General features: G+C 65.6%; 47 protein-coding genes (1 of these 47 running past the window's edge). 36 read left to right on the top strand and 11 right to left on the bottom strand.

Features of this window, described 5'->3' with window-relative positions:
- The 12 genes from OJI97_RS02435 to OJI97_RS02380 all read left to right on the top strand — a co-directional run.
- A protein-coding gene (locus tag OJI97_RS02435; RefSeq protein ID WP_297660812.1) for a formyltransferase family protein crosses the window boundary here: on the top strand, nt 1-24 show its 3' end. 624 nt of this gene lie to the left of the window's left edge; the window shows 24 of its 648 coding nt (coding positions 625-648); its start codon lies beyond the left edge, outside the window; it ends in the stop codon at nt 22-24.
- A complete protein-coding gene (pseI, locus tag OJI97_RS02430) occupies nt 21-1091 on the top strand; it encodes a pseudaminic acid synthase (RefSeq protein ID WP_297660810.1) in 1071 nt (356 codons plus the stop codon). Before OJI97_RS02435 ends, pseI begins: the two co-directional genes overlap by 4 nt.
- Nucleotides 1057-2382: a lipopolysaccharide biosynthesis protein gene (locus OJI97_RS02425; RefSeq protein WP_297660808.1), complete on the top strand. Its 1326-nt coding sequence runs from the start codon at nt 1057-1059 to the stop codon at nt 2380-2382. Before pseI ends, OJI97_RS02425 begins: the two co-directional genes overlap by 35 nt.
- Nucleotides 2376-2882: a DapH/DapD/GlmU-related protein gene (locus OJI97_RS02420; RefSeq protein WP_297660805.1), complete on the top strand. Its 507-nt coding sequence runs from the start codon at nt 2376-2378 to the stop codon at nt 2880-2882. The genes OJI97_RS02425 and OJI97_RS02420 overlap by 7 nt, the downstream gene beginning before the upstream one ends.
- Before the next feature lie 101 nt (nt 2883-2983).
- Nucleotides 2984-3841 (top strand): phytanoyl-CoA dioxygenase family protein, encoded by an 858-nt coding sequence (locus OJI97_RS02415; RefSeq protein WP_297660802.1) that lies wholly within the window; start codon nt 2984-2986, stop codon nt 3839-3841.
- Nucleotides 3842-3963: 122 nt separating this feature from the next.
- Entirely contained in the window at nt 3964-5211 is a 1248-nt protein-coding gene (locus tag OJI97_RS02410; RefSeq protein WP_297660799.1) for a hypothetical protein, read from the top strand.
- Nucleotides 5208-6668, top strand: coding sequence for a hypothetical protein (locus tag OJI97_RS02405; protein WP_297660796.1), 1461 nt, complete (start codon nt 5208-5210; stop codon nt 6666-6668). Before OJI97_RS02410 ends, OJI97_RS02405 begins: the two co-directional genes overlap by 4 nt.
- Nucleotides 6665-7771, top strand: a complete 1107-nt coding sequence (locus OJI97_RS02400; protein ID WP_297660793.1) for a glycosyltransferase — start codon at nt 6665-6667, stop codon at nt 7769-7771. The genes OJI97_RS02405 and OJI97_RS02400 overlap by 4 nt, the downstream gene beginning before the upstream one ends.
- A 152-nt stretch (nt 7772-7923) precedes the next feature.
- Complete coding sequence (locus tag OJI97_RS02395) at nt 7924-8664, top strand: glycosyltransferase family 2 protein (RefSeq protein ID WP_297660790.1); 741 nt, start codon at nt 7924-7926, stop codon at nt 8662-8664.
- Between the two features lie 16 nt (nt 8665-8680).
- Nucleotides 8681-9805 carry a GDP-mannose 4,6-dehydratase gene (gene gmd / locus OJI97_RS02390; RefSeq protein ID WP_297660786.1) on the top strand — a complete coding sequence of 375 codons (1125 nt, stop codon included), beginning with the start codon at nt 8681-8683 and terminating at the stop codon, nt 9803-9805.
- Between the two features lie 8 nt (nt 9806-9813).
- Complete coding sequence (locus OJI97_RS02385) at nt 9814-10770, top strand: GDP-L-fucose synthase (RefSeq protein WP_297660783.1); 957 nt, start codon at nt 9814-9816, stop codon at nt 10768-10770.
- A gap of 47 nt (nt 10771-10817) precedes the next feature.
- Nucleotides 10818-12131: an exopolysaccharide biosynthesis polyprenyl glycosylphosphotransferase gene (locus OJI97_RS02380; protein WP_297660780.1), complete on the top strand. Its 1314-nt coding sequence runs from the start codon at nt 10818-10820 to the stop codon at nt 12129-12131.
- A 9-nt stretch (nt 12132-12140) separates the two neighbouring features.
- Here the strand turns inward: OJI97_RS02380 and galE are convergent, their stop codons facing one another.
- Nucleotides 12141-13151: a UDP-glucose 4-epimerase GalE gene (gene galE, locus OJI97_RS02375; protein WP_297660777.1), complete on the bottom strand. Its 1011-nt coding sequence runs from the start codon at nt 13149-13151 to the stop codon at nt 12141-12143.
- 80 nt (nt 13152-13231) lie between these two features.
- On the opposite strand from galE, the gene OJI97_RS02370 reads away from it, so the two are divergent.
- The 7 genes from OJI97_RS02370 to OJI97_RS02340 all read left to right on the top strand — a co-directional run bounded on the left by OJI97_RS02370 (nt 13232) and on the right by OJI97_RS02340 (nt 24814).
- Nucleotides 13232-14734: a YdiU family protein gene (locus tag OJI97_RS02370; protein ID WP_297660774.1), complete on the top strand. Its 1503-nt coding sequence runs from the start codon at nt 13232-13234 to the stop codon at nt 14732-14734.
- 103 nt (nt 14735-14837) lie between these two features.
- Nucleotides 14838-16007 (top strand): nucleotide sugar dehydrogenase, encoded by a 1170-nt coding sequence (locus tag OJI97_RS02365; protein WP_297660838.1) that lies wholly within the window; start codon nt 14838-14840, stop codon nt 16005-16007.
- Between the two features lie 173 nt (nt 16008-16180).
- Entirely contained in the window at nt 16181-18487 is a 2307-nt protein-coding gene (locus OJI97_RS02360; RefSeq protein WP_297660772.1) for an autotransporter assembly complex family protein, read from the top strand.
- The gene (locus OJI97_RS02355; protein ID WP_297660769.1) at nt 18487-22716 is read left to right on the top strand and encodes a translocation/assembly module TamB domain-containing protein; all 4230 of its coding nucleotides are present in this window, start codon (nt 18487-18489) and stop codon (nt 22714-22716) included. Before OJI97_RS02360 ends, OJI97_RS02355 begins: the two co-directional genes overlap by 1 nt.
- The gene (locus tag OJI97_RS02350) at nt 22716-22937 is read left to right on the top strand and encodes a hypothetical protein (RefSeq protein ID WP_297660766.1); all 222 of its coding nucleotides are present in this window, start codon (nt 22716-22718) and stop codon (nt 22935-22937) included. Before OJI97_RS02355 ends, OJI97_RS02350 begins: the two co-directional genes overlap by 1 nt.
- Nucleotides 22938-23114: 177 nt before the next feature.
- Nucleotides 23115-23687 (top strand): TMEM165/GDT1 family protein, encoded by a 573-nt coding sequence (locus OJI97_RS02345; protein ID WP_297660763.1) that lies wholly within the window; start codon nt 23115-23117, stop codon nt 23685-23687.
- 104 nt (nt 23688-23791) lie between these two features.
- Nucleotides 23792-24814, top strand: a complete 1023-nt coding sequence (locus tag OJI97_RS02340) for an acyl-CoA dehydrogenase family protein (protein ID WP_297660760.1) — start codon at nt 23792-23794, stop codon at nt 24812-24814.
- 124 nt (nt 24815-24938) lie between these two features.
- Here OJI97_RS02340 and OJI97_RS02335 read toward each other — a convergent pair whose 3' ends face one another.
- Nucleotides 24939-26075: an acyl-CoA dehydrogenase family protein gene (locus OJI97_RS02335; RefSeq protein ID WP_297660757.1), complete on the bottom strand. Its 1137-nt coding sequence runs from the start codon at nt 26073-26075 to the stop codon at nt 24939-24941.
- Between the two features lie 109 nt (nt 26076-26184).
- Here OJI97_RS02335 and OJI97_RS02330 point away from each other — a divergent pair, with 109 nt between their 5' ends.
- Together OJI97_RS02330 and OJI97_RS02325 are read left to right on the top strand one after the other, a co-directional pair.
- A complete protein-coding gene (locus tag OJI97_RS02330) occupies nt 26185-26481 on the top strand; it encodes a type II toxin-antitoxin system VapB family antitoxin (protein WP_297660836.1) in 297 nt (98 codons plus the stop codon).
- Nucleotides 26478-26864, top strand: coding sequence for a type II toxin-antitoxin system VapC family toxin (locus tag OJI97_RS02325; RefSeq protein WP_297660754.1), 387 nt, complete (start codon nt 26478-26480; stop codon nt 26862-26864). The genes OJI97_RS02330 and OJI97_RS02325 overlap by 4 nt, the downstream gene beginning before the upstream one ends.
- 10 nt (nt 26865-26874) lie before the next feature.
- Here OJI97_RS02325 and OJI97_RS02320 read toward each other — a convergent pair whose 3' ends face one another.
- Nucleotides 26875-27624 carry a helix-turn-helix transcriptional regulator gene (locus OJI97_RS02320; RefSeq protein WP_297660751.1) on the bottom strand — a complete coding sequence of 250 codons (750 nt, stop codon included), beginning with the start codon at nt 27622-27624 and terminating at the stop codon, nt 26875-26877.
- Nucleotides 27625-27772: 148 nt separating this feature from the next.
- Between OJI97_RS02320 and OJI97_RS02315 the strand changes: the two genes are divergently transcribed.
- A complete protein-coding gene (locus tag OJI97_RS02315; protein ID WP_297660748.1) occupies nt 27773-30232 on the top strand; it encodes a TonB-dependent receptor in 2460 nt (819 codons plus the stop codon).
- A 28-nt stretch (nt 30233-30260) separates the two neighbouring features.
- Nucleotides 30261-31166 carry an oxygenase MpaB family protein gene (locus tag OJI97_RS02310; protein ID WP_297660746.1) on the top strand — a complete coding sequence of 302 codons (906 nt, stop codon included), beginning with the start codon at nt 30261-30263 and terminating at the stop codon, nt 31164-31166.
- Between the two features lie 92 nt (nt 31167-31258).
- Here OJI97_RS02310 and OJI97_RS02305 read toward each other — a convergent pair whose 3' ends face one another.
- Nucleotides 31259-32719: an ATP-binding protein gene (locus OJI97_RS02305; protein ID WP_297660743.1), complete on the bottom strand. Its 1461-nt coding sequence runs from the start codon at nt 32717-32719 to the stop codon at nt 31259-31261.
- Between the two features lie 219 nt (nt 32720-32938).
- Here OJI97_RS02305 and OJI97_RS02300 point away from each other — a divergent pair, with 219 nt between their 5' ends.
- Complete coding sequence (locus OJI97_RS02300; RefSeq protein ID WP_297660740.1) at nt 32939-33370, top strand: DUF3828 domain-containing protein; 432 nt, start codon at nt 32939-32941, stop codon at nt 33368-33370.
- On the opposite strand, the gene OJI97_RS02295 is transcribed toward OJI97_RS02300, so the two are convergent.
- The gene (locus OJI97_RS02295) at nt 33333-33929 is read right to left on the bottom strand and encodes a helix-turn-helix transcriptional regulator (RefSeq protein WP_297660738.1); all 597 of its coding nucleotides are present in this window, start codon (nt 33927-33929) and stop codon (nt 33333-33335) included. The genes OJI97_RS02300 and OJI97_RS02295 overlap by 38 nt on opposite strands.
- A 108-nt stretch (nt 33930-34037) precedes the next feature.
- On the opposite strand from OJI97_RS02295, the gene OJI97_RS02290 reads away from it, so the two are divergent.
- A complete protein-coding gene (locus OJI97_RS02290) occupies nt 34038-35594 on the top strand; it encodes a winged helix-turn-helix domain-containing protein (protein WP_297660736.1) in 1557 nt (518 codons plus the stop codon).
- A gap of 49 nt (nt 35595-35643) precedes the next feature.
- Here the strand turns inward: OJI97_RS02290 and OJI97_RS02285 are convergent, their stop codons facing one another.
- The 4 genes from OJI97_RS02285 to OJI97_RS02270 all read right to left on the bottom strand — a co-directional run bounded on the left by OJI97_RS02285 (nt 35644) and on the right by OJI97_RS02270 (nt 42193).
- On the bottom strand, nt 35644-35985 hold the full coding sequence (locus OJI97_RS02285; protein WP_297660734.1) for a hypothetical protein: 342 nt from the start codon (nt 35983-35985) through the stop codon (nt 35644-35646).
- A 31-nt stretch (nt 35986-36016) separates the two neighbouring features.
- Nucleotides 36017-40207 carry a hypothetical protein gene (locus OJI97_RS02280; protein WP_297660732.1) on the bottom strand — a complete coding sequence of 1397 codons (4191 nt, stop codon included), beginning with the start codon at nt 40205-40207 and terminating at the stop codon, nt 36017-36019.
- Nucleotides 40208-40334: 127 nt separating this feature from the next.
- The gene (locus tag OJI97_RS02275; RefSeq protein ID WP_297660729.1) at nt 40335-40868 is read right to left on the bottom strand and encodes a molybdenum cofactor guanylyltransferase; all 534 of its coding nucleotides are present in this window, start codon (nt 40866-40868) and stop codon (nt 40335-40337) included.
- Nucleotides 40865-42193, bottom strand: a complete 1329-nt coding sequence (locus tag OJI97_RS02270; RefSeq protein WP_297660726.1) for an MFS transporter — start codon at nt 42191-42193, stop codon at nt 40865-40867. Before OJI97_RS02270 ends, OJI97_RS02275 begins: the two co-directional genes overlap by 4 nt.
- A gap of 342 nt (nt 42194-42535) precedes the next feature.
- Between OJI97_RS02270 and cyoA the strand changes: the two genes are divergently transcribed.
- The 9 genes from cyoA (at nt 42536) to OJI97_RS02225 (ending at nt 51565) form a co-directional block, all read left to right on the top strand.
- Nucleotides 42536-43648: a ubiquinol oxidase subunit II gene (cyoA, locus tag OJI97_RS02265; protein WP_367184741.1), complete on the top strand. Its 1113-nt coding sequence runs from the start codon at nt 42536-42538 to the stop codon at nt 43646-43648.
- Nucleotides 43649-43666: 18 nt separating this feature from the next.
- On the top strand, nt 43667-45673 hold the full coding sequence (gene cyoB / locus OJI97_RS02260; protein WP_297660832.1) for a cytochrome o ubiquinol oxidase subunit I: 2007 nt from the start codon (nt 43667-43669) through the stop codon (nt 45671-45673).
- A gap of 4 nt (nt 45674-45677) precedes the next feature.
- Nucleotides 45678-46325, top strand: coding sequence for a cytochrome o ubiquinol oxidase subunit III (cyoC, locus tag OJI97_RS02255; RefSeq protein ID WP_297660723.1), 648 nt, complete (start codon nt 45678-45680; stop codon nt 46323-46325).
- On the top strand, nt 46322-46702 hold the full coding sequence (gene cyoD, locus OJI97_RS02250; protein ID WP_297660720.1) for a cytochrome o ubiquinol oxidase subunit IV: 381 nt from the start codon (nt 46322-46324) through the stop codon (nt 46700-46702). The genes cyoC and cyoD overlap by 4 nt, the downstream gene beginning before the upstream one ends.
- Nucleotides 46699-47391, top strand: coding sequence for an SURF1 family protein (locus tag OJI97_RS02245; protein WP_297660717.1), 693 nt, complete (start codon nt 46699-46701; stop codon nt 47389-47391). Before cyoD ends, OJI97_RS02245 begins: the two co-directional genes overlap by 4 nt.
- Complete coding sequence (locus tag OJI97_RS02240) at nt 47391-48698, top strand: ATP-binding protein (protein ID WP_297660715.1); 1308 nt, start codon at nt 47391-47393, stop codon at nt 48696-48698. The genes OJI97_RS02245 and OJI97_RS02240 overlap by 1 nt, the downstream gene beginning before the upstream one ends.
- Entirely contained in the window at nt 48695-49228 is a 534-nt protein-coding gene (locus OJI97_RS02235; protein WP_297660712.1) for a response regulator transcription factor, read from the top strand. The genes OJI97_RS02240 and OJI97_RS02235 overlap by 4 nt, the downstream gene beginning before the upstream one ends.
- Nucleotides 49225-50139, top strand: a complete 915-nt coding sequence (locus OJI97_RS02230; protein ID WP_297660709.1) for a LysR family transcriptional regulator — start codon at nt 49225-49227, stop codon at nt 50137-50139. The genes OJI97_RS02235 and OJI97_RS02230 overlap by 4 nt, the downstream gene beginning before the upstream one ends.
- Before the next feature lie 181 nt (nt 50140-50320).
- Nucleotides 50321-51565 (top strand): acyl-CoA dehydrogenase family protein, encoded by a 1245-nt coding sequence (locus OJI97_RS02225; RefSeq protein ID WP_297660706.1) that lies wholly within the window; start codon nt 50321-50323, stop codon nt 51563-51565.
- A 128-nt stretch (nt 51566-51693) separates the two neighbouring features.
- Here OJI97_RS02225 and OJI97_RS02220 read toward each other — a convergent pair whose 3' ends face one another.
- Both OJI97_RS02220 and OJI97_RS02215 read right to left on the bottom strand, forming a co-directional pair.
- On the bottom strand, nt 51694-52869 hold the full coding sequence (locus OJI97_RS02220) for an acyl-CoA dehydrogenase family protein (protein WP_297660703.1): 1176 nt from the start codon (nt 52867-52869) through the stop codon (nt 51694-51696).
- Nucleotides 52870-52966: 97 nt separating this feature from the next.
- A complete protein-coding gene (locus OJI97_RS02215; RefSeq protein WP_297660700.1) occupies nt 52967-55681 on the bottom strand; it encodes a winged helix-turn-helix domain-containing protein in 2715 nt (904 codons plus the stop codon).
- A 192-nt stretch (nt 55682-55873) separates the two neighbouring features.
- Between OJI97_RS02215 and OJI97_RS02210 the strand changes: the two genes are divergently transcribed.
- Together OJI97_RS02210 and OJI97_RS02205 are read left to right on the top strand one after the other, a co-directional pair.
- Nucleotides 55874-57214 (top strand): hypothetical protein, encoded by a 1341-nt coding sequence (locus OJI97_RS02210; protein WP_297660697.1) that lies wholly within the window; start codon nt 55874-55876, stop codon nt 57212-57214.
- Nucleotides 57215-57344: 130 nt separating this feature from the next.
- Complete coding sequence (locus OJI97_RS02205; RefSeq protein WP_257550800.1) at nt 57345-57518, top strand: DUF1328 domain-containing protein; 174 nt, start codon at nt 57345-57347, stop codon at nt 57516-57518.
- The last annotated feature ends 153 nt before the right edge of the window (nt 57519-57671 follow it).

Raw genomic sequence — 57671 nt, 5'->3', positions numbered from 1 at the left:
ATCGAAAAGGTAGAGCAGCAATGACCAACGCGATCACCATCGCCGGGCGGCAGATCGGAGCCGATTTTCCGCCCTATATCATCGCCGAAATGTCGGCGAACCATAATGGCAACCTCGACACCGCGCGCGAGATCATCGATCGTGCGAAAGCGGCGGGAGCCGACGCGATCAAAATTCAGACCTATACCCCCGATACGCTGACGCTGAAATCCGACCTGCCCGATTTCCAGATCACCGATGGCCTCTGGGAAGGGCGGACGCTCTATGATCTCTACCAATGGGCCCACACGCCGTGGGACTGGCACAAGCCGATGTTCGATCACGCGCGGCAGGCGGGCATCACCATCTTCAGCAGCCCGTTCGACACGACCGCGGTCGACCTGCTCGAGGATCTGAACGCCCCCGCATACAAGATCGCGTCGTTCGAGGCCGTCGATCTTGCGCTCATCCGCTATGCCGCCGCCACCGGCAAGCCGATGATCATCTCGACGGGGATGGCCGACCTGGACGAGATCGGCGAAGCGATCGCCGCGGCGCGCGACGGCGGCTGCAAGGAACTCGCCATCCTTCACTGTGTCAGCGGCTATCCCGCGCCGGCCGAGGATTATAATCTGCGCACGCTGGCCGACATGGCCGACCGCTTCGGCATCGTCACCGGCCTGTCCGACCATACGCTCGACAATGTCACCGCGGTCGCCAGCGTGGCGCTCGGCGCGGCGTTGATCGAAAAGCATTTCACGCTCGACCGTTCGGGCGGCGGCCCCGACGACAGCTTCTCGCTCGAACCCGCGCAGCTCGAAGCGCTCTGCCGCGACAGCCGCACGGTGTGGCAGGCGATGGGCCAGGTCGATTACGGCCGCAAGTCGAGCGAGATCGGCAATGTGAAATTCCGCCGTTCGCTCTATTTCGTAAAGGATCTGAAGGCCGGCGACGTCGTCACCGCCGACGCCGTCCGCAGTGTGCGCCCGGGCTATGGCATCGCGCCGCGCTATCTCGACCAGATTATTGGAACCACGCTGCGACGCGACGTCGCCGCCTGCACGCCTGTAGTGATGGATGACCTCGCGGTTTCAGTCCTTTCGCAGGCTTGATGCGCCGGCGATAGGCCGCGCCTCGGAGGAGCCGCTCAACCTGCGCCTGTCGGGCGCGGTCAGCATGGTGCTGCGCGCGCTGCTGCTGGCCGGCAAATTCCTGTTCATGGTTGCGCTCGCCAAATGGACGGCCCCCGCGACGGTCGGCGTCTATGCGCTGGTGCTGACCGTCGCGACCGTGCTCGTCTATCTGATCGGGGTCGAACTCCACAGCTACACCACGCGCGAAGTCGTCGCGTGCGAGGATCGCGGCGAACAGGCGTGCCATCTGCAAAGCCATTTCCGCATCGTCCTGTTGATGTATGCCCTGTCGCTGCCGATCGCCTATGGCATCTTCGTCTGGACCGGCATCGCCGGGCATTTTTCCTTCGCGCTGTTCGCGCTCGTCCTGCTCGGCGAGGCGCTGTGCCAGGAACTCGGGCGCTACCTGATCGTCCTGTCGAAGCCGGTGGCGAGCAATTTCCTGCAATTGGTGCGAAGCGCGGCGTGGATGCCCGCCGCGGTGGTGCTGATCGCGCGATCCCCCGCCGCGCTGTCGGCGCCGGTCGACGCGATCCTGACTTGCTGGGCCGCCGGCACCGCGATCGCGGTCGCTTTCGGCCTGTGGCACGTCCGGGCGCTGCTGTGGCCGCTGCAACCGTTCAGCGCCGATTGGGGGCGGCGCGCCTTTGGCAGCGCGCGGCATTATTTCGCGGTTGCGCTGCTCACCCAGGTGCAAAGCTATGCCGATCGCTTCATCGTCCAGTTCCACCTGGGCGAGGCGCAGGTCGGGCTGCTGTCCTTTTACCAGAGCTTCGCCAACACGCTGCTCACCTTTGTGCAGACGGGGGTGGTCGCGATCCTGCTGCCGCGCCTGCTGCACGCGGTGCGCCATTCGGATGCGCCGGCCGCCGCCTTTATCCGCCGCCGCATGTGGCAGGGCTCGGTCGGGCTGGCGCTGGTGATCTCGCTCGGTCTGATCGCCCTGATGCCGCTGTTGCTCGATCAGCTCCACCGGCCCGAATATGCGGCGATCCTGCCGATCTTCTATGGCCTGCTGCTCGGCAATCTGCTGATGGTGGCGGGACTGGTGCCGCATTTCCAGCTTTATGCCGAACGGCGCGACGCCCTGTTGATGCGCATTTCGGTGATCACCACACCGTGCGCCGTGGCGGCCAATCTGGTCGCGGTGCCGATGTTCGGCCTGCCGGGAGCGGTCACGGTGTTCGCGGCGACCGCGGCGGTGCAACTGGCGCTGAAAAGCTATTTCGCCCGTCAGGCGATGGCGCAGGGGAAGGAAGTCCGATGCTGAGATCGATCGTCACGGGGCCGCCCTTCTCCTGGCTCAGCGGCGGATTGGACCTGTTCGATCATTATTGGACGGCGTGGCGCACCTATTGCCGGATACGCGCCTGGTTCCCCGGCTCGCGCGAGCTGTCCTTCTCGCTGTCGACCAAGTTCAAATATCGCGAGAATATCCGCATCGGCGACCATGTGCGGATCGGGCCGGGCGTGATCGTCGGGGCCCATGCGCCGGTGGTGATGGAGGATTATGTCCGCATCTCTCAATATGCGACGATCGAGACGGCGGGGCTCGACCTGAACCAGCCGCTGCCCTATCCGCACGTCTCGCGGCCGATCGTGCTGAAGCGCGGCGCCTGGATCGGCGCCGGGGCGATGGTGCTCGGCGGGGTGACGGTCGGCGAGAATGCGGTGATCGGCGCGGGCGTCATCGTGACGCGCGACGTTCCCCCCGGTGCGATCCTGGTCGGTCAGGCGCCGCGCCAGCTCGACCGGCGCGTCGGGGGCTGAGCCATGGACAGGCGCGAATGCGACCCTGTGCCATGCGCGGCGGCTGTGCTAACGCGGCCCGGATGCACCGCGCCCGAAGGGAAAGTCGAAAGGAGCCCGCGATGACCGCGTCCTATGTCATGCGCCGCCGTGCGCCGCTTTACATCCACGCCTTTCACGAGGTGCAGCAGCGAATCCGCCCGTCGCGGTGGCGCCGCCGGCTGGCGGCATGGGTCGCCGCGACGCGGCCGCGCGCCGACCGGAACGGCGAGGCGAGTGATGTCGCGGCGCTCGATGCCGATGGCTTTGCGATGCTGGACGGCCTGGTCGACCGGGCGTGGGTCGAAGAATTGCGCGCGACGCTGGAGCAGCGGCAATGCCGCGACCGCTGGCGCCCCGAACTGGGGCGCTTCGGCCACAACGCGATCCCGGCGCAGACGCATGTCGCCGACATCGACGACATCATCGATATTCCCGAGGTGCTGGAAATCGCCAATCATCCGCGCGTGATCGGCGCGGTCAGCAGCTATTTCGGCTGTATGCCGACGATCGACAGCATCAAGGCCTGGTGGTCGCTGCCGGGCCATGACGAGGCGGAGAACGAGCAATATTATCACCGCGACAATGATTCGATCCGCTTCCTAAAACTGTTCATCTACCTGACCGATGTCGAGGAGGATTGCGGGCCGCACACCTTCGTCCGGCACACGCACGATCGCGACATATGCCTCGAACGCCGGCGCTATCAGGACGAGGAGATCGAGGCCGCCTTTGGGGCCGAAAGCGTCCATCGTTTTACCGGCCCCGCGGGCACCGCCTTCCTCGAAGACACCTATGGCCTGCACAAGGGGCAATTGCCGACTGGCCGCCGGCGCCTGCTCCTCCAGGTCCGCTATTCGGTGGTGCCGTCGATCTTCATGTCGCGCAAGCGACGCATCGCTCGCGATCACCATAACGAATATGTGAACAGGATTATCTGATCGTGTTTTTGCTTTGGATAATCACCTGTATATTGATTTTATCTCTTCCGGGATATCTTCTGTATGATCAGGAATATCCCATAATTTTATCATTCTATTTAACGTCTTTGCCATTGATGGCGATGGCGCGATCCACTATTGTGAAAAATAGAGCAGGAGTAGCGTTCGGAACAGTTTTGGTTTTCAGCTTGTTGTTTTTTTATGTGGCCCCAATCATTCAGCTTTATGAAGCTAACGGATATCTAGTTAACTTTTTCCCGGTTGAAGTCGATGGAGTGGTTTGGGCGAATCTAGTTGTTTTTATATTCCTGTCTGTTTTTCAAATAGTGTACATGCGGAATATGAAAAAAAGGCCAAAGTCGCTCTTTTCTGCGACTGACGGGCAGGTTTCCATGATGCTGCCCGTTTTCATAATGTTGACCGTGGTGATGGCTTTTTGGGGACTCTATGTCGTCAGGGACTCGCGGCTGCTCATCGGTGATATTGGTGAGGCGGGGGCCTCGGGATTTCTCATTCTTCGCCATAAGACACTGTTTATGATACCATTTTTTACGGCAGCATTTTACATGCTCCTTAAAAAAGAAAGGCGTAGCCTCGTTGTCCTGGGCGGCCTTATCCTATGCGTTATGGCTACAAAAAATATATTTCTTGATCGCAGAAATGCGCTTGGACCGCTCTATATTTCGATGGTATTTTTCTATTTTTACTGGATCAGAATGTCGGCTAGAAATGTTTTTCTTATTGCTACGCCGGGATTGATCATAGGGTTTCCTATACTTTCGATATTTATAAATAATAAAGCAAGTTCATGGTCATATATGTTTACATTTTCTAATGTTGTAAAAGAAATATCTGGACACTTTAATGATATTCACTATGACGCTTGGGCTAATATAGTGGCCATGATTACATTTGTAAGGGAGGGTGGATTTCAGATGGGCCACCAGATTTTGGGGTCCATTCTATTTTTTGTTCCCAGAGATTTTTGGAGCGATAAGCCTGTTTCTAGTGGTGAAATGCTTGGGGAATATCTTCTTTCTTATTACAATCTTTGGTTTACCAATATTTCATTCTCTTACCCTGCTGAAGGATATGTCGATTTTGGTGTATTGGGAATCGCAGTATATTCTGCTATTCTTGCTTTATACTCGAAACGTCTCGATTGGTTTGCTGTGAACGGAACGATTGTTGAGAGAATTTCAGCAACTTATTTTGCCTTCTATCTTTTCTTCGTTTTACGCGGGCCGCTTCTGCCCGCAGTTGCCTATGGCGTAGGGGCTTACGCAGCCTTGAATGTGATTCCGTTCCTGCTTTCACGGCTAGCTATGAGGCAATCGGATCAGCAGGTCCCTCAGCACGCTGTCCGATGAACGTCCTGATCCTCTCCAACGGTGCTCCCGGCTATTACCGCTTCTTCAATGCCATGGCCCGCCATCTGGCGGGGCAGGGGCATGGGGTCGAGGTTGCGGTCGATTGTCCCTATTCGCGTGCGGCGAACCGGCTCGACGCGCTGGGCGCGCCGGTTCACGACTTCGCTGCCTTCTTCGCCGGTTTCGATGAGGACCCCGCGCGGGCGCTGGCCGACTATGCCTACGAACCGCTGAACGCCGCGCTTCTCTCCGATTTCGAGCGCGCGGAGGTCTATGGCATCGGCGGCGCGCGGCCGGAGGGTTATTACCGCCGCCTGCAGGCGGCGCTGCTGCGCTATTTCGAACATCTGTTCGCCGATCGGCGGATCGACGCGGTCCTGTACGAGAATGTCTCGAACGCCTTTGCCCATTTCGCGTGGATCGTCGCGCGGCGCCGCGGCGTCGCCTATTGCGGCCTCGTCGGATCGCGGCTGCCGGGGCGCTTCGCGATCGTATCCGATCCGCTCGGCGAACAGGCGCTTTATGCGCCGATCCTGGCCGATATTCGCGCCGGAAGGCGCGCCGTCGATCCCGCCGTTCGCGCCTGGTGCCGCGACTACCTGGACAATCTGGAGCGCATCGTTCCCGATTATATGAAATTCAACAACCTCGACAATCTCGACCTCGCCGGGCGCTATGTGAACCGATCGAAGTGGGACAAGCTGCGGCTGGCCTGGCGGCATCGCGGCGACGACCATGTCCATGCCTTTCAGGTGGGCAATCCGTTGCGCCTGTCGTGGCGCATGGTCCGCCGCAATCTGGAGCGCAAGCTGCGGATCGGCGCGATCCGGCGCCATTACCGCGATCCGGTCGAGGGCGAGCGCTTTCTGCTCTATCCGCTGCATTTCCACCCCGAATCCTCGACCTCGATCCTCGCGGGAACCTATCTCGACGAATATGAGGTGATCCGGAACATCGCGTTCAGCCTGCCGCCTGGCGTGATGCTTTATGTCAAGGATCATGTCAGCGCCTATGGCTATCCGCCGCGCGCCTTCTACCGGCGGCTCGCGGCCTTGCCCAATGTGCGGTTGATCTCGCCCTTCGCGGATACCAAGGCGCTGATCCGCGCGGCGCGCGCGGTCATCACCCTGACGAGCACCGTGGGCTATGAGGCGCTGCTGCTCGGCCGCCGCGTCTTCCTCTTCGGCTCGGTCTTCTATCAGGAGCATCCCGACGTCGTGCGGATCGGCAATCCCGCCGGATTGTTCGATCTTCTCCGCCGGCACCTCGACGCGCCGACGGCCGCCGACGCCCGCTTCAACGAGGATTTCGTCGCGGCCTATTATCTGGGGACCTTTGAAGGCGTGCTCAATTTCTCGCTCGGCGACGAGGCCGCGGCGGCGCTGGCCGAACGGGTCGCGCCGCAAATCCTGCCCCGCATGGCGGAACTGGCCGCCGAAGCGAAGGCCGGCCGGTGAGGCGGCATCTCGTCATCTCGGCGGTCAATCTGGTGGAGGGCGGCACGCTCACCATCCTGCGCGAAAGCCTGGCGTCGGCGGCGCGCTGCCTGGGCCCCGAATGGGATATTACCGCGCTCGTCCACGACGCGGCGCTCGTCGATGAACCGCGCGCGCGGATCGTCCCTTTTCCGACGGCGAAAAGTTCGTGGGGGCGGCGGCTCTGGCTCGAATGGCATGGCTTTTCGGGGCCGTCGAAGGAATGGAACGCCGATCTGTGGCTGTCGCTGCACGACATCACGCCGCGCGTCACGGCGCGGCGGCAGGCGGTCTATTGCCACAATCCGTCGCCCTTTTATCGCCCGAGCTGGCACGAGGCGCGGCTCGACCCGAAATTCAAGCTGTTCACGATGTTCTATCTGCGGCTCTACAAAAGCTTCATTCGCCGCAACCATATGGTGATCGTCCAGCAGCAATGGCTTCGCGATGCCTTTCGCCGCCACACCGGGCATCCGAACATCCTCGTCGCCTATCCGGGACTGGCGCCCGCGGCGACCGCCGCCGCGGCGCCGCTGCGGCATCCCGAGCCGGGGCGGCCGCTGCGCCTGCTTTATCCGTCGCTGCCGCGCGTGTTCAAGAATATGGAAACGCCGTGCGCCGCGGTCGCGATGCTGCCCCCGGAGGTAGCGGCTGGCGTCGATCTTCGCCTGACCCTCGACGGAACGGCCAATGCCTATGATCGCGAACTGGTCGAACGCTTTGGCGGCACCCCCGGCATTTCGTTCATCGGGCGGCAGGATCGCGACGCGATGATGCGCGAATATCGCGACTGCGACATGGTCCTTTTCCCCTCGCGCCTCGAAACCTGGGGACTGCCGATCAGCGAAGCCAAATCCTTTGCCAAGCCGCTCCTGGTCGCGGACCTGCCCTATGCGCACGAAACGGTCGGCACCTACGCCGATGTCAGCTTTCTGCCGCCGGACGACGCCGCGGCCTGGGCCGGCGCGTTCGCGGCAGCGGCCCAGGGACGCTGGACGCCCGAAGGGCAGGACGCCGCCTTGCCCGACCCGCCCTTCGCGCGTGACTGGCCGCAATTATGGGCCGAACTCGTCGATGGTCTTTGACCGGGGCAGGGGCTCGCGCCGGAACGAGCCGGCTGCGTGACGAGGCGCCGCGCGCCGGAGCCTTTCGGGTTGCCTCACGACCGGGCGGGCCCTAATAGTCCCGCCATCCGGCGGCCGGCGCTGCGACCGCGTTCGAAGAAGTATTTTTCTCCGTGAAAATCTCCATCATTACCGCCGTCTGGAACCGCGAGGGCACATTGGGCCACGCGATCGACAGCCTCGATGCACAGGATTTCGCGGATTGGGAGCATATCGTGCAGGATGGCGGCTCGACCGACGGGACGCTCGCGCTGCTGGCCGCGCGGCCGGACCCGCGGCGCAAGGTGTTGAGCGAAAAGGACGCCGGCATCTACGACGCGCTCAACCGCGCGATGGCGCGTTGTAACGGCGATGTCATCGGCATCCTGCATTCGGACGACTTCTTTGCGGACGGCGCTGTGCTGGCGCGCGTTGCGCAGCGCTTTGCGGTGGGGGACGTCGATGCCGTCTATGGCGATCTCGACTATGTTTCGGCGGCGGACAGCGCGCGGATCGTCCGGCGCTGGACCTCGGGCGATTATCATCCGCGCAAGCTGCGCCGCGGCTGGATGCCCCCGCATCCGACGCTGTTCGTGCGCCGTGAGGTCGTCGAGCGGCTGGGCGGCTATGACACCAGCTTTCAGATCGCGGCCGATTATGAAGCGATCTTGCGCTGGTTCGGAAAGGGTCAGCTTCGCGTCGGCTATGTGCCCGACGTGCTGGTGAAGATGCGGACCGGGGGGGAAAGCAACCGATCGCTCGAACGGATTCTCCGCAAGAGCCGCGAGGATTATCGCGCGCTGGCGATGAACGGCATCGGCGCCGTCCGCGCGCTGGTCGGCAAGAACATCAGCAAGATTCCGCAATTCTTTTGATCTTTGGCAACGGGATATGACGAAAAAGAAAGCATTCATCACCGGCGTGACCGGACAAGACGGCTCGTATCTGGCGGAATTCCTGCTGGAAAAGGGATATGAGGTTCACGGGCTGAAACGCCGCGCCTCGTCGTTCAACACGCAGCGCATCGACCATATCTATCAGGACCCGCATAGCCCGAACCCGTCGCTCCATCTGCATTATGGCGACCTGACCGACACGTCGAACCTGACGCGCATCCTGCGCGAAATCGAGCCCGACGAGGTCTATAATCTGGGCGCGCAGAGCCATGTCGCGGTCAGCTTCGAGGCGCCCGAATATACCGCCGACGTCGATGCGATCGGGACGCTGCGCCTGCTCGAGGCGATCCGCTTCCTTGGGCTCGAGAAGAAGACGCGTTTCTATCAGGCGTCGACCTCCGAGCTTTACGGGCTGGTGCAGGAAATTCCGCAGCGCGAGACGACGCCCTTCCACCCGCGCTCGCCCTATGCGGTCGCCAAGCTCTATGCCTATTGGATCACGGTCAATTATCGCGAGGCCTATGGTCTTTATGCGTGCAACGGCATCCTGTTCAACCACGAGAGCCCGCGGCGCGGCGAAACCTTCGTGACGCGCAAGATCACGCGCGCCCTCGCGAATATCAGCCAGGGGCTCGAACAGTGCCTCTATATGGGCAATATCGACGCTCTGCGCGATTGGGGCCACGCCAAGGATTATGTCCGCATGCAGTGGATGATGCTGCAGCAGGACACGCCCGACGATTATGTGATCGCGACGGGACAGCAATATTCGGTGCGCCAGTTCATTAGCTGGGCGGCGGAGGAACTCGGCATCACCCTTCGCTTCGAAGGGCAGGGCCTCGAAGAGGTCGCGATCGTCGAGGCGGTGACGGGCAATATCACCACCGCGATCAAGCCGGGCGACGTGATCATGCGGATCGATCCGCGCTATTTCCGCCCGGCGGAGGTCGAAACGCTGCTCGGCGATCCCGCCAAGGCGCGCGAGAATATGGGCTGGGTGCCCGAAATCGGGACGCGCGAGATGTGTGCGGAAATGGTCGCGGCCGACCTCCAGACGGCGCGGCGGCACGCGCTGCTCAAGTCGCACGGCTACGACACGCCCGTCGCGCTGGAATCGTGAGCGAGGCTATGCGCATCTATCTTGCCGGCCATCGCGGAATGGTGGGGGCGGCCATCGCCCGGAAATTGAGCGATCGCGGCGTCGACCTGCTGACGCGGACCCACGCCGAGCTGGATTTGACCGACCAGCAGGCGGTCAAAGGCTTTTTCGAAGCCGAGCGGCCCGATGCGGTCATATTGGCGGCAGCGAAGGTCGGCGGAATCCACGCGAACAACAGCTATCCGGCCGAGTTCATCTATGAAAATCTGATGATGGAATGCAATGTCGTCCATCAGGCCCATGCGGCCGGCGTGCGGCGGATGCTGTTCCTCGGCTCGTCGTGCATCTATCCGCGCGACGCGCCGCAGCCGATGCGCGAGGACGCGCTGCTGACCGGCACGCTGGAGGCGACGAACGAACCCTATGCGATCGCCAAGATCGCGGGGATCAAGCTGTGCGAAAGCTATAACCGCCAATATGGCACGGATTATCGCGCGGTCATGCCGACCAATCTTTACGGCCCCGGCGACAATTTCCATCCCGCCAACTCGCATGTCCTGCCCGCGCTGATCCGCCGCTTCCACGAAGCCGCGGAGGCGAACGCGGACGAGGTCGTCGTATGGGGAAGCGGAAAGCCGCGCCGCGAATTCCTGCATGTCGACGACATGGCCGACGGCGCGCTGTTCGTGTTCGACCTCGACGCGGCCGTCTATCGATCCGAAACCCAGCCGATGCTGAGTCATATCAATGTCGGTGCGGGGGAGGATATTTCGATCGCCGACCTCGCGGCGCTGATCGCGAAAACCACGGGTTTCAAGGGCGCGATCCGCCTGGATGCGTCCAAGCCCGACGGCACGCCGCGCAAGTTGATGGACGTGTCGCGCCTCGCGCGCCTGGGGTGGCGTGCCCAAATCGGTCTCGAGGAAGGGATCGTTTCGACCTATCGATGGTTTCTGCACAATCGGGACACGGTTCGGGAAGGCTGACGGCCTTTCCCGGCAGGGTTTTGACAAGCTGCATCCGATAGGGGAGAATGAAGGTGGAGATGAAGGCGATGCATCACCCCGTGCAGGAGCGGCGATCGTGGTCGGCGCTCTTTTCATCCTTTCGTGTACAATTGCTGCTCTGCCTGTCGGTCGGGGTGTTCCTGCCGGCGATGCTCTATGTCCCGGGCGATCTGTTCGCGGCGGCGCAGAACCAGGCCGCGAAAAACACGTCGATCGCCGCGGCGATCGCGACCTTCGTCGGCGTACTTGCGGTTCGCAAAATGGGCGAGTTTCCGGGAACGATAACGGCAAGCTATATTTTTCCGGCCTTCGCGGGCTCGTACAGCCTCGTCATGCTGCTTACCCTGCTGCTGCGTGCACCTTATAGCGGCGCGCTCCTGTCGCTGTCCTTTCTGCTCGTTCTGGGAATGCGTTTTTCAATCGATGCCATCGAACGGCGGAACGATCGCAATTTCTATTATCTCGTGCCCGGCGGCGAGATCGACCGCATCCGCCGCGACGTCGGCGTTCCCTATCAGATGCTGCAGACGCCCGCGCTGCCGCGCGAAACCGCCCACGCGATCATCGTGGCCGACCTCCGGCACGATCACGCCCCGGAATGGGAGCGGACCTTTGCGGTCGCCGCGCTCAACGGCGTCGGCGTCTATCATTACAAGCAGGTGTGGGAGGCGCAGACTGGCAAGGTCCGGATCGAGCATCTGTCGGAAAACAGCCTGGGATCGCTGATTCCGAGCAATTCCTATGCGAAGATGAAGCGGGCGATCGATATTAGCTTCACGCTGGTCGCGCTGCCCTTGCTGCTGATCCCGATGGCGGTCACCGCATTGCTGATCCGGCTCGATTCCCCCGGTCCGGTTTTTTTCCGTCAGGAAAGGATCGGATATCGGGGGAAGTCTTTTCGCGTGCTCAAGTTTCGCACGATGCGGGTCGCCGCGCCGAAGATCGATGCAGACGATCAGCGGAACGCCGCGATCACCAAGGACGACGATGATCGGATCACGCGGCTGGGCCGCTTTCTGCGCCAGACGCGCATCGACGAACTGCCGCAACTTTACAATATCCTGCTCGGCGAAATGAGCTGGATCGGGCCGCGCCCTGAAGCGCGGCCGCTCTCCGAATGGTATGAGAGCGAGATTCCGTTCTATTCGTATCGCCATATCGTGCGGCCCGGCATCACGGGCTGGGCGCAGGTGAACCAGGGGCATGTCGCGGGCATTCGCGAAGTGCACGACAAGCTGCGGTTCGATTTTTACTATATCAAGAATTTCTCGATGTGGATCGACTTGCTGATCCTGTTCAAGACGGCCGTCGTCGTGGTCCGCGGCAGCGGAGCGAAATAGGCGCCGCCTTCAGTCATAGCCTGCGGGATTATCCGACTGCCATTTCCAGGACGATGCGCACATCGCGTCGGCATCGAGTCTGGCCGACCATCCGAGCAGATCGGTCGCCTTGCCGGTCGCCGCATAGCTGCTCGCGACGTCGCCCGGACGGCGCGGTGCGATTTCGACGGCGAGCGAATGGCCGCACGCGCGCTCGTAAGCGGCGACGAGTTCCTTCACCGTAATGCCGGTGCCCGTGCCGACGTTGATCGCTTCGCAGCCTTGCGCCCCTCCGCTGTAGTCGAGCGCGGCGAGATGGGCGTCGGCGAGGTCGGCGACATGAATATAGTCGCGCTCGCCCGTGCCGTCGCGCGTGTCATAGTCGTCGCCGAAGATCGCCAGCTTGTCGCGGCGTCCGATCGCGACCTGTGCGACAAAAGGCATCAGATTGTTGGGAATGCCCTGCGGGTCCTCGCCGATCCGGCCCGATTCATGGGCTCCGACTGGGTTGAAATAGCGCAGCAGGACGGCCGAAGCATTGGGCGTCGCCCGCGCCCAGTCGGCGATCACCCCCTCGGCCATCGCCTTGGTGCGGCCATAAGGGTTGGTCGGCGCGATCGGATGCTTTTCGTCGAACGGCAGATAATGCGCCTCGCCATATACCGTGGCGGAGGAGGAAAAGACGATGCGCCGGCATCCCGCGGCGTCCATCGCGCCGAGCAGGTTCATCGTTCCGCTGACGTTGGTCTGATAATAACGCAGCGGAATATCGTTCGATTCCCCGACGGCCTTCAACCCCGCGAAATGAACCACCGCATCGGGTGCGAAGTCCGTGACCGCGCGCGTCAGCGCGTCGGCCTCGCAGATGTCGGCCTCGACCACGCGCATGTCGCGATTGGTCAGTTGGCGAACCCGTGCGAGCGCCACCGGCGAGCTGTTGCAATAATTGTCGAAGACGCAGACTTCGTGGCCCGCGGTCAGAAGCTGGACGAGCGTATGGCTGCCGATATAGCCCGCTCCGCCGGTTACGAAGACTTTCATATCCGCTCCTGTGACGGCCTATTGGCGGAAGATCAATCGCCTTCATCGATCGTCAGCTAAGGTGTGCAGGGACCGCATCGATGCTTGCAATCGCAGCGGTCGCGCTCGACATAGGGACGATGGATCTCGCGTTCGACAATAGTTTTCATGACGCCATGGCAGGCTTCTACGCCCCCGCCGAAGCTGCGAAGCCCGCGGCGCCGAAGCTGCTTGCCTTCAATCATGCGCTTGCGAGCCGGCTCGGGATCGATGGCGCCGACGCGGGCGACGAGGTGATCGCGCGTCTCTTTTCGGGGCAGGACCTGCCCGGTGGGGCGAACCCGCTTGCGCTGGCCTATGCCGGGCATCAGTTCGGGCATTTCTCGCCGCAGCTCGGTGACGGACGCGCGCTGCTGCTTGGCGAAATCGTCGCGCCCGACGGCGCACGCTTCGACGTGCAGCTCAAGGGGTCGGGACCGACGCCTTTCTCGCGCAATGGCGACGGCAAGGCCGCGATCGGGCCGGTGCTGCGCGAATATCTCGTCTCCGAAGCGATGGCGGCGATGGGCGTGCCGACGACGCGTGCGCTGGCCGCGGTCGCGACCGGCGATCGGGTCCAGCGCGAACGCGCGCATCCCGGCGCGGTGCTGACCCGCGTCGCGAGCAGCCATATCCGCGTCGGCACCTTCCAGTTCTTCGCGGCGCATTTCGGCGCCGATCACGTCGTCCAGCTATCGGACTACAGCATCCGCCGCCATTTCCCCGATCTTGTCGAGGCGCCCAATCCGCACCTCGCCTTGCTCGACCGGGTGATCGGGCTGCAATGCGATCTTGTCGCGCACTGGCTGGGCGTCGGTTTCATTCACGGCGTCATGAACACCGACAATGTCGCGATTTCGGGCGAGACGATCGACTATGGTCCGTGCGCCTTCATGGACCGCTTTGCCGCCAACACCGTGTTCAGCTCGATCGACGCCCATGGCCGCTATGCCTATGGCCGCCAGCCGCAGATCATGCACTGGAATATGGCGCGCTTTGCCGAAGCGCTGCTTCCCGCGATCCACTCGGTCGATGCCGCCGATGTCGAGGCGGCGAAGGCGCTGGTGGCCGAGGTTCCGGGCCGCTTTGCCGCGGTCTGGCATGGGCGGTTGCGCAGGAAACTGGGGCTGACCGAGGCGCAGGAGGGCGATACTGTACTGTTTGACACGCTCTTCGCCGAACTCGAGCGCCACCGGGTCGATTTCACCCTGTTCTTTCGCGGTCTCGCGATGATGCTGCGCGGCGACGGATCGGAGCTCGAGGCGCAATTGCCCGACGCCGACGCGATGGTGCCGTGGATCGCGGACTGGTGGGCGCGGCTGGCGCGTGAGACCGACGCGCCGCTGAATCGCGCCGAGGCGATGGATGCGGTGAATCCGCTCTATATCCCGCGCAACCATCTGGTCGAGGCGGCGCTGGGTGCGGCCGAGGCAGGCGATCTTGCAGCGTGGCTCGAATTGCTTGAAGTCGTGCGCAATCCCTATGCCCGGCGCCCCGAATGCGCGCTGTTCGAGGGGCCGGCGCCTGCCGAATTCGGTCCCTATAAAACCTTCTGCGGCACCTGACGGGCACGCGGGTTGAGTGGCTGCGCGGCAATTGCTAGGGACCGCGCCATATCCAGCAGAGGATCGTTCATTGCCCGAAGCAGAAGCGCAGCAGGCGACGCCTGTGAAGATCACGGTCGTCGGCACGGGTTATGTCGGCATATCGAATGCGGTTTTGCTCGCCCAGCGCAACCGCGTCGTCGCGCTCGATATCGACGCGCGCAAGGTCGAGATGATCAACGCGAAGACCTCGCCGATCGCCGATCCCGAGATCGAGGAGTATCTGGCGAGCCGGCCGCTCGACCTCCTCGCGACGACCGACCGGGCGCTTGCCTATGACGGCGCCGATTTCGTCGTCATCGCCACGCCGACTGATTACGATCCCGACACCAATTATTTCAACACGAGCACGGTCGAGGCCGTAATCGCCGATGCGCTGAAGCAGGCGCCGAACGCGCTGGTCATTGTCAAGTCGACGGTGCCGGTCGGCTTTACCGACCGGATGCGCGCCGAAACTGGGTCGGACAACATCGTCTTTTCGCCGGAATTCCTGCGCGAAGGGCGCGCGCTTTACGACAATCTCCACCCGTCGCGGATCATCGTCGGCGATACCCACCCACGCGCGGAGGATTTCGCCCGGCTGCTACTGGAGGCTTCGCTCAAGCCTGATGCGGCGATCCTTCACACCGGCAATACCGAGGCCGAGGCGATCAAGCTGTTCGCCAACACCTATCTCGCGATGCGCGTCGCCTTCTTCAACGAACTCGATACCTATGCCGCAACCCACGGCGTCGATTCGCGGCAGGTGATCGAGGGGGTGTGCCTCGATCCCCGGATCGGCAGCTTCTACAACAATCCGTCCTTCGGCTATGGCGGCTATTGCCTGCCCAAGGACACCAAGCAGATGCTGGCGAATTACAGGGAGGTGCCGCAGAATCTGATCGCCGCGATCGTCGCCTCGAACACGACGCGCAAGGATTTCATCGCGGCGGAGATCATCAAGCGGAACCCGCGCGTCGTCGGCATCCACCGGCTGGCGATGAAGGCGGGATCGGATAATTTCCGCGCCAGCAGCATTTTGGGAGTGATGAAGCGGGTCAAGGCCAAGGGGATCGAGGTCGTCGTCTATGAGCCGCTCATCGAAGAGGATCGGCTGTTCAACTCGCGCGTCGTTCGCGACCTGACCGCCTTCAAGGCAGAGGCCGACATCATCATCGCCAATCGGGTGACCGACGAGCTCTCCGATGTCGCGAGCAAGGTTTACAGCCGCGACCTGTTCGGCGCCGACAGCTGACACCGCTCCCTCGAACCACCGCAACGCCGGGAACTGTCCCATTGCCGGAGAGTTGGCTTGGAAACAGGGGAGATTCGGGTTGCACAGCCACGCCTCGCGAGCCAAAAACGCGCATCGGCCGGGACATGATGCGTCATATTGATAAATCTCGCGAATTTGATCCTTCGCCGCAAATGCGGCGTCGGCAGCGATTGATCCTGTCCGCGTCGCTGTTCGGGCTTGCGTGGACCGGAGCCGCCGCCGCGCAGCAGACCGATGTGGCGCCGCCTGCGGTCGTGCCGACGGTGGAGCCGCAGGCGACCGAAACCCAAAATATCGCCGCGCCGACCCCGCCGCCGCCCGAGGCGCAATTGCCCGAAGTCGCGCCGATCATCCCCGACGAGGAGTTCAAGTCCGCGATTCCGCCGATCAGCGCCGAGGACGACCCCGAACTCGACAGGCCGCTCGAATCGATCGCGGAGTTCGAGCGCCGGCAGGCCGAGGCGGCGAAAGCGAAGGCGGCCGGAACACCGGCCGAAACCGCCGCTGGCGATGTGCCGCAGGTGGACGGCACGCCGGTGCCGGCGCTGGCGGACGGCGACAGCGTCGAAGCCATCGGCGATGCACCGATCAGCGATGCCGAACTCGCCGCGCCGCTGCCGCCGCTCGACAGTTTCGATGTCACGCCGGTCGAGTTCGCCGAGCCCGAGGACAAGAACGAGACGCGAACGATCCACTATGCGGTAAAGGTCAACGGCCTCGCCGCAGCCGACGATGGCACCGATGCCGATCTCGCCGACCTGTTCGACGATCTGTCGGCGCTCCACGACGGCGATGGCAAGGCCGACAATTTCGCGATGCTCCGCGCGCGCCTCAGCGCCGATTCCGAGTTGATGTCGCGCATCCTCGCCTCCGAAGGCTATTATGACGCCGTCGTCGAAACGCGCATCGATCGCGGCGAAGCCGAGGCGGGAGCCAATGGCGCGGCGGCCCGCAATCGGTCGATCACCGCGGTCATCGATGTGAAGCCCGGCGTGCGCTATACGTTCTCCGACATCGTCATCGACGCGAAGCCGACGATTCCGACGGGGTTGATCCACGACAATTTCCCGCTCGTGGTCGGCGAGCCGATCGTTGCGCAGCGCGTGCAGGGTGCCGAAGCGGCGATCGCGCTCAAGCTGCCGCAGGAAGGCTATCCTTTCGCCAAGATCGGGCAGCGCGATATCCTGCTCGACGGCGATACGGGGAAGGGGCTTTATACGCTCCCCGTCGACATCGGCGCGCGCGGGCGCTTCGGTGGGATCGAGACGACCGGCAAGCTGGCTTTCGATGCCGAGCATGTCGATGTTCTCGCGCGCTTCAAGCGCGGCGACCTCTATGACAGCCGCAAGGTCGACGATCTGCGGCAGGCGCTCGTCGCGACCGGCCTGTTCGCGACCGTCGCGGTCGAGCCGCAGCCGACGGGTGAGAGCGCGGACGACGACAGCGAATATGTGACCATGCTCGTCACCCAGCAGGCGGGTCCGCCGCGTACGATCGCGGCGAATGCGGGCTATGGCACGGGGCAGGGCATCCGCATCGAGGGGAGCTGGACGCACCGCAACTTCTTCCCGCCCGAAGGCGCGCTGATCGGCCGGGCCGTGGCCGGGACGAAGGAGCAGTCGCTGGGCGTGACGATGCGCCGTTCCAATGCCGGGCGCCGCGACCGGACGTTCGAACTGATCACCGAGGCGACGCGGAGCCGCTATAATGCGTTCAACGCGATCACCGGCCGCGTTGCGGCGCGCATCAGCTATGACTCGACGCCGATCTGGCAGAAGAAGCTGACCTATGCTTTCGGCGCCGAACTGATCGCGACGCGCGAGGACGACTATGATTTTGCGCTCGGCCAGCGCGTCAATGACTTTTACACGATCGTCGGGCTGAACGGGCAGGTCGGGATCGACCGCACCGACAATTTGCTCGATCCGACCAAGGGATTCCGGCTGACCGCGCGGGTCGAACCCGAAGGCTCGCTCGCCGGCCATTTCTCGCCCTATGCACGGACGCAGGTCGATGCGAGCGGCTATTATCCGGTTACCGACAATATCGTGCTCGCGGGACGGGTGCGCGTCGGCTCGATCGTCGGCGCGGCACGCGAACGGCTGGCGCCATCGCGGCGTTTCTATGCCGGTGGCGGCGGGTCAGTGCGCGGCTTCGGCTATCAGGAGCTTGGTCCCAAGGACCCGAACGACGATCCGATCGGCGGGCGCAGTCTCAACGAGGCCGCGGTCGAGGCGCGCTATCGCTTCGGCAATTACGGCATCGTCGGTTTCCTCGATGCCGGGCAGGTCTATCGCGGATCGACCCCCGATTTCTCGAACCTGCGCTTCGGCGCGGGGATCGGTGGGCGCTTCTATACCAATTTCGGGCCGATGCGGCTCGACATCGCGACGCCGCTCGGCAGGCGCCCGGGCGAGGCGCGCGTCACCGTCTATGTCTCGATCGGCCAGGCCTTCTGATGGCGGAGGACGCGGCCATCGCGACCGAAGGCGACAAGCCGGCGGGGCCGTCGCTGGGGTTCCGGATCGCCAAGGGCGCCGGAATCGCGCTGCTCGGCCTGATCGCGCTGGTCGCGCTGTTCCTGATCGGGCTGAACAGCGACGCCGGACGGCGCTTCGTTGCGACGCAGATCGAGAAATATGAGTTCGAGAACGGGATGAAGATCGGCATCGGCCGGCTCGACGGATCGCTGTTCGGTGAGATGGTGGTGCGCGATTTTTCGTTGTCCGATCCCAAGGGCGTGTTCGTGCGTTCGCCCGAGCTCCGGATCGACTGGCGGCCGTTCGCCTTTCTGTCGAATCATGTCGACGTCCGTTCGGCGACCGCGAAAACATTGGTCGTCGAGAAATTGCCGACCTTCAAGCCGGTGCCCGACACCGGCGAGCCGCTGCTCCCCGACATCGACATCGACGTGCGGACCCTGCGCGTCGACCGGCTGATCTTCGAGCCCGCGATCACTGGCGAGCGGCAGGTCGCGACGCTAAGCGGCAAGATCGCGATCGCCGACCGCCGCGCGCAGGTCACCGCGAATGCGGAGACGATCGGCGAGAAGGCCAGGGGCGACAGGCTCGCGCTCGTCCTCGATGCGGTGCCCGACAAGAACCGCCTCGCCGCGACGCTCGACCTCAACGCGCCGCAGGGCGGGGTGCTCGCGGCGATGGGCGGGTTCACCGCGCCGCTGACCGCGAAGCTCGGCGGGCGCGGCGACTGGACGAAATGGGACGGTTCGCTGATCGCCAACCTCGGCACCGACCCGCTCGCGCGGCTCGCGCTGACGGCGCGAGACGGCACGTTCGCGGTCAAGGGCACGACACAGGCGTCGCGGCTGCTCGCCGAGGGACCCGTCGCTTCGCTGCTGAGCCGCGAGACCGCGGTCGACGTCACCGCGCGGCTCGACAAGCGCAAGGCCGATCTCGACGGCCGGCTATCGTCGGACGCCTTCCGTCTTGGCATCAGCGGCGGGGTCGATCTCGGCGAGAGCCGTTACGATGCGCTGAGCCTCGCCTTCGTGCTGCTACGCCCGGATGCGCTCGCGCCGAATCTGCGCGGCAACGGTTTGCGCGCGACCGCAAAGCTCGACGGTGCGTTCAACCTGCCAACGGTGGAATATCAGGCGAACGCCAATGCCCTCGCTTTCAACGACGTCATTGTCGAGACGCTGAGCCTCGCGGGCAAGGCGCGAGTCGATGCCGATCAGATTTACGTGCCCGTCGCCGGGCGCGCGGCGCGCATTCGCGGGCTCGACACCGCCCTGGGCGGGACGTTGGTGCAGGTGCGGCTCGACGGTGATCTCGCCTATAAGGATGGGCGCATCCTCAGCGACAATCTGCGCCTCCGCTCGCCGCGGATCGATGCCAAGGCGATCGTGATCGCCGATCTCAACAAGGGTTTCTACACCGGCGCGATCGACGGACGGGTCAACGACTATCGCATCGAGAGCGTCGGCCTGTTCGACATCGACACCAACGCCGATCTGAAGACTGCGCCGCGCGGCGGGTTCGAGATCGTCGGCAAGGTGCGCGCGCGCTCGACGCGGCTGTTCAATTCGGGGGTTCGCGATTTCCTCGGCGGCAATGCGGTGGCGAGCGGCGACGTGCGCTATGGCACCGACGGCATCGTTCGTTTCGCCAATCTGCGGCTCGCCGCGCCGCGCCTGCGGGTGACGGGCGGGCAGGGCAGCTATTCGCCCAATGGACAGATTCAGCTCGCGGCGCGCGCGCATTCGACCGATTACGGCCCGGTCGGCGTCCAGCTTGCCGGAACGATCAGCGATCCGCGCGCGGTGGTGACGGCGGACCGGCCGGGGCTCGGCATCGGGCTCGCCAATCTGGTCGCGAAGATCAATGGCGCGCCGAACGGCTACCGCCTCGCGGCGACCGGCGACACCGACTATGGCCCACTGTCGGCCGACGTCGTGCTGCTGACCGCGGCGGGGCCGATGACGATCGACATCGAGCGCGGCGACCTGTCGGGAATCGGCTTCCACGGACGGCTGGTGAAAAGCGCTGCGGGTCCGTTCGAGGGTCGGCTCGACGCATCGGGACAGGGTCTTGGCGGTCTCGTCCGGCTGAGCGGCGAAGGCCAGTATCAGGCAGCGGCGATCAACGTGCGCGCGAACAATGTCGTGCTGCCCGGCGCCGCGAAGCTCGCGGTCGGGTCGGCGATCGTCGATGCCGACGTCGTTCTCTATGACAAGCCGCGCATTGTCGCCGATATCCAGATCGCCGATACGCAGATTCGCACTTATGACATCGCGGTCGGGCGGGTGAAGATCGATTATCGCGACGGGCGTGGCCAGGCGCAGGCGCTCGTCGAGGGGACGAGCGGTGTGCCTTTCCGCATCGCCGCCAACGCTGACCTGCAGCCTGACCTCTGGCGCGCGTCGGTGCAGGGCCGCGCGACCGGGGTCAATTTCCGCACCGTTTCTCCCGCCAGGATCATCCCGCACAAGGAGGATTACGAACTGCTCCCGACGACGATCGACCTCGGGCGCGGCAGCAGCGCGCGCGTCGCGGGACGTTTCGGCGAGGGCATCATGCTCCAGAGCCGGCTCGATCGCGCGAACATGGCGGTCGTCAACGCCGTCTATCCGGGGCTTGGGCTCGGCGGGCGCGCGACGGGCAGCATCGATTTCGCGCAGACGAACGCCGACGCCTTTCCGCGCGCTGATGCGCGGCTGACGATCAGCGACTTCACGCGCACCACCGCGGCGACAGTCAGCCAGCCGGTCGACATCAATTTCGCGGGCAAGCTGCTCAGCGACGGCGGCGAGGCGCGGGCGGTGATCCGCAAGCGCGGCAGCGTGATCGGGCGGCTGCAGGCCTCGCTCCGCCCGCTCGGTCCCGGCGCGGGCGACTGGACGACGCGGCTGCGCGCCGCGCCGCTGAGCGGCGGGCTGCGCTACAACGGCCCCGCCGACACGCTCTATTCCTTCGCTGGGCCTGCCGGGCAGGGGGTTTCGGGACCGATCGCGGTCGCCGCCGATTTCAGCTGCCGGGTCGATGATCCGTGCCTCAATGGCGTGATCCGGGGCAACGGCATGACCTATGAGAATCAGGCCTATGGCACGCGGCTGACCAACATGGTCGTGGACGGGCGCTTCACCGGCAACCGGCTGGAGATCGAAAAGCTCACCGCGACAGCGGGCGACGGCAGCATCGATGCGAAGGGCTATGTCAGCCTGTCGCAGGCCGATGGTTATCCGATGAATCTCAGCGCGACGCTCGACAATGCGCGGCTTGCGCGGAGCGAGAATATCGCGGCGCGCGCGACGGGCACGCTGACGCTCGAAAAGGTCGCGGGGCAGACCGCGCTTTTGTCGGGCGACCTTCGCCTGCCCGAGACGCGGTATCGCATCGTGCGCGAGGGGGCAGCTGCCGTGCCGGTTCTCACGGGTGTGCGGCGCAAGCCGCCGACAGGACGGCGGCGGATCAGTGGCGACGGGCTCGCGGCGGTCGGCGGGAGCCTGTTCGACCTCATCCGGCTCGACATTCGTTTGCGCGCGGGCGACGAAATCTACGTCACCGGCATGGGACTCGAGTCCGAATGGCAGGCCGACATTCAGCTTAAGGGCACGACCCTCGATCCGCGCGTGACCGGCCAGGTCGAGCTGGTGCGCGGAACGCTGGGCTTTGCGGGACGGTCGTTCGAGCTGGAGGAAGGGAAAGTGACGTTCCCGACCGGCGACGCCTATGATCCGGCGCTGCAACTCGTCGCGAGCGATACCTTCGACAATGTGACGGTGTCGGTGAACGTGTCGGGCCGCGCGAGCAATCCGCAGGTGAGTTTTTCCAGCGTTCCCGGCCTGCCGCAGGACGAGATCGTCTCGCGCATCCTGTTCGGCGATTCGATCACCTCGCTGTCGCCGCTCCAGGCGGTGCAGCTTGCCGCTTCGCTCAACACGCTGAGCAGCGGGGGCGGGGGCCTGAACCCGCTCGGCGCGCTGCAGTCGGCGGCGGGGATCGACCGGCTGCGCGTCCTCGGCCCCGACGATACGACGGGGCGCGGCACCGCGCTCGCGGCGGGGCAATATATCACCAAGGATATCTATCTGGAGGTGATCACCGACGCGCGCGGCTATACCGCGACCCAGCTTGAGATCAGTCTGACGCGCGCGCTGTCGCTGCTCAGCCAGGCGGGCGGATCGGGCCAGACCAATGTCAGCATCCGCTATCGCAAGGATTATTGATGCGCCGCGCCGCTCTCCTGCTGCCGCTGCTGCTTGCCGCCTGTCACCAGGAGCCCGATTTCGACGACCGCTACGACATGGCGGCGAAGGAGATCGAGGCGCGCGCCAAGGCGATGGACGCCGACATCGCCGAGACGGAGAAGGCCGCGGCCGCGACGCAGCCAAAAGCCTTGCCAGCATCCGCGAAGCCGTCTAACGCGCCCACGTCATCTGGGGAGTAGCCAGCCGTCCGATCCGGACGGGCCGCCGCGTCAACATACTCGGTCGAGAGGCCGTGGTGCGGTGGGAACGGGACATCGTTCGGGCGAGACCAATGGCATCGAACCTTCCGTCCGGGCCGGGCGGCAGGGTGCGATGTCCGTTGGAATTCGCCTGCCGCCCGGCCCCGGAGTTTTGCCATGGAAGCCATCCTTACCTCGACCGCGGTCGTCGCGCTCGCCGAGATCGGCGACAAGACACAGTTGCTCGCGATCCTGCTCGCGACGCGCTTCAACCGGCCCGTTCCCATCATCCTCGGCATATTGGCGGCGACGATCGCCAATCATGCGCTCGCGGCGCTGCTCGGCGCGTCGGCGGCCGCCTTTCTCGACAGTCCGGTCTTCCGTTATGCGATCGGCATCTCGTTCGTCGCGATGGCGGCGTGGACGCTGATCCCCGACAAGTTCGAGGATGACGAGGCGCCGAAGCCGCGCTTCGGGGCGTTCGTGACGACGCTGATCGCCTTCTTCCTCGTCGAGATGGGCGACAAGACGCAGGTCGCGACGATCGCGCTCGGCGCGCAATATCATAATGTCCTTGCGGTCACGACCGGCACCACGCTGGGGATGATGATCGCCAACGTGCCCGCGATCTTCCTCGGCAACGAGTTGCTGAAGCGCGTCGATCTCAAAAAGGTGCGGATGGTCGCGGCGGCGCTGTTCCTCGTCATCGGCCTGTGGGTGCTTGCGCAGGCGGCCGGCCTGTTCGCTTGATCGGGCTTGCCACCTGTCACGCCCGACAGCTAGCTCCTTCCCGTCGCCCGCCGCATAGGCGGGGGCAGGGAGAGCGAGATGCGCGATGACGGGACACGGCTGAAATGAACGGGCTCGATCTGCCGCACAGCGTCGAGCGCGACATGCTCGCGGCGAGCATCCAGCGCCTGCTTGCCGGTAATCCGCGTCCGGGCTGGCGCGATCTGGTCGATACGATCGGGCTCGCCGGGCTGACGGTGCCCGAGGCGGCCGGCGGTTTCGGCGGCGGCGTCATCGAGGTCGCGGTTGCCATGACCGAGCTTGGTCCCGCGCTCGCGGGCGCCGACTGGCTGTCGCACGCCGCCGCCGTGATGCTGATCGCGCGGGCCGATCCCGGTCATGAGGCGTTGCCCGATCTTGCGGCGGGGTCGCGGCGCGCGGCCATCATCTGCGCCGCATCGAGCGCCGCCATACCCGATGTTGCGCTCGGCGCGGTGCATGGGGTCGCGCGGCTCGTTGCCGGGGCGGCCGAGGCCGACCTGTTCCTTGTTGCCGACCGCGGCGGCATCGTCCTGCTTGCGGCCGACCAGGGCAAGGTCGAGCAGCGCCACCGGATCATGCACGACGGCAGCGTCACCGCCGACCTCGGCTTCACCGCGCCCGCCGCCGATGGCGCGTTGCTGGCGGCGGGGCCGGAGGCAGCCGGCCTTGCCGAATGGATATCCGACCTGATGCTCGCGGCCCGCTGCGCCGAAGCGGTGGGGCTGATGCAGCGCATGGTCGCCGCCAGCGCCGATTATATGGGCCAGCGGCGGCAGTTCGGGGCGGCGATCGGGTCGTTCCAGGCGCTGCGCCACCGGGTCGCCGACATGCAGCTCGCGCAGATGAAGGCGGCCGCGCTCGCCGAGATCGCGGTGCTTGCCGTCGACCGCGATGGCGCCGATCGCGCGCGCGCGGTCAGCGCCGCCTGCGTCGAGGTCGCCGATGCGGTCCGCATCGTCGGTGAAGGCGCGGTGCAGATTCACGGCGCAATGGGGCTGACCGAGGAACTGAGCCTCGGCGCCTGTTTCAAGCGCGCGCTATCGATCGCGGCGGCATTCGGTTCGCGTGCCGATCATCTGGCGCGCTATGCCGAAGCGGCGGCCTAGTATCCGGTAGCCCGTTTGCATCTTTCGCCATTGCGAGCGAAGCAAAGCAATCCAGGGCTGTTTACGCAGGCTCTGGATTGCCGCGCGGCTTCGCCGCTCGCAATGACGATCCCAAAGGAGGCGGTCAGCCCAGCATCAGCCGCGCGATCAGGTCGCGCTGGATTTCGTTCGAGCCCGCATAGATGCTCGCCGCGCGGTCGTTGAGGTAGCGCGGCACCGCGACGGCAAGCTCGGCGGGGGTCTGGCCGTCGGCGTCGGCCCATGCGGCGGGGCCTGCAATCTCGCAGGCGAGCGTGTCGATCCGCTGCGCGGCTTCGGTCCCCAATATCTTGAGCACCGAGGCATAGAGCGCCGGGCTTCCGCCGAGCCCGCGCATCGCCTTGATTTCGAGCGCCTGCAACGCCGCGAGCCCGATCGCTTCGCGGTCGAGTTCGGCGCGGAGCACCGGACCGATACCATCCTCGCCGCGCAGCCGTTCGAGCCGCCCGATCAGTCCCGGAGCATATTTGCCGCCGCGCTCGAAGGTCAGCAGATGTTTGGCGACCGACCAGCCCTCATTCTCGCCGCCGAGCCGGTTCGCCTGCGGCACGCGGACATCGTCGAAGAAAACCTGGTTGAACTCATGGTCGCCCGCGAGGGTGCGGATCGGCTCGACCGTGATGCCGGGCGCCTTCATGTCGAGCAACAGGAAGCTGATCCCCGCCTGCGGCTTGCCCTCGGTCGAGGTGCGGACGAGCGCGAACATGCGGTTCGCGAAATGCGCGTGGGTGGTCCAGATCTTGGACCCGTTCAGCACATAATCGTCGCCGTCGGGCACGGCGCGAAGCTGAAGCGAGGCGAGGTCGGAGCCCGCGCCGGGTTCGGAGAAACCCTGGCACCAATAATCCTCGCCCGACAGGATGCGCGGCAGATAGTGCGCGCGCTGTTCGGGCGTGCCATAATGCATGATCACCGGCGCGACCATCTTGAGCCCCATCGGCGCGAGGCCCGGCGCGCCGGCCGCGGCGCACTCGGCGGCGAAGATATAGCGCTCGATTTCGCTCCAGCCGGGGCCACCGAACTCGGCCGGCCAGTCGGGCGCCGCCCAGCCGCGCGCATTCAGGATGCGTTGCCACGGCAGCGTGACGGCAGGGTCGATGAAGACGCTCGTCGCGCGGCTTGCGGCGCGGCGAAGATCGTCGGGCAGGTTCCCGGTGAGAAAAACACGCACCTTGGCGCGGAAATCGGCGAGTCCCGGTTCGGTCAGGGCGTCGGTCAGCATGTCCATACGCCCGGCTTACAGCGGCGCGGCTCGGTGGGCCAAGCTGGTATCTGCATCAGGGGCGGTTTCGGGACGCATCTGCATCGAGAGATGACCGCGCTTGTTGAACGTGAAGCCCTATGGTAGAAAGAAAGAAAAAATTCTAGAAAGGCGTGATATGAGCTTGAACGTCAAGGATCCCGAAGCGCACCGTCTCGCACAGGCGATTTCGCGGGCGACCGGCCAGAGCATGACCCGCGTGGTGACGGATGCCTTGCGCGACCGGCTGGCGAAGATTCAGCGCCGCAATGCCAAGGCAAGCGTGGAGGAGCTGCTCGCGATCGCCGACCGTGCTGCCGTCCATCTCAAAGGCGCTTATGCCGATCATGCCGAGATGCTCTACGACGATAACGGCCTGCCCGGATGATCCTCGACACCTCCGCCCTCGTCGCGATTCTCTATCGCGAACCCGAGGCACCTTCCTTTGCCCAACGCATCCATGATGCCGACAACTGCCGGATCAGTGTCGCCAATCACGTCGAGCTGTCGATGGTCGTCGAAAGCCAACTCGGACCCGAGGGGACGCGCCAGGCGGAAGCCTTTTTTCGGCGCGCTGGAATTACGATCGAGCCGGTAACGATCGAGCAGGGTGAATTGGCCAGGCAGGCGTTTCTCGACTTCGGCAAGGGACGTCATAAAGCCGGACTGAACTTCGGCGACTGTTTCGCTTATGCCCTTGCGAAGGCGACCGGCGAGCCGCTGTTGTTCAAAGGCAATGATTTCGCGCTGACCGACATCGAAGCGGCCTGACGGCGGGATTCTACGCGGCGCGCGCGCCGACGAAGCCGAGGCCCGCGGCGATCTGGATCGACTGCGCCCGCCCGGTCGCGCCGAGCTTCGCCGCGGCGTTGCGGAGATGGAAACGCACTGTCGAGACCGATAATGTCAATATGATCCCGATCTCGCCGTCGGTCTTGCCTGACGCGGCCCAGCGCAGGCACTGGACCTCGCGCCGTGTCAGCGTCTGCGGCACCGTCGCGTTGCGCGGCCGCCCGCGCGCCTCGTTGTGCGTCGCGACCAGCTTGACCGCTAGGTTGTGGAGGCGGCCTGCATGGCCTTCGAACAGCGCCTCGACCCCGACGGGCTCGCGCGAGCACCAGAAGACCGCGCCGACGAGCCCGCGCGGCAGATGCACCGGCGCGATGATCGCTTCGCCGAAATTGGGCGTGCTTTTCGCCTGCTCGCAATCGACCGCGTCGAGCAGCCCGGTCGGGCGCCAGGTGTGGAGGCTGCCGTCGCTATAATAAAAAGGTTCGGCGACGAGCCGCGCCGCGGTCAGGAACGCGATGTGGAGCGCGAGCTTGCGGTCGCGCCAATAGGCGTGCGCCGGATCGATCCAGCGAAAGCTCGTCTCCGCATAGGGGCGGCCTTCGGCATCGGCCATCGGTTCGGGATCGCCGAGATCGGCCTGCGCCGCAATGAAGGGAAGGCCGATCGCATCGCCCGCCACCTGAATTTCGGCGATCAGGGTAGGCATCTCCTTCCAGCAAAGCGTCTGGCTGTCGGTCACGCGTCCATTCCATCCTTATCCTGACACAGGTGCCAGCTTGTTTGCCGGCCCGCAATCCGGTCCTCTGTCACTATCCGGCTTCGCGCGACGCTCGCACATAGACGAGCTCCGCGACAAGCTGTTTGAGGGAGGATGGATGATGAAGGCAATGCGTATTTTTCTGCTCGCGGGAACCGCGGCAGGTCTGGCCGGGACGGTGCCGGCCTTTGCCGTCGAAGCCGACCAGGCGACGGCTCCGGTCGAGGGGGACATTATCGTCACCGCGCAGCGCCGCGCCGAATCGATCAACGATGTCGGCATGGCAATTCAGGCCGTCGACAGCGAAACGCTGGAAAATCTGCGCGTCACCGATGTGCGCGACCTGACCGCCGTGGCGCCGAGCTTCACCGTGTCGCAAAGCTATCAGGGTGTGCCGACCTATACGTTGCGTGGTATCGGCTTCAATACGATCAACCTGTCCGCAACCTCGACCGTCGGCACCTATGTCGACGAGGTCGCCTATGCCTATCCGATCATGAACACCGGCCCGATCATGGATCTGGAACGCGTCGAGGTGCTGAAGGGGCCGCAGGGCACCCTCTATGGCCGCAATACGACGGCGGGGCTCATCAACTTCATCACCGCCAAGCCGACCGATCATTTCGACGCCGGGGTCAGCGCCGAACTGGGCAATTACCAGACCTATAATTTCGCCGGTCACATTTCCGGTCCGCTCGGCGAGGGGGTTTCCGCGCGCCTCGCGATCCGCAGCGAGAACAGCGACAAGGGGTGGCAGGTGAGCAATTCGCGCCCCGACGAACGCCTCGGCAAGGTCGACAAGCTCGGCATCCGCGGCTCGCTCGCCGTCGAACCCGGCACCGGCACCCACATCGACCTGTCGGTGACCTGGTGGCAAAACAAGTCGGACACCGTCGCCGGGCAGGGGATCGGCTTCACGCCGGCGACCAATCCCGTGACCGGCACCAGCGCCTCGCACTTCTTCAACGTCCCGGGGCTTGCCGACTATATCGCCGATAATTTCCCGACCAAGGCCAGCCAGGCCGACTGGGCGCCCGAAGCCGCTCGTTCGGCCGATATCGGACGTGGGGCCGGATTGCCCGGCGACCTGGCAGAGAATAATCGCTTCTGGGGCCTGAAGCTGCGCCTCGATCAGGACGTCACCGACACGGTGAAGTTCGTCAGCCTGACCAGCTACAATGATTTTCGGCGCAAGGCGCTGTCCGACTGGAGCGGCGCGCCGTTCGAGATTCTGCTGCAGAAAGCCGACGGCCGCATCAAGAGCTTCGCGCAGGAGATTCATTTCGAGGGCGAGAGCGGCGTCGTCAACTGGCTGGTCGGCGGCTATTATGGCCATGACAAGATCGTCGACAGCAACCGCACGATGCTCGGCGAAAATGCGAACGCGCGCTTCATCCGCGCGGCGCCCTATCTCGTCGTGCCCGGCGTCAATCTGCTCGAAACGCCCTTCAATTCCGGCGGTTACACGGCCGCCGACATGGCGACGGCATTCCGCACCTATGAAGACATCGGCACGATGAACACGAAGACGTGGAGCCTCTTCGGAAACGCCGACGCCGAACTGACCGAGCAGCTCAAACTGACCGTCGGCCTTCGCTATACCGAGGACAAGCAGGACTATGTCGGCTGCTCGCGCGACTATAAGGGCAGCATGTTGCCGAACGTCAACGTCGTGAATCGCTTCCTCTTCTCGGCCGGCGGCACGCTGCCGATCCCGGCACCGATCGTCGAGGGACAGTGCAACACCTATGACGATGTGACGAACAGCTTCGGTCCGGTGGTCTCGACGCTCGACGAGAACAACCTCGCCTGGCGGGTGGTGCTCGACTGGTCGCCGAACGACGATACGCTCGTCTATGCATCGGTGTCCCGCGGCTATAAATCGGGCACCTCGCCGGTCAACGCGGCGAGCAAGGCGCGCCAGAACGCGCCGGTCACGCAGGAAAAGCTGACCGCCTATGAAGTCGGCCTGAAGGCGACGCTGGCCGACCGCCTGCTTCAGGCGAATCTGGCTGCCTTCTATTACGATTATAAGGACAAGCAGATCAGCACCTATTTCGCCGATCCGATCTATACGGCGCTGGCGCGGCTCGACAATGTGCCGAAGTCGAAGGCCTATGGCGTCGAAGGCGAATTGACGCTGCGTCCGGCTCAGGGCGTGACGATTTCCGCCAACGGTCTGTGGCTGAAGACGCGCGTGATCGACTATGTCGGCACCAATGCCGCCGGTCAGCCGCAGAATTTCGACGGCGCGGAGTTCATCTACAGCCCGCACTTCCAGGGCAGCATCGTTGCCGCCTATGACACGCCGGTGAGCGACACGCTGAACGTCAATGGCGCGGTCAGCCTGCGCTATCAGAGCAAGTCGAACACGATCTTCGAGGATGATCCGCTCTACAAGATCGACTCCTTCGCCGTCGTGAACGCCAGCCTGGGCCTCAAGTCGGAGGCGGGGTGGTCGCTGTCGCTGTGGTCGAAGAATCTGTTCAACAAATATTATTGGTCGTCGGTCGCCAGCAACGCCAACGTCGTGGTTCGCTTCGCCAACCAGCCGCGAACCTTTGGCCTGACGCTGGGTTACGATTTCTAAGACCGATACGCGAAGGGCGCAGGCAGATATGCAGGGCAATTATCTGGGCACGATAATCGATTTTGCCTCTCCCGCCGGGGAACCGGCCCTGCTTGCGCCCGACAGCGTCCAGTGGCGCGTCTACAAGAATCCGATCGCGCTCGGCATCGGCGGCATCGCAGCGGTGCTGCTCGAATTTGCCGAACCGCGCATCCGCTCGGGGGTGTGGGATCATTCGACCTACAAAGTCGATCCGATCGGCCGCTCACGCCGCACCGGGCTCGTTGCGATGCTCGCCTGCTACGGCCCGGCAAGCGTCGCGAAGGAGGTGATCGGCAAGGTCAATCGCCTGCACGGGCCGGTGAAGGGCAAGACCCCCGCGGGCGAACCCTATCGGGCGCTCGACCCGGTGCTGCTCGATTGGGTCGCGGCGACGGCCTCCTATGGCTTTCTGATGGCCTATGACCGTTTCGTCCATCCGCTCGGCGAGGCCGACAAGGATCGCTTCATGCGCGATGGCGATGCGATCGGGCGCGAGTTCGGCGCGCGGCACACGCCGGCATCGGTCGATGGGTTCATGGCAATGATGGCGACGCTCGAATCGCGGTTCGAGGCGCATCCGATCATCTTCGAGTTTCTCGATATCATCCAGTCGGGCCGCGCCGCGCCCGGGACGCCGCGTTTCCTGCATCGCGCGATCGCGCGGGCATCGGTGTCGCTGCTCCCCGCGCATATCCGCCGCCGGCTCGACCTTGGGCCAAAATATGACCTGACGCGAGCCGACCGGCTGCTCTTGCGCGGGGCGGGCAAATTGGCCGACCGTTTCGCCAGTCGGACGTCGGCGCCGTGTCAGGCGAGCCTGCGCCTCGGGCTTCCTGCTGATTTTCTATACCGCTCGCAGGCTGAGCAGCAGCGGTTGCTGGCGAACCCCTCTCTTCAGCGATCCTTTGCATGATGTTTCCCCGCGAAGGCGGGGATCCAGAGCGAGATGGCGCCAGGCGACGCTGGACCCCCGCCTTCGCGGGGGGAGCAAGTAAGACGGCCAGCCTATTCCGCCTCGGTGCTGAGCCCCAATTCGGGGATGCCGATCGAGCGCCGACCGCCGAAATCGGAGCGCACGACGATCGCGCCCTGCTTTTCCATATAGTCGACGAGCCGCCGGATGCGGCCCGGCGAGCGCGTGCCATAGGCGCGGCCGAGCGCGTCGTCGTCGGGGCAAGGGCTGCCTTCGATCGCGGCGCGCGCGATCTGCACGAATGGCGCGAGCATGTCGTCGGGGAGCCGGTTCGCGGCGGCCAGAAGCTCGCGCCATTTGTCGTCGGCGGGGTCGAAGATGCCGCCCTTCGCCAGCGCGAACCGTTTGCGAAACTGCGCGAGATCGAGCGGCACCCGCCCCAGCTTTTGCATCCGGCAGCGCACCGAGAAATCCTGATAGAGAAAGGATTCGGGGTGAAAGGCACAATCGGGGTCGGCGAGCATGTCTTCGAGCGCGGCGACGATCGCCGGCTCGGCATCGGGCACGTCGGCTTTGGGGAATAAAGTCGGCGCCGCTACGGGGGCTTCGTCATCCGCATCCTGCTCGGCGAAGCGCTGGATCAACTCCTGCGCCGCGACCGGCTTCGGCGCGGGCGCCGGCGTCGGGAGCGGCTGCGTTTCGAGTTCGGCGAACAGCATCGTCCGCATGTCCTGCGGCTCGGCGCTCGGCAGCGGCAGCAGGCCGTGCGTCCCGGCGCGCGTCGCGGTTTCGGTCGAGCCGATCTTCACCGCGACCGGGCGCCGCGAGATCGCCGGGCCGAGCCCCAGGAAATGCCCGCGTTCGAGGTCGCGGATCGCCTCGGCTTGCCGCCGCTCCATGCCGAGCAGGTCGGCGGCGCGCGCCATGTCGATGTCGAGGAAGGTGCGGCCCATCAGGAAATTGCTCGCCTCGGCCGCGACATTCTTGGCGAGCTTGGCAAGTCGCTGCGTCGCGATCGCGCCCGCGAGGCCGCGCTTGCGGCCGCGGCACATCAGGTTCGTCATCGCCGACAGGCTCGCGCGGCGGACGGTGTCGGAGACGTCGCCCGACGCGCTCGGCGCGAACATCTGCGCTTCGTCGACGACGACGAGCGCGGGAAACCAGTGCTCGCGCGGCGCATCGAACAGGGCATTGAGAAACACCGCAGCGCAGCTCATCTGCGCCTCGATGTCGAGCGTGTCGAGCGCCACGATCACCGAGGCGCGATGCTCGCGGATGCGCGCGCCCATCGCGGCGATCTCGCGCTCGCTATAGTCGCCCGCGTTGACGACGATGTGGTTGTAGCGGTCTGCCAGCGTGACGAAATCGCCCTCGGGATCGATCACCACCTGCTGGACGAGTCCCGCGCTCTCTTCGAGCAGGCGGCGCAGCAGGTGCGACTTGCCCGACCCCGAATTGCCCTGGACGAGCAGGCGCGTCGCGAGCAATTCCTGCACATTGACGTGAACGGCGCTGCCCCGGTCGTCGGTTCCGATTTCGATGCTGCTGTTCACGGCGCGAGCCCTATCGGGCGGCCACCGGCTTGACAACAGGCCAGCCGCCCGAAGGCTGGAAATGTAGGGGAGCAAAGGGGGGAACGGACCGGATCGCGCGGACCGAGGCGTCATCATCCGGGATTCTTTCGCATGAGAGAAAGGCGGCCTTCGCCGCGGCCCAAGACAAATCACCGGCCAGAACAGATGGTCTTGCGGTCATGCGATGAAAGGGAAGTCATGCGAAACGTCGAAATGCTCTTGCTGGCCCTCGTGTCCGGCGGCTCTCTCGCCGTGGCCGCGGCGGCGCAGCCGGGATCGGATTTGGCGGGCGCGCAGGCGCTGATCGGCAGGATCTATACCGCTTATGTCCATGATGATGTTCCCGACCTGGATAGACTTTATACCCCCGAATTACGGCGGTCGATCCGCCGGCAGAGCGATGGCGACCTCGGCCTCGGTTACGATCCCTTATGCAGCTGTCAGGACACCGGCGACTTCACCTATCGCATCGCGTCGCTCGTCGAACGCAAAGGCGGGGCTGCGGCGCAGGTCGATTTCGACAATTTCGGCGAGCATCACAGCGTGACGCTGCTGCTCGTCCGTCGCGGCGGCCGCTGGTTCGTCGGCGATATCATCGAAGACGGCGCGAGTCTGTTGAAGGGGGAATGACCATCCTGTCGGCAGGCCGCGAAGGAGCGCCGGGGGCGGCAAAGGCCCCGTGCCGCACTTCGGACGGCGTTTCGCCATAGGCCTTGCGAAAGCTGTTCGTGAAATAGCTCAAATCGCCGAAGCCGCAATCATAGGCGATCTCGGTAATCGTCCCTTTCTGAAGCCGGGGCATCGACAGGCGGCGGTGCGCCAGCGTCAGCCGCTCGCGCAGAACGAACCCGGTAAAGGTCGCGCCGTCGGCCTTGAATAGCAATTGAACCGACCGCGTACTCAATCCGGCTGCCGCGGCAGCCGCGGCGATGTTGAGACTGGGCGAAGTGAGGCGGGCGAGCGTCCAATGCTTGATCGCATCCAGTCGCGCGGCGTGCAGTTCGCGCCCCGATGCGGTCCCGGTCGCATCGCTGTTCGTTCCCGCCGCCAGTGCGACCAGATCGGCGACATGGATCGCGACGCGGTGCGCGAGTTCGGCGGTGGGACCGGCGTCGTGAAGCGTGCGATAAGCGGCAAGATAGGATTTCAGCAGCCGCATCGACTGATTATCGGGCGATATATGGCGCATACTCAATCCATTTCATTTGACTGCGTCACGGGCTGGCATCGGCAACGCGGACTCGACGCTTGGGCCGAGGTTCGATAGATTCGCGCCGGGCAGGGACCGGGAGGGAGCATGGGGTCTGCGGAGCGGATAGATCTGGCGCACGAAGCCGACCTCGTTATCGGCAGGCTGTCGGTGTCGCCGGCGCGGCGCGAGCTCAGGCGCGAAGACGGGCAGCGCGAGGTGCTGGAACATCGGGTGATGCAGGTATTGATCGCGCTCCACCGGACCGATGGCGGTATCGTGACGCGCGACGAGTTGACCCGCTCCTGCTGGGACGGCCGGATCGTCGGCGACGATGCGATCAATCGCGTCATCTCCCGTCTTCGCAAGGCAGCGGACGGCATCGGTGCGGGCAGCTTTGTGATCGAGACGATCACCAAGATCGGTTACCGGCTTGTCGAAGAAGGGCGCGAGGCGGCTTCGTCTGTCTTGCCGCCGGGGCGCGCGCCATCGCCGGCTGCGCGTCCGACGCGGCGCGGTTTCGCATTGGGCGGGGCGGCGCTGGGTATCGCCGCTTTGGCCGGCGGCGCCTGGCTGTACCGGCGTGCCGCGCCCCCCGCCGTTTCGCCCGAGGTCCAGGGGCTGATGGGGCGGGGCTGGACGATGATGTTCCAAGGCAACCGCGATGCGCAGATCGAGGCCGCGGGCCTGTTCCGGCATGTGGTGGAGCTGGCGCCCGATTATGCCGACGGCTGGGGCGCGCTGGGCTTCGTCTATGCCTATTCGTCGCATTACTATCCCGCCGGGGAGCGAGAGGCGCGCCGCGACCGCGCCCGCGCCGCCGCGGCGCGCGCGTTCGCCATCGACCCCGGCAACGGCATGGCCCGGGTCGCGCTGGCCTTTGCCCGGCCGTGGCGCGGCCACTGGCTGGAAATCGAGCGCGCGCTGCGAGGCGCGGGGCGCGCTCGTCCGGAGGAGGATCTGTTCCGCGTCACGCTCGGCTACATATTGGGTATGGTCGGCCGGTTCGCGGAGGCTGCGGACATATTGGGCCGCATGGGCGGCGGCAACCGTCGGCGGACGCTGGAACCCGGCGAATATTATTATCTGATCGAAGCCTTGTGGGCGGCCGGCCGTCTGGAGGAAGCGGATCGGCGTATCGCGGAGGCGGTCGCCCTCTATCCGACGCATTCCAACATCTTTTTCCTGCGCTACAATATCTATTTGTTCAGCGGCCGGGCGGGTGCCGCCGCCGCGCTGATCGCCGACCGCTCGGGTCGTCCGGTCCAGGGGGATTGGGACCGCCTCGGCCGGATCGCGTATCTGTTCGAGAACCGCCCGCCGAACGACATAGCCCGTTTTGCGGCGGAAGGGATGGAGCTGGCGCGTTCGAGCTGGGGCTACGCAGGCAAGATGGTCGAATGTTTCGCCGCGCTCGGCCTGGTCGACGAGGCCTTTGTGCTGGCGGATGCCTTTTTCTTCGGGCGCGGTTTCACGATACCGGAACGAAATGGCCCAGGCTCGAACTATTATTCCGCGCTCGAGGATCGCGAAACAGGCATATTGTTCCTTCCTTCCACCCGGGCTATGCGCACGGATCGGCGCTTTCGTCGCCTGACCGAGGAGCTGGGCCTCGAACGCTATTGGCGCGAGACGGGCGTGCAGCCCGATTACCGGCGCACCTGAGGGGGGCGTCCGAACGAGCACGACGGAAAGGCCGCCGCGAACCGGCATATCAATGCGCCTCCATCGCTGCGGCGACCTTGTCGATGCTCATCGCGCCGCGGTCGAACATGTGGAAACTGCCATCGGCGAGCGTCAGCAGCGCGCGTTTGTGGAACAGGCTGCGCGTGACCTCGATGTCGCGGATCTCGGTCTTGGCGATCTCCAGCCGGCCGCTCGCCGTCTTGTTGGCGAGCACGCCGCTGAAGCTGGCGTCATCGGAGGCGTCGTAGATCAGCCGGCGGTCGGTGACGGTGAGCGTGCCGTTGAACTTGCCGCCATAGGGAGGCAGATAGAACAGGGTCCAGACGCCGATCTCGGTTTCGCCGGGATGAAGATCGATCTTTTTCGCCATCGTTCGCTTTCCTTTGCGGATGCGGCCGTCGTCACCAGCCGAAGGTGATGCCGGCGCGGCCGCCCGTGGAGCCGCGCACGGTGGAACCGGCGAAACCGCCCGAGACCCAGACATGATCGGTGATCCGCGCCACCACGGCGCCGGAAAACCCCTGCTGGCCGCGATAGGTGGCGAGGTTGAAGGAGATGGCCAAACGGGTGTCCGGCGGCATCACCGTACCGCCCATCGCCATTGCCGCCGCGATCCCGCCATTGGCGCGCCGGAAGCCCCGCCCGATCTCGGTGTCGAGCGTGGCGACATGCTCCTCCAGCGCGCCGATCCGGCCGCCGACATTGGTGAGCATGCCCACGTCGAGGTCGAGCGTCGCGAGATTGCCCGCGAGGTCGGTGGTGACGAGGTTGACCGCGCCCTGTTGCGCCGCCCGGCTGGCATCGGAGGCGATCCCGGACAGTGTATAGGTGGAGTGCGCAGAGCCCAGCGCGACCTGGCCGATCCGTGTCGCCTCGGCATCGGGGCCGATCGCGACGGCGCCCGCCGCGTTCGCCATCGCGCCGTTGCCCAGCGCGATCGCACCGTCGCCCATGGCGCTGTTGCCATTGCCGAGAGCGACCGCGCCGATGCCGGTGGCGCTGTTGTTCTCGCCGATAGCGACTGCGCCGGTCCCGGCGGCGCTATTGGGATCGCCGATCGCGACCGCGCCATTGCCCGAGGCGAGATTGCCATAGCCGATCGACACCGCCCGGCCGTCGGACGCGCTCGCGCCCGTGCCGATCGCGACGGCATCGTCACTGGCCGCGCTGGCCGCCCCGCCGATCGCGATTGCGTTGACGCCGACGGCGGCGGGGGCAGATCCGCTGCCGTTCACCGCGATATAGCCGGTCCGCGTCAGCGCCAGATCGGCGGTTACCTGTGCGGCCCCGGCCTGGGTAAGGGCCGCGTCGGCGGCGCCCCGTGCGGAGGCTGCATCGGCGAGCGCGGCGTTCGCCGTCGTCTGCGCCGCCGCCGCCTTGGTAGACGCGGTGTCGGCCGTCGTCTGGGCCATACCGGCATGGCCGAGCGCCGTGTCTGCCTTGGTAAGCGCAGTGTCGGCGGTGGCTTGCACGGTCAGGATCGCCGCAGCGTTGGTCTGGCCGGTGGCGAGCGCCTGATTCGCGGTCGCCTGCGCGGTTCCGGCCTCTTCGCGTGCGACATCGGCCGTGCCCTGCGCGGTCGCTGCATCGGCGAGCGCCGTGTCGGCCGTTGTCTGGGCGGCGCCGGCTGCGGCCTGCGCGGTGGCTGCATCGGTGAGTGCCGTGTCGGCCGTTGCCTGAGCGGTGTCGGCCGCGGTCTGCGCGGTAGCGGCGTTGGCGAGGGCGGTATCGGCGGTCGTTTGCGCGGTCCCGGCTTCGATGCGCGCTATGTTCGCCGTGCTCTGCGCGGTGGCTGCATCGGCAAGTGCCGTGTCGGCCGCTGCCTGGGCGGTGTCCGCACGGCCGAGCGCCGTATCGGCGGTGGATTGGGCCGCGGCGGCATTGGCGAGCGCGGTATCGGCGGTGGACTGCACGGTCTGGATCGCTGCCGCGTTGGTTTGGCCGGCAGCGAAAGCCTGATCGGCGGTCGCTTGCGCGGTCGCTGCATCGGTCAGCGCACTGTCCGCCGTACTCTGAGCCGCGGCGGCATTGGCAAGAGCGGTATCCGCGGTGCCTTGGGCCATGTCCGCCGCACCCTGCGCCGTTGCCGCGTTGGCAAGCGCGGTATCCGCGGTGCCTTGGGCCATGTTCGCCGCACCCTGCGCCGTTGCCGCGTTGGCAAGCGCGGTGTCCGCGGTGCCTTGGGCTATGTTCGCAGCACCCTGCGCCGTTGCCGCATTGGCAAGCGCGGTATCCGCGGTGCTTTGGGCTATGTTCGCCGCACCCTGCGCCGTTGCCGCGTTGGTGAGCGCGGTATCCGCGGTGTCTTGGGCCATGTTCGCCGCACCCTGCGCCGTTGCCGCATTGGTGAGCGCAGTACCGGCTGTGGTCTGCGCTGCCGTCGCATTCGCCAGGGCCGTGCTGGCGGTCGTCGCTACATCGTCGAGCTGGCCGAGGTTCACCGCGTCCGTGGCCTGCGAGCCGGCGGCGACGTTGACGATCTGCCGTTCGGTGCCGGCGCTGCCGACCGAGACGGTGCCCGCCCGGTCCGCAGCAGATTGCGCGCCGAGCGCGACGCTGCCGTCGGCCGACGCGACCGCGCCGGCACCCAGAGCGGTGCTGTTCCGGCCGCCGGCGCTGGCGGTTGCCAGGACCCCGCCGCCAATATCGACAGCGCCGCCGATCGCGACGGAACTCGCTCCCCCGGCGCTGCTGAGGGCACCGAGGCCGACGCTATAATCGCCGCTCGCGCCGCTTCCCGGCCCGATCGCCGTTGCCTGGTCGCCATCGGCAGTCGCGTCCTGACCCAGCGCCATCGCCGAGACGCCGCTCGCCGAAGCCGGCGCGCCGGTAAAGGAATATGCGAAATAGGGGTTGGTTCCGCCCGAAACCATCGCGATCGCCGCGTTGAGCTGGGCGAGGTTGACGGCGTCGGTCCCCGCCGTGGCCGTGGCCACGTTGACGACGCGGCGCTCTGCGCCCGACGCGCCGACCGATACCGTATCTTTCTGATCTGCGACCGATCCAGCCCCGAGCGCAATGGCATTGATGCCTGAGGCATTGGCTCCTTGGCCGAGCGCCGTACTGGCGAAGCCGATGGCGGTGGCGCTCTGTCCGGCAGCGGTGCTTTGGTCGCCGCTGGCCATGCTGAGGTCGCCCGTGGCGGTGCTAGAATCGCCGCCGGCTTGACTGCCCGCACCCGTGGCGGTGCTCGCTATTCCGCTCGCGACGCTGTTGTGGCCGGTGGCGGTGCTGGACAGGCCCGTGGCAGCGCTCAGTCGGCCGGTGGCGGTGCTATAGTCGCTGGCATGGCTCCCTTCGCCCGTGGCGGTGCTTTCGGCGCCGTCCGCCAGGCTGCTCACCCCGGTGGCGGTGCTGAACTCACCGCTGGCGCTGCTCAGCGCGCCGGTAGCGGTGCTATACTCGCCGCTGGCGGTGCTCAGCGTCCCTGCGGCGGTACTGCTGGTTCCGGTGGCGGTGCTGGAAGCGCCGACGGCAGTGCTGCCTCGGCTGCTTGCGTTGCTGGCGTGCCCGAGTGCCGTGGTTCCGACCTCGCCGGCGCTGCTGTAGGTGCCGATGGCGGTGCTTTCATTGCCGGTGGCGGCTGCGCTCTGACCGATCGCTACGGTTTCGCTGCCACTCGCGATAGCTGGCGCGGTGGGGACCGCGGAGAAGGCGATGAAGGGATTTGCCCCACCCGCAACCATCGCGATCGCGGTCTCGAGCTGGGCGACGTTGACGGCATCGGTCGCTCCGGTGCCGGTGGCGACGTTGACGATGCGGCGGGTGAAGCCGGTCGTGGGATCGTCGCTGCCGACCGACACGGTGTTTACCTGATCGGCGAGTGAGGATGCTCCCAACGCGACCGCGTTATCGGCGGAGGCTTTGGCGGCTTGACCGAGCGCCGTGCTGCTCAGGCCTGTGGCGATGCTAAACATCCCTGTGGCGGTGCTGTTCTGGCCGCTCGCGGTGCTGAGCGCCCCGGTGGCGGTGCTGCTCAGGCCGCTGGCTATGCTGAGCGCACCCGTGGCGGTGCTGTAGTCTTTGTCGGCCAGACTGCCTTGGCCGGTGGCGGTGCTCTCTTCTCCGTTTGCCTGGCTATAGGCACCGGTGGCGGTGCTGTCCTGGGCGGTAGCAGCGCTTTGCGTGCCGGTGGCGGTGGCCAAAGTGCCGCTGGCGAGGCTGATTTGGCCAGTAGCGGTGCTGCCGCTTTTGCTGGCGACGCTGCCGTTCCCGGTAGCGGTGCTTCCGGTGCCCGTGGCGAAGCTGCCATTCCCGGTGGCGGTGCTCCCGTTGCCAGTGGCGTTGCTGAAGCTGCCGGTTGCGGTACTGAAATCGCCGGTGGCTTCGCTGGCCTTGCCGACGGCAGTGCTCGCGGAGCCGGTGGCGGTGCTCCCGTTGCCGATGGCGGTGCTTTGCGTGGCGGAGGACGTCGCATCGACCCCGCATTCCAGCGTGTCGATCGGATCGTCCGCATTACCGGGAATCCCATCCGGGCCGGCGTTGACGTTGCAGTCCACGGTCGGATCGGCCCAGGCGGGCGTGGCGAAGGTCAGCGCGGCGGCGAGCGCGAGCGGCGCGGCGGCGGTCATCAAGGCGGTAGCGATACGCATCCGATGTTTCTCCCGTTCCCGGCCGGCGGGACGCGCCGGTGGGATCAGGAGATGGCCGGACAGTCGCCGGATCGGGAGGCTGAGGAAGTGATGCGGTGCCGATGTTTAGCCGACGAGTTCCTGATTTTTATCCCAGTCGCACGAAATCCGCGACTCGATTGATGTTGATGATCGCAGCGGTCTCGATCGCCTGCGCCCCGATCGTTTCGGCCCAGGCACGCACCGCGCGTGGCCGGTCCTCTTCCAGCCACGTCGCAAGGCGATCAGCATCGATGCTCGGCCAGATGCCGATCACCGGGCACGAAAGGGCGAACGCCGCGCCGCCCGCCCGGCAGAGCCGGTCGAGCAATCCCTCGGGAAGCAGCGGCGTATCGCAGGGCAGCGACAGCAGACGCTCATATCCGGCGTCGCGCGCCGCCGTCAGCGCGCCCGCCAGCCCGCCGAGCGGGCCCAGCCCCGCGCGCGGGAGATCGGGCACGCTCTCGCGGGTCGCATGGGCGTGACCCGAAACGAAGACGGCGCCGCAAAAGGGGGTAAGCGCCGCGATCGACCAGTCGATCAGCTTGCGCCCCGCATATATTTCCTCCGCCTTGTCGCGGCCGAAGCGCGACGAGGCGCCGCCGGCCAGGACGACGCCGGCGATGGAGGCGGCGTCGGTCAATCGATCGTCCGCGCCAGTTCGTGGTTGAGCCACAGCGCGACGAGCGTCCCGATCGCGCCCGACAGCAGATAGGCGCCCGCCGCGATCAGCCCGAACTGACTCGACAGCCACAGCGCGACCATCGGCGCGAAGCCCGCGCCGAACAACCAGGCGAGATCGGAGGTAAGCGCCGATCCGGTATAGCGATGGCGCGGGTCGAAGTTCGACGACAGCGCCCCCGACGACTGGCCGAAGGAGAATCCGAGCAGGATGAAGCCGAGGATCATGAAGGCCGCTTCGCCGGCCTCGCCCGCGCCGAGAAGCTGCGGCGCGAAGCCGCTGAAGGCGGCGATCGCGGCGGCGGTGACGCCCAGCAACGTGCGGCGCCCGACGCGGTCGGCGAGATAGCCCGAGGCGATGATCGCGAACACGCCGATCGCGGCCGCGACCGCCTCGATCATCAGGAAGCGCACCGGCGTTTCCTCGGTGAACAGGAACACCCACGACAGCGGGAACACCGTCACCATGTGGAAAAGAGCAAAGCTCGCGAGCGGGGCGAAGGCGCCCATCGCGATGATCCGCCATTCGGAGCGCAGCGTCTCGGTCAGCTTCGCGGGTTCGAGGTCGCGATCCTCGAACAGCGCGGCATATTCGGGGGTCACGACGATGCGCAGCCGCGCGAAGAGCGCGACGACATTGATCGCGAAGGCGACGAAGAAGGGATAGCGCCAGCCCCAGTCGAGAAAATCCTGCGCCGGCAGCGCGGCGATCAGGAACATGAAGAGCAGGCTGGCGACGATCAGCCCGAGCGGCGCGCCAAGCTGCGGGATCATCGCATACCAGCCGCGCTTGCCCTCCGGCGCGTTGATCGCGAGCAGCGAGGCGAGCCCGTCCCACGAGCCGCCGAGCGCGACGCCCTGTCCCATGCGGAAGAGGGCCAGAAGCAGCGCCGCGCCGATCCCGGCGGTTTCATAGCTCGGCACGAAGGCGATCGCCGCGGTCGAGCCGCCGAGCAGGAACAGCGCGATCGTCAGTTTGGCGCCGCGGCCATAGACGCGGTCGATCCATGAAAAGACCATCGTGCCGACGGGGCGCGCGAGAAAGGCGAGCGCGAAGATCGCGAACGACCACAGCGTGCCGGTGAGCGGATCGAGCTGCGAAAAGACGAGCTTCGGGAACACCAGCACCGAGGCGATGGCGAACACGAAAAAGTCGAAAAATTCGGAGGTGCGCCCTATGATGACCCCGATCGCGATCTCGGCGGGAGAAATGCGATGATCGTCTTCATAAAGTGCGCGGGCGTCGCGTTCGGCCTGGGTGGTGGACGGCGCGGTTTCGGCAGACATAAGATGCGTCCTGCTGCTGGCGCTCCCGAAAAGGGACATCCGGTAGCGCGAGTCGATCATAGGGCAAAAGCGCCCCTTATGAAATTGCCCCTGCGCGATCCGCGGCGATCGCGGGATTGGACAAAATGTCCTATGTGCAGTGCAGCAAAGGAGGCCTAGGCGCGCATCATGCCAACAAAGCTCTCCCCTTCAATGAGGCCGTGTTCCCCCGCGAAGGCGGGGGTCCATCACCGGCCGGTGCTATTTCGATCCGGCAGGAGATGGGGCCCCGCCTTCGCAGGGACACGCGGTTCTTCGAAGACTGGATGGGCTTGGAAGCTGCCGCTGCTCGCCGCGCTGCCTTTGCTGTCGGGTTGCGGACTGGTCGTGCTCGATCCCGCGGGCGACGTCGCGCGCCAGCAGGGTCATCTGATCATCATCTCGACCGTGCTGATGCTGCTGATCATCGTTCCGGTGATGGCGCTGACGGTCTTTTTTGCGTGGAAATATCGCGCCGCGAACAAGCAGGCGACCTACAAGCCCGACTGGGATCATTCGACCCAGCTCGAACTCGTGATCTGGTCGGCGCCGCTGCTGATCATCATCTGCCTCGGCGCGGTGACGTGGGTCGCGACGCATATGCTCGACCCCTATCGCCCGCTCGCGCGCACCGGGCCGGGACAGGCGATTGCGGCTCATGTGAAGCCGCTCGACGTCAATGTCGTCGCGCTCGATTGGAAATGGCTGTTCATCTATCCCGAACAGGGTATCGCGACGGTGAACGAACTCGCGGTGCCGGTGAACCGGCCGATCCGCTTTCGCATTTCGGCCTCGTCGGTGATGAACAGCTTCTACGTCCCGGCGCTCGCGGGCCAGATCTACGCGATGCCGGGGATGGAGACCAAGCTCCACGGCGTGTTCGACAAGACCGGCACTTTCGACGGCTTTTCGGCCAATTATTCGGGCTGGGGCTTTTCCGACATGCGCTTCAAGGTGAAGAGCCTGCCTGCGCCTGCGTTCGACCAATGGGTCGCCGCAGCGAAGGCGTCGGGCGAGGGCGACCTGAGCCGCGCCGCCTATCTGAAGCTCGAAAAGCCGAGCCAGAAGGAGCCGGTGCGTCATTTCGCGGCGGTCGATCCCCAGCTTTTCGACGCGGTGGTCAACATGTGCGTCGAGCCCGGCAAGATGTGCATGCACGACATGATGGCGATCGATGCGAAGGGCGGCGCGGGGATCGCCGGCATCCAGAACGTCCGTTCGGTCACCTATGACAAATTCGCCGCGCGCGGAACCGGCAGCCTCGCGAACTGGAGCGTCCGCTATGTCGCGGCGCTGTGCAGCCAGCAGATGCACTCGGCCGACCGTCCCGACGCCAGGCCGGTGAACCCGGCGCCGCTGAAGGGCGAAGGCCTGCCCCATCCCAATCAGGCGCCCGAGCGCACCGCGCTGAACGCCGTCCCCCGCCAGACAAGCTGAAGGCAGCTGAGACCCGTGATCACCCCGCAACCCGCTCCCGCAACCGGCCCCTTCCTCGGCAAGCTGTCGCTCGACGCGCTGCCGCTGCACGAGCCGATCCTGGTCGTCACCTTCATCGCCGTCGCGATCGGCGGCATCGCGGTGCTGGCCGCGATCACCAAATATCGCCTGTGGGGCTGGCTGTGGCGCGACTGGCTGACCACCGTCGATCACAAGCGGATCGGGATCATGTACATGATCCTCGGCCTCATCATGTTCCTGCGCGGCTTTGCCGACGCGATCATGATGCGGTTACAGCAGGCGATGGCGTTCGGCGGGTCCGAAGGCTATCTGCCGCCGCACCACTACGACCAGATCTTCACCGCGCACGGCGTGATCATGATCTTCTTCGTCGCGATGCCGTTCATCACCGGCCTGATGAACTATATCGTGCCGCTCCAGATCGGCGCGCGCGACGTCAGCTTTCCGTTCCTCAACAATTTCAGCTTCTGGATGACGGTGTCGGGCGCGGCGCTGACGATGATCTCGCTGTTCGTCGGCGAATATGCCCAGACCGGCTGGCTCGCCTATCCGCCTTTGTCGGGAATCGCCTACAGCCCCAATGTCGGCGTCGACTATTATATCTGGGGGCTTCAGATAGCCGGCGTCGGCACGACCCTGTCGGGGATCAACCTGATCGTGACGATCCTGAAACTCCGCGCGCCGGGCATGGGCCTGATGAAGATGCCGGTTTTCACCTGGACGTCGCTGTGCGCGAACATCCTGATCGTCGCCAGCTTCCCGATCCTGACCGCGACGCTGACCCTGCTGGCGCTCGATCGCTATGCGGGCACCAATTTCTTCACCAACGACCTCGGCGGTTCGCCGATGATGTATGTGAACCTGATCTGGATCTGGGGGCACCCGGAGGTCTATATCCTCGTGCTGCCGCTGTTCGGCGTCTATTCGGAAGTCACCTCGACCTTTTCGGGCAAAAAGCTCTTCGGCTATACCTCGATGGTCTATGCGACGATCTGCATCACCATCCTGTCGTATATCGTGTGGCTGCACCATTTCTTCACCATGGGGTCGGGGGCCAGCGTCAACAGCTTCTTCGGCATCACGACGATGGTGATCTCGATCCCGACGGGGGCAAAGCTCTTCAACTGGCTTTTCACCATGTATCGCGGCCGCATCCGCTTCGAACTGCCGATGATGTGGACGGTCGCCTTCATGCTGACCTTCGTCATCGGCGGGATGACCGGGGTGCTGCTCGCGGTGCCGCCCGCCGACTTCGTGCTGCACAACTCGCTGTTCCTGATCGCGCACTTCCACAACGTGATCATCGGCGGCGTGTTGTTCGGCCTGTTCGCGGCGATCAACTACTGGTGGCCCAAGGCGTTCGGGTTCAAGCTCGACGTCTTCTGGGGCAAGATCAGCTTCTGGTGCTGGGTGGTTGGTTTCTGGATGGCCTTCATGCCGCTTTATATCCTCGGCCTGATGGGGGTGACGCGGCGGATGCGCGTGTTCGACGACCCGAGCCTGCAAATCTGGTTCGTGATCGCCGCCATCGGCGCCGCGGTGATCGCGGTGGGTATCGCGGCGATGCTGATCCAGTTCGGCGTCAGCATCTGGCGGCGCAAGGAACTCGCCGACGAAAGCGGCGATCCGTGGGGCGGCCGCACGCTCGAATGGGCGACCAGTTCGCCGCCGCCCGACTATAATTTCGCCTTCACCCCGGTGATCCATTCGCTCGACGCGTGGCACGACATGAAGAAGCGCGGGCACCAGCGCCCGGTCGCGGACTTTCGCGACATCCACATGCCGAGCAATACGGGCACCGGCTTCATCCTCGCGGCCTTTTGCCTGGTGATGGGGTTCGCGCTGGTCTGGCATATCTGGTGGCTGGTGATCGCCAGCTTCGTCGCGACGATCGCCTATGCGATCTTCCACACCTTTAACTACAAGCGCGACTTCGACATTCCGGCGGCCACCGTCGCGGCGGTCGAGGACGTGCGGACCCGTCACCTCGCGGCCGGAGCCTGATGCGATGAGCGCCCCCACAATAACCGCGGACTCCATCACCGCAGTCGCAGACGAGCCCGTCCAGTTCTACGACCTCGACGAGCATGCGCATCCCGAGGGGCACAGCACGATGCTGGGCTTCTGGATCTATCTGATGAGCGACTGCCTCATCTTCGCGATCCTGTTCGCCTGCTTTGCGGTGCTCGGCGACAGCTATGCCGCGGGACCGGCGCCGAAGGATCTGTTCGAGCTGCCGCTCGTCGCGCTCAACACCGCGATGCTGCTCTTCTCGTCGATCACTTACGGCTTCGCGGTGCTCCAGATGCAGCAGGGCAAGGTGAAGGGAACGCAGCTCTGGCTCGCGGTCACCGGCCTGTTCGGGCTCGCCTTCCTGGGGATCGAGCTCTACGAATTTCACCATCTGATCGAGATCGGCGCCACGCCGCAGCGCAGCGCCTTCCTGTCGAGCTTTTTCACGCTCGTCGGCACGCACGGGCTGCACGTCACCTTCGGCACGCTCTGGCTGGTCGTGCTGATGGTCCAGCTCGGCAAGCATGGGCTGATCGCCGCGAACAAGCGCCGCGTCATGTGCCTGTCGATGTTCTGGCACTTCCTCGACGTCGTCTGGATCGGCGTTTTCACCATTGTCTATCTGATGGGAGTGCTGCGATGAGCGCCGACCCGCACCACGCCCACGCGGGCGATGGCCCTCACGAGATTGAGATGCCGCACGCATCGATGCGCGATTATCTCATCGGCTTCATCCTGTCGGTGATCCTGACCGCCATCCCTTTCTGGCTGGTGATGGAACGGCCGCTGTCCGACGGCGCGACCGCGGCGGTGATCATGGTCTTCGCCGCTGTGCAGATCGTCGTCCACATGGTCTTCTTCCTCCATATGTCGCCAAAGGCCGAGGGCGGCTGGTCGATCACCTCGCTGACCTTCACGATCATCATCGTCGTGATCATGCTCGCGGGATCGCTGTGGGTGATGCACCATCTCAATACCAATATGATGCCGTCGCCGCACGACATGAGCCAGCTTCCTTGAGGCGCGGCTTCGTCGTCGCGGCGCTGATCGCCGTGGCGGCGGGTTTCGCCGCGCTCGGCGTCTGGCAGCTCGAACGGCGCGTCTGGAAGCATGAACTGGTCGCCGCGGTCGATGCGCGCATCCATGCGGCGCCGATGGCGGCACCGGGTCCCGATGCGTGGCCACGGATCGATGCGAAGGACGACGCCTATCGCCGCGTGACCGCGCGCGGGCATTTCCGCCACGACCGCGAGACGCTGGTGCAGGCGGTGACCGCGCGCGGCGCGGGCTATTGGGTGCTGACGCCGCTCGAAACCTCGCGCTTCACGCTGCTCGTCAATCGCGGCTTCGTGCCCAAGGAGCGACGCGATCCCGGCACGCGCGCAGCGGGGAATAGCGCCAGTGACGTGACGGTGGCCGGTTTGCTGCGTGTGACTGAGCCCAAGGGAGCGTTTTTGCGGTCGAACGATCCGGCGGCGAACCGCTGGTATTCGCGCGATGTCGCGGCGATCGCGAAGGCAAGGGGGCTGGGCCGGACGGCGCCCTATTTCATCGATGCCGACGCCACGCCCAACCCCGGCGGCTATCCGGTCGGCGGGCTGACCATCGTGCGTTTTCCCGACAATCATATGGTCTATGCGCTGACCTGGTTCGCGCTTTGTGCATTGAGCCTCTTTTTCGCGGGACGGCTGTGGCGTATCCGGGATTGATGACCGAGCCCGCGATCCCGCCAGTCGATGCGCCCGCCGAGGCGAATGCCGGACGGCGGAACATGGCGCTGCTGATCCAGCTGCGCTGGCTTGCGGTCGGGGGGCAGCTTGCGACGATCGCCATCGTCACCGGCCCGATGCACATCCACCTGCCGCTTGCGCCGCTGGTGGCGGCGATCGCGGTGCTGATCGCGATCAACTTCGCCAGTCTCGCGCTGCTGCGGCGCGGGCGCGCGGTGACCAATGCCGAGCTGACCGCGGCGTTGCTGTTCGACGTCGCCGCGCTCGGCTGGCAGCTTCACCACAGCGGCGGGCTCGCCAATCCCTTCGCCTCGCTGTTCCTGCTTCAGGTCGTGATCGGCGCGATCCTGCTGACGCCCGCCTCGTCGTGGGCGATCGTCGTCGCGGCGCTCGCGGCGATCGGCGTGCTCGCGGTCGAACCGACCCCGCTGATCCTGCCGCCGCCCTATGCCGCCGATCCGATGGCGCTCTATCTCAAGGGCAGCCTCGTCTGCTTCCTGCTGATCGCGGTGTTGCTCGTCGCCTTTGTCACGCGGATCAGCCGCAATCTGCGCGACCGCGACGCCGCGCTCGCCGCGAGCCGCCAGCGTGCGGCGGAGGAGGATCATATCGTCCGCATGGGGCTGCTCGCCTCGGGCGCGGCGCACGAACTCGGGACGCCGCTATCGACCCTCTCGGTGCTGATCGGCGACTGGAAGGGGGCGGCGGAACTGGCAACGCAAAGCGAGCTTCAGGACGACCTGGCGGACATGGACGCGGCGGTGCGGCGCTGCAAGGCGATCGTCAGCGGCATCCTGATGTCGGCGGGCGAGGCGCGCGGGATCGCGCCCGAAATGACGACGATGCGGAGCTTCCTCGGCGATATCGTCGCCGACCACGCGGCCCGCTTCGCCGGGCGCATCGACCTCAGCGACCGTTTCGGCGCCGATGTTGCAATCGTGTCCGACCCGGCGCTGCGGCAGGTGATCGGCAATGTCATCGACAATGCCGCCGAGGTGTCGCCCGGCTGGATCGGCATCACCGCCTCGCGCGATGGCGAGACCGCAGTGATCGAGATCGCCGACCATGGTCCGGGTTTCGCCGAAGCGATGCTCGACGGATTCGGCCAGCCCTATCGTTCGACCAAGGGGCGGCCCGGCGGCGGGCTGGGGCTGTTCCTGCTCGTCAACGTGCTGCGCAAGCTCGGCGGCTGGGCGAGCGCCGAGAATCGCGATGCCGGCGGTGCGGTGGTGCGGATCATGCTGCCGCTCGCGGCGGTCGCGGCCCGCGAAAGCGAGGGTGCATGAGCGACCGGCGGCAATTGCTGATCGTCGAGGACGACGACGTCTTCGCGCGCACGCTCAAACGGTCGTTCGAACGCCGCGACTATGCGGTGCGCGTGGCGGCAAGCCCCGACGAAGCCGAAGCGCTGCTGGCCGGGTGGCGGCCGGGCTTTGCGGTGGTCGATCTGAAACTCGGCAATGCGTCGGGGCTTGTCGCGGTCCAGATGTTGCGCGCCGCCGATCCGGCGATGCGGATCGTCGTGCTCACCGGCTTCGCGAGCATCGCGACGGCGGTCGAGGCGATCAAATTGGGCGCGTCTTATTATCTCGCCAAACCGTCGAACACCGACGATATCGAGGCGGCGTTCGATCGGTCGGAGGGGAATGTCGATGCCCCGCTCGACGCGCGGCCCTCGTCGATCAAGACCGTCGAGTGGGAGCATATCCACCAGACGCTCGTCGAGACCAATTTCAACATTTCGGAGGCCGCGCGGCGGCTGGGGATGCATCGGCGGACGCTCGCGCGGAAGCTCGAAAAGCGGCAGGTGAAATGATGCGGCGATTGGCGCGCTTCGACCTCAACCTGCTTCAGGTGTTCGATGCGATCCACGCCAAGGGCGGCGTGTCGGCGGCGGCGCGCCACCTCAACCTGTCGCAGCCCGCGATCAGCCATGCGCTCGCGAAGCTGCGCGATGCGTTCGGCGATCCGCTGTTCGTGCGGCAGGGCAACCGGCTGGTGCCGACCTCGGCCGCGCGCGCGATCGCCGGGCCGGTGCGCGAGGCGCTGCGCGGGCTCGACGCCGCGCTCGACGCCGCGACCGCCTTCGACCCGGCCGAGACGGCGCGCGAATTTCGCATCGGGGTGCGCCTGTCGGGCGAGATGCCGCGTTTCTCCGCGCTTGCGCTGCGGGTGCGGAGCGAGGCGCCGCGGGCGATGCTGGCGAGCGTGACCTTTCGCCGCCGCGACCTGGTGGTAGCGCTCGCGAACGGCGACCTCGATCTCGCGCTCGATGTCGCCTTGCCCGCCGACGACCGGCTTTGCCGCCATTATCTCGGCACCGAGCCGCCCGTCATCGTGGCGCGCAAGGGGCACCCGCGCGTCGATGGCGCGATCGACCTCGATACCTATCTCGCCCTCGACCATATCGTCGCTACCGCGCGGCCGCACGGGCCGGGGATGGAGGATATGGCGCTCGACCGCCTGGGGCTCGCCCGCCGCGTCGCGGTGCGGTGCCAGCACGCGATCACCGCTTGGCAGATCGTCGCCGCGTCGGACATGCTCTTTTCGCTGCCGCGCTCGCACGCCGAAGTGCTCGACGCGATGTGGCCGATGCAGCTTGTCGACATGCCGCTGCCGGTCGAGCAGGGGGGCAGCTATCTCTATTGGCACCAGGCGGCCGACGCCGACCCTGGCCTGCGCTGGCTGCGCGGGATTATCGCGGATGAGTTGGGCAGAGTAGACTGACTCCACCGCCGTCATTGCGAGCGAAGCGAAGCAATCCAGAGCAGACGTAAACCGCCCCTGGATTGCTTCGCGTCGCTCGCAATGACGACATTCTATGGACGAATATCAGCTATTCGAACCTATCATTTCTATCGATGGATGTTTGCCGCTAGCGTCGCCGCAAATCACAGCGGAGACCCCTATGACCGAGATCGAACTCGAAGCCGAACTCAACGACCTGCGCATGTCGAAGGAAGCGCAGCCGCTCTTCGACGCGGTGAAGCGCCATATCGCCGAGAATGTCGCGCCGATCACCGAAGAATTCTTCCGGCTCGGCGAGGGTCGCGCCGACCGCTGGAGTTGGGCGCCGGGTCAGCTCGAACTGCTCGAAGGCGCGAAGAACAAGGCGAAGGCCGCGGGCCTGTGGAACTTCTTCCTGCCGCACGGCGACACGGGGACGCCGCTCACCAATCTCGATTATGCCTATATCGCCGCCGAACTCGGCAAGTCGCCGCTTGCGTCGGAATCGCTGAACTGCTCGGCGCCCGACACCGGCAATATGGAAGTGCTCGAAATGGTCGGCACGCCCGCGCAGAAGGAGCAATGGCTGAAGCCGCTCTTGAACGGCGAAATCCGCTCGGCCTATGTGATGACCGAACCCGGCGTTGCTTCCTCGGACGCGAGCAACCTCGAAACCAGTGCGGTGCTCGACGGCGACGAGTGGGTGATCAACGGCGAGAAATATTTCATCAGCGGCGCCGGCGATCCGCGCTGCAAGATCCTGATCTGTATGCTGAGGACCAACCCCGAAGCCGCGCGCAAGGGGCAGCATTCGCAGATCCTCGTGCCGATGGACACGCCGGGGGTGCAGGTGCTCGGCCCGATGCGCGTGTTCGGCGCCGATCATGCGCCGCAGGGCCATATGCACATGCGCTTCGACAATGTCCGCGTGCCGCGCGAGAATATCCTGCTCGGCGAGGGCCGGGGGTTCGAGATTTCGCAGATGCGCCTCGGCCCGGGCCGCATCCATCACTGTATGCGCACGATCGGCAAGGCCGAACTCGCGCTCGACCTGATGGTCAAGCGCGGCAATTCGCGCACCGCCTTCGGGCGGCCGCTATCGCAGCTCGGCAAGAACCTCGAGGTCATCGCGCGGGCGCGCTGCGATATCGAGGCGCTGCGGCTGATCGTGCTCAAGGCGGCGAAGGCGATGGATCTGCTCGGCAATCGACAGGCGCGCGTCTGGGTCAGCATGGCCAAGGCGATGGTGCCCGAACGCGTGTGCCAGATCATCGATCAGGCGATCCAGATCCACGGCGCCACCGGCATCTCGCACTGGACGCCGCTGGCGGAACTCTATGCCGACGTCCGTCATCTGCGCTTCGCCGATGGCCCCGACGAGGTTCATTATATGGTGGTGGGCCGCGAGGAATTGGGGCGGCACTAAGGCCCCGGTTCACCCGCAAACTCCGGTGTGTCCCCGCGAAGGCGGGGACCCAGAGTTGTACGACTGGCGGAAGCGTTATGAAGCTCTGGGGCCCCGCCTTCGCGGGGACGCATGCTTGTAGGCGGTAATCAAAAACTCTTCGGCAATTTCAGCACATGCGTCGCGACGTGGCTCAAGATCAGGTTCGTGCTGATCGGCGCGACCTGATACAGCCGCGTTTCGCGGAACTTGCGTTCGATGTCATATTCCTCGGCGAAGCCGAAGCCGCCGTGGGTCTGGATGCACATGTCGGCGGCATACCAGCTCGCCTCCGACGCCAGCATCTTCGCCATGTTCGCTTCGGTGCCGCACGGCTCCCCCGCCTCGAACATCGCCGCCGCCTGATCGACCATCGCCGCTGCCGCCGATAGCTGGACATAGGCGCGCGCGATCGGGAACTGGATTCCCTGATTTTCGCCGATCGGCCGCCCGAACACCTCGCGCCCCGAAGCATAGGCCGACGCGCGGTCGATGAAGAAACGCCCGTCGCCGATGCATTCGCTGGCGATCAGGATGCGCTCGGCGTTCATGCCGTCGAGGATATATTTGAAGCCCTTGCCTTCCTCGCCGATCAGGTTCGCAGCGGGGACGCGGAGGTCGTCGAAGAACAGCTCGGTCGTCGCATGGTTGAGCATCGTGCGCACCGGGCGGATCGTCAGGCCATTGCCGACCGCTTCGCGCATGTCGACGAGCAGCACGCTCATCCCGTCAGACGATTTGGCGACCTGGTCGCGCGGCGTGGTGCGGACGAGCAGCACCATCAGATCGCTGTGCTCGGCGCGGCTGATCCAGATTTTCTGCCCCGAAACAACATAGTCATCACCCCCCGCCTTCGCGAGGGCAGGCTCGCGGCGCGCGAAGGTCTTGATCCGCGTCGTGTCGGTGCCGCTGGTCGGCTCGGTGACCCCGAAGGCCTGGAGGCGCAACTCGCCGCTGGCAATGCCGGGCAGGTAGCGCTGTTTCTGCTCGGCCGATCCATGCTTCAGGATCGTGCCCATCGTATACATCTGCGCGTGGCAGGCGCCGCCGTTGCAGCCCGAACGGTGGATTTCCTCCAGGATCGCGGTCGCCGCCGACAGGCCGAGCCCGGCCCCGCCAAACTCCTCGGGCACGAGGACCGAGAGAAAGCCCGATTGGGTCAGCGTGCGAACGAATTCGGTCGGATAGATGCGGTCGCGGTCGAGCGCCTGCCAATAGGAGCCAGGGAAATCGGCGCACAGCCGGCGGACGGATTCGCGGATTTCGGGATGGGAGGGCTCGGGCATCGCTGGCTTTCCGGTTTCGATCTGATACCTGTTGCCCATAGCGCAGATGCCGCCGCCTGCAATCGGCAAACGCTTTGGATCGGGACCCGGCGGTGTCTCAGGAGGTCAGCGACCGGCTCAGCTTTTCCGCCCGCGCGCGCAAAATCTCGTCCTTCGTCTTCGCAAGCGCTGGGGCCGCCTTGTCGAGCAGCCGCCGCGCCCCGGCCTTGTCGTGATTGCCGATCGCGGCCTCGGCCAGCGCGACGTCGACGGTGGCGTCGAAATCGGGATTGCCGAGAAGCTGCGCGGTCTTTTCGCGATCGACCGCGGCGAGCATCTGCCCGGCTTCGGTGAAGCGCTGGTTGGCGATCAGGCATTCGGCGGTGAAATAGCGGATCGAATGCGTGAGCGGAAAATCGGCGCCGAACGCCGATAGGCTGGCGTCGAGCGCTTCGCGCGCAACGCCGAGCGCTTTCGCCCGCTGCGGCGTCTGGCAGAGCGCCGAGGCATAGTCGATCTGCCCGACCAGTGCCTGGTGCGAATGCGCCCCGGCCTGCGCGGCGGCACCCTTCCAGACCTTTTCGGCTTCGGCCGCCGCCTCGGCATAGCGGCCGAGCGCGGCGAAGCTCTCGAAACGGGTCGAACGCAGGCCCAGAGTGAAGCGATGGTCGGGGCCGAATCTTTTCTCCATCGCCGCGAGCAGCGGCGTGCTGCCTTCCAGCGCTTCCTTGTAGCGTCCGGTCATCGACAGACTGTTCAGCCAGTGCTGGCGGGTGACGAGCGTGTCGGGATGATCGGCGCCGCGGATGCGGGTCGAATCGGCGACGATCGCGCGCGCGATCGGCTCGGCCTTGTCGGCCTGCCCGAGCCGCATCAGCGTCAGCACCAGCGACGATCGCGCCTTCAGCAATTGCCCCGGCGGGATATCGCTTCCGCTCGCCTCGCCGATCGCCACCGCGCGGCGGAACGCGGGCTCGGCGCGTTCGATGTCGGCGAAATAATCATAGGACCCTTCGGCGCGTGCGAGCGCGAAGCCCATGCGGCCGGTCTCGCCGCGCTTGCCCAGCCGCGCGCGTTCCTTTTCCAGCAGGCGGCCGGCCTCCTCGAGCCGGTCGGGCTGACCCGAGGTCGCCTCCATATTGATGCGGTCGAGGCGGCCGGTGATGGCGTCGTCGCTTTCGGTCTCGCCGGCCTTCGCGAACAGCGCGTCGGCGCGCGCATATTCGGCGCGCGCGGTGTCGGGGTCGGAGCGCTGGTGAAAGGCGCGCGCGATGGCGAGGTGGAGCCGCGCGGCGATCCCCGGATTGGCCGCGAAACGCTGGTCGATCTGCCCGCTCGCGCGCTTGATCGCCTCGACGACGGTCTCGTCGGCGCTCGATTTGGCGGGGTCGGGGCTGCCCAGCACATCCTCGGCGATGAAGGCGTAGCTGGTCTCGGTCAGGTCGCGTGCGGCGATTGCGGCGCTCCGCTGGTGCCACGCATAGGCCGCAAGCGCCGAGGTCGCGAGCAGCCCGGCGGTTAGGCTTGCGAAGGCGGCGCGGACCCACGGCCGCTGCGCCGCGCGGCGCTCCTCGCGGCGTTTCTGATCGGCGAGGAAAGCGGCGCGCTCGGCGGCGTCGGCGGCCTGGGCGCGGCGGTCGTCCAGCCGCTCGATCCGGTCCGCGAGATCGGCGGCGCTGTCCAGCCGGTCGCCCGGCGTCAGCGCGGCGGCGCGCGCGATGTCCTCGCGCAACAGCGGATCGGCGACCCGCTCCTCCCAGCCCGGCGCGAGCGCCGCGGTGAAATCGCCGACGACGAGCTGATAGAGGATCAGTCCCAATGCATAAATGTCGCTCTTCACCGTCGGCACCGCGTCGCCGATCAATTCGGGGGCGCGATAGGCGAGGGTGCCCGACCGCGGCTCGTCCTTGCCGAGATCGGTGTCGAGCGAGCCCGGATTGGTGATCTGGAAGCTGGCGAGCAGCGCGTCGTCGATCAGCCGTCCGCTGCCGAAATCGACGAGGCGCAGCACCCGGCCGCTCTCGCCGTCGTCGATCAGCATGTTGGCGGGCTTCAGATCCTTGTGGAGGACGCCGACGCTGTGGATGCCCGCCACCGCGCGCGCCGCCATCGCCGCGACCGCCAGCCGCTCGGCGAGCGGGATCGCGGACAGGCCGCCCTCGGCCCAGGCGAGCAGATCGCGCCCGCCCCATGCATATTCGAGGAAGAAGGGCGCTGCGTCGAAATTCCATTCGTGCAGCGCGGGAAGCGGCGATGTCTTGCCGAGCCCGGCCGACACCAGGCGTGACAATGCGGCTTCGCGTTTCAGCGCGCGCAGCCGGTCGGGGGCGTCGGCGAATTTGAACACCCGCTGCTCGCCCGTCTTGGCCTGGCGCGCGAGCCAGACGTCCGCGGCGCCGGTATCGCCCAGCGGCTGTTCGAGTTGCCAGGCCTTGCGCCCCGGAACGCTGTCCCCGGCGGCGAAGGCGAAACGCGGCGCGAGCGGCGTATCGACGCTCTCGACCTCGACCGGCGCGGTCAGGCGATAGCCGACGCGCGGCACGGTGGCGACGATGTCCGAACCCGACGCGCCGAGCGCCTTGCGCAGCTTCGAGATGGCGGTCGCGAGCGAGCCTTCGACCACGGTCACGCCGGGCCACACCGCATCGAGAATTTCGTCCTTGGTGACGACTTCGCCCGCGCGCAGCAGCAGTTCGTGCAACACCTCGAGCGGCTTCCCCTCGAGCGCGACGGGGGCGCCGCCGATGCGCAGCGTCCAGCTCGCTTCGTCGAACTCAGCGTTCACAAAGCGCCACAACCGCCGCCGCCGCCGCGACGAATGAGTAGATGACATGATTTTGCGACCCCCTGCTACGCCCGCTTTTCCCAAGCTTTAGAAATTCTTGATAGTGGCATCAAGACTTTGCCGTTGCCGCGGATATAGGTAGCCGGAAGGTCGGGCTGCGGAAGGCCGGGCAGCGGATGCACCGTGCGCCGTGATCGGGTGGGCCGTCGCGATCCATCTCTTTTGAATTGGGGGAACATCATGCGTTTTGTCCTTGCCCTGATATCGCTTGCCGCCTGCTCGACGCAGGCCACCGTCCATGCCCAGACCGCGCCCAAAGCCTGGCCGCGCGAGGTGCAGGCGGTCTATGACCAGCTCAAGCAGGATTGCCGCGCCGAGGGCGGCAAGTTCGTTCCCGACCGCGCGGGTTTCGCGACCCAGGTCGAGGTGACGAACGACGGCAAGCCCGACTGGGTGATCGAATATGCCGCGACCCGCTGCACGACGTCGGGCTATTCGGCGTGGTGCGGAACCGCGGGCTGCGTGATCGGCATACTCGGGTCGACCAGGAACGGCCTGCGCGAAATCTTCAACGACAATGTCCGCGGCTGGGACATCATATCCGTCGACGCGAAGCGCAAGGGGCTGATGCTGCTGACCCACGGCAGCGTCTGCGGCGGATATGGCGCGGAGGTTTGCGGGCAGACTTTGGTGTGGAACGGCCAGAAATGGGTGCAGACCGGAATGCAGCGGAACGTCGATCCGTCGAAGATGAAGGGCGGCGACGGCCCGACCGACGATGCGGATGCCGCGCCTCCGCCGCAGCATACGGCACGCTGGCAGTTCGCGGGGACGGGATCGGGCGCCATCGCGGCGGTGACCGGCCACCCCGAGTTCGCGGCGATCGGCATCCGCTGCCAGCCCGGCGGCGGTCTCTATATGACCGTCGTGCCGAAGGCCGGCGTCCCGCTGCCGGCGGCCGGGCGACCGCTGCTCCTCTCGTTCCGAAGCTCGATGGAGGATCGCGAAGGAACGCAGGCGCTCGTGCAGGAGCCGGGGAAGGGCGATTTCAGCGGCACGATCGACCCGGTCGTCGAAAGCCTGCTCAGCGGCCGCGACACCGACCTGTCGCTGATCGCGAGCAGCGACGGCGGCGATGAATGGAGGGATCTGAGCTATGTATCGCTCGGCGGTTCGACTGCGGCGATCCGCGCGCTCGTTCCGCAATGCGCCTCGGCGGCGGGGGCGGCATCGGGCGCGCAGGCGGCGGGGCAAAAGCCCGTCGCGCCGCTCGGCATCGTTGCGGGCTATTATGTGAACGAGACCGAGCCTTGCGCGAACCCTGGCTTCGAGGCGCTCTACTATGACGGCAAGCGGCTCGGCCTGATGCGCGGCGGCGGCGCGCCGGGCAGCCTCGATGAGAATTTCGTCGGCCCGCTCGGCAAGGTCGAAAAATCGCGCGGTTCCTTCTTTCTTCCCGAATGGGAGATGGAGGTGAAAATCCTGACGCCGACGCGCATCCAGCTCACCATTCAGGACACCGGCCCGCCGATGCGCTGGTGCCCGGCGGAGCAACTCGGCGCCAAGTGGCGGCTGCGCTGACCGGCCACCGGAGCAGCGGAACTTCCGGCACCGGGGCGCGTTTCTCGATCATCTAAACAGGATGATGCGATGGCCAATTCGCCCGACGCGCGGGCGAGGGTGAGGTCGCGCGCCAGTAGGGAGAATAGGCATGTTCAGATGGGCCATCATTTTCGCGGTCGTCGCGCTCATTGCCGCGCTGCTCGGCTTCGGCGGCATTGCGGGCATTTCCGCCGAGTTCGCGAAAATCCTGTTGATCATCGGCGTCGTGCTGTTCGTCGTCGCCTTCCTCTTCGGACGCGGCGGACGGACCACGCTGCCCTGACGGGGCGTTTGCAAAGCGAATTGTTTGGCCCGGTCGTCTGTCAGGCGGCCGGGCTTTTTCCTGGCATCGCCAGCATCGTCATTGCGAGCGAAGCGAAGCAATCCAGAGCGCGCGTAAACCGCCCTGGATTGCTTCGCTTCGCTCGCAATGACG

The organism is Sphingopyxis sp. (assembly GCF_025869345.1).
Taxonomy (GTDB): Bacteria; Pseudomonadota; Alphaproteobacteria; order Sphingomonadales; family Sphingomonadaceae; genus Sphingopyxis.
The sequence above is the reverse complement of the archived record's forward strand: the minus strand, read 5'-3'. Positions and strand labels throughout refer to the sequence as shown.

Excerpts from the sequence above, each read along its gene's own strand:
- OJI97_RS02215 (WP_297660700.1), bottom strand. The coding sequence starts at position 55,681 with ATGTCATCTACTCATTCGTCGCGGCGGCGGCGGCGGTTGTGGCGCTTT.
- OJI97_RS02350 (WP_297660766.1), top strand. The coding sequence starts at position 22,716 with ATGCGCCGCGCCGCTCTCCTGCTGCCGCTGCTGCTTGCCGCCTGTCAC.
- galE (WP_297660777.1), bottom strand. The coding sequence starts at position 13,151 with ATGAAAGTCTTCGTAACCGGCGGAGCGGGCTATATCGGCAGCCATACG.
- OJI97_RS02335 (WP_297660757.1), bottom strand. The coding sequence starts at position 26,075 with ATGCTGACCGACGCCCTGACCGAACCGGGACTCGCCGATTTCCGCGCC.
- OJI97_RS02310 (WP_297660746.1), top strand. The coding sequence starts at position 30,261 with ATGCAGGGCAATTATCTGGGCACGATAATCGATTTTGCCTCTCCCGCC.
- OJI97_RS02415 (WP_297660802.1), top strand. The coding sequence starts at position 2,984 with ATGACCGCGTCCTATGTCATGCGCCGCCGTGCGCCGCTTTACATCCAC.
- OJI97_RS02325 (WP_297660754.1), top strand. The coding sequence starts at position 26,478 with ATGATCCTCGACACCTCCGCCCTCGTCGCGATTCTCTATCGCGAACCC.
- OJI97_RS02290 (WP_297660736.1), top strand. The coding sequence starts at position 34,038 with ATGGGGTCTGCGGAGCGGATAGATCTGGCGCACGAAGCCGACCTCGTT.
- cyoD (WP_297660720.1), top strand. The coding sequence starts at position 46,322 with ATGAGCGCCGACCCGCACCACGCCCACGCGGGCGATGGCCCTCACGAG.
- OJI97_RS02225 (WP_297660706.1), top strand. The coding sequence starts at position 50,321 with ATGACCGAGATCGAACTCGAAGCCGAACTCAACGACCTGCGCATGTCG.
- OJI97_RS02345 (WP_297660763.1), top strand. The coding sequence starts at position 23,115 with ATGGAAGCCATCCTTACCTCGACCGCGGTCGTCGCGCTCGCCGAGATC.
- OJI97_RS02285 (WP_297660734.1), bottom strand. The coding sequence starts at position 35,985 with ATGGCGAAAAAGATCGATCTTCATCCCGGCGAAACCGAGATCGGCGTC.
- gmd (WP_297660786.1), top strand. The coding sequence starts at position 8,681 with ATGACGAAAAAGAAAGCATTCATCACCGGCGTGACCGGACAAGACGGC.
- OJI97_RS02370 (WP_297660774.1), top strand. The coding sequence starts at position 13,232 with ATGCTTGCAATCGCAGCGGTCGCGCTCGACATAGGGACGATGGATCTC.
- OJI97_RS02410 (WP_297660799.1), top strand. The coding sequence starts at position 3,964 with ATGGCGCGATCCACTATTGTGAAAAATAGAGCAGGAGTAGCGTTCGGA.
- OJI97_RS02235 (WP_297660712.1), top strand. The coding sequence starts at position 48,695 with ATGAGCGACCGGCGGCAATTGCTGATCGTCGAGGACGACGACGTCTTC.
- OJI97_RS02270 (WP_297660726.1), bottom strand. The coding sequence starts at position 42,193 with ATGTCTGCCGAAACCGCGCCGTCCACCACCCAGGCCGAACGCGACGCC.
- OJI97_RS02405 (WP_297660796.1), top strand. The coding sequence starts at position 5,208 with ATGAACGTCCTGATCCTCTCCAACGGTGCTCCCGGCTATTACCGCTTC.
- OJI97_RS02360 (WP_297660772.1), top strand. The coding sequence starts at position 16,181 with ATGCGGCGTCGGCAGCGATTGATCCTGTCCGCGTCGCTGTTCGGGCTT.
- OJI97_RS02280 (WP_297660732.1), bottom strand. The coding sequence starts at position 40,207 with ATGCGTATCGCTACCGCCTTGATGACCGCCGCCGCGCCGCTCGCGCTC.
- pseI (WP_297660810.1), top strand. The coding sequence starts at position 21 with ATGACCAACGCGATCACCATCGCCGGGCGGCAGATCGGAGCCGATTTT.
- OJI97_RS02240 (WP_297660715.1), top strand. The coding sequence starts at position 47,391 with ATGACCGAGCCCGCGATCCCGCCAGTCGATGCGCCCGCCGAGGCGAAT.
- OJI97_RS02205 (WP_257550800.1), top strand. The coding sequence starts at position 57,345 with ATGTTCAGATGGGCCATCATTTTCGCGGTCGTCGCGCTCATTGCCGCG.
- OJI97_RS02355 (WP_297660769.1), top strand. The coding sequence starts at position 18,487 with ATGGCGGAGGACGCGGCCATCGCGACCGAAGGCGACAAGCCGGCGGGG.
- OJI97_RS02385 (WP_297660783.1), top strand. The coding sequence starts at position 9,814 with ATGCGCATCTATCTTGCCGGCCATCGCGGAATGGTGGGGGCGGCCATC.
- OJI97_RS02420 (WP_297660805.1), top strand. The coding sequence starts at position 2,376 with ATGCTGAGATCGATCGTCACGGGGCCGCCCTTCTCCTGGCTCAGCGGC.
- OJI97_RS02300 (WP_297660740.1), top strand. The coding sequence starts at position 32,939 with ATGCGAAACGTCGAAATGCTCTTGCTGGCCCTCGTGTCCGGCGGCTCT.
- cyoC (WP_297660723.1), top strand. The coding sequence starts at position 45,678 with ATGAGCGCCCCCACAATAACCGCGGACTCCATCACCGCAGTCGCAGAC.
- OJI97_RS02315 (WP_297660748.1), top strand. The coding sequence starts at position 27,773 with ATGCGTATTTTTCTGCTCGCGGGAACCGCGGCAGGTCTGGCCGGGACG.
- OJI97_RS02380 (WP_297660780.1), top strand. The coding sequence starts at position 10,818 with ATGAAGGTGGAGATGAAGGCGATGCATCACCCCGTGCAGGAGCGGCGA.
- OJI97_RS02295 (WP_297660738.1), bottom strand. The coding sequence starts at position 33,929 with ATGCGCCATATATCGCCCGATAATCAGTCGATGCGGCTGCTGAAATCC.
- OJI97_RS02220 (WP_297660703.1), bottom strand. The coding sequence starts at position 52,869 with ATGCCCGAGCCCTCCCATCCCGAAATCCGCGAATCCGTCCGCCGGCTG.
- OJI97_RS02340 (WP_297660760.1), top strand. The coding sequence starts at position 23,792 with ATGAACGGGCTCGATCTGCCGCACAGCGTCGAGCGCGACATGCTCGCG.
- OJI97_RS02425 (WP_297660808.1), top strand. The coding sequence starts at position 1,057 with ATGACCTCGCGGTTTCAGTCCTTTCGCAGGCTTGATGCGCCGGCGATA.
- OJI97_RS02230 (WP_297660709.1), top strand. The coding sequence starts at position 49,225 with ATGATGCGGCGATTGGCGCGCTTCGACCTCAACCTGCTTCAGGTGTTC.
- OJI97_RS02210 (WP_297660697.1), top strand. The coding sequence starts at position 55,874 with ATGCGTTTTGTCCTTGCCCTGATATCGCTTGCCGCCTGCTCGACGCAG.